Source organism: Devosia sp. MC1541 (assembly GCF_012847305.1).
In the GTDB taxonomy this organism is placed as follows: domain Bacteria; phylum Pseudomonadota; class Alphaproteobacteria; order Rhizobiales; family Devosiaceae; genus Devosia.
This window is the reverse complement of the sequence record NZ_JABBDZ010000003.1, coordinates 114,350-170,929: the sequence shown is the minus strand read 5'-3', so window position 1 is coordinate 170,929 and position 56,580 is coordinate 114,350. Positions and strand designations below refer to the sequence as shown.

Sequence of the window (56,580 nt, the reverse complement as noted above, 5' to 3'; positions counted from 1 at the left end):
TATTGGCGGCCTCAGGAAACTTTTTCAAGGAGGACATACGCTCGGCCTCGCGCTCGATGGCGTTCGCCAAATTCAGCCGTGGCGCAACGCGACTGCGGCAGAGCACCTAGGCGCTGATGTGGTGATTGTCGGAGGCGGTGTTGCGGGGATGGCCGCAGCTCTAGCAGCGTCGCGCCGGAACTTGTCCGTTATTTTGATTGAGGCTGATCAAGCTCTAAGAGGACATTCCGGGCTGTTCGGCGCTCAAGAGGGCGAAGACAGCGCTGAAGCCGCCATGCTGCGTCTCAGCCAGACTGTCACCACCAACCACAATATTCGGGTCCTGCTCAACAGCCAGGCAATTGCTATCCGGCAAGGCATGGTGCGGGTGCATAGCATTGAGACGCATGGGGATGGTGTCACCAGCACACTACTCGACATCGCGGCCCCGCACTTGGTCATTGCCACAGGCTCCGTCGAGCGGCTCCCGCTCTTTTCAGGCAACCGCTTACCCGGCGTCATTGGCTCACTGGAAGCTTATGAGCTCGCGACCCGCTTCGGCATATGGCCGGGTCGCTCAGCGCTGTTTGCGACCAGCACAAACACGTCCTACCGCCTTGCCGTGAAGGCAAGAGAAGCGGGCATTGCCGTCAATCGAGTTTTAGATACTCGCCCCAATCCGGCTTCACGCTATATCGAGTTCAGCCGTGCTTACGGCTTGGTTCAGGTGCCGTCGAGTTACGTCGAACATGCGCGCTTCACCGGCTCAACTTTGCATGTGCACTTTGATAGTGCGAACCAAGAACCCGTCACGACGTCACGATTGATCGTCAATGGTGGGTGGCAGGCCAATCTGGACCTTTGGCATATGGCGGGAGGGAAGAGCCATTGGAACAGCAAAAATCACTGCCTTGAGGTTATCGGTGCGCTAGAGGGCATTGCCCTCGCCGGAAGCGTCGCCGGATATCAAACGCGGACCGCCTGTATCCAGAGCGGGGCTGATGCGATTGATCTTCTCTTCGGAAGCCCCAGAAAGCAAATTGAAGAGGTCTTGATAGACCCGCTCTATGAAACACCCGATGCGCCACTGGCCATCGCACGAACGGAAGCGTCCGTGCCAAGCTATTTGGATGCCAGCACGTCCTATCTCGCTCGACCACAATCGGTCCAGAATGCAGCCGACCCGCTGCCCGCAATATCCGAAATGGCCGTAGCGCTGTCCCTCAACGATATTACGGCAGCGACTTGTCTTGGCTGGATACCAGTCACCATGGCCAGCACGGTCGCGGCGGAACGCACTCCATCGCCGCCCTTAGGCCTGAAGACGGACCTCGAACCGACAGTACACGTGGCACCAAAAACGGATGTACCGACCTTTCTGTCGGGGCGTTACGGGGAGCAAACGAAGGTGGTAAAACTCTTCATCGCCGATCAGCGGATGGTTTCGAGCGGATCGTTGATCTTCCGTAACTCAGACAGCCGGGAGGCGGACAAAGCGATTGGCGTGGTGCTGCGGCACAATCCTGAAGGACCAATTGCGCTTTTAACGGCGGAGGCGTTCCAAGCGGCGCTCCCCGTTTCTATTCGAGATCAGGGCAGCACGATCGCTGCCCGGATCGAAAGCATTACCGATTAGCCACGACGCTCGGCAGCAGCGCGAGCACGGCGCAGGGTTTCGGCATATTCAGCGTTGAAACGAATTTCCGCCATCTGGATTGCCGCATCCAGTCGAGCGCCGTTCACAGTATCACTTGGATTCTGGCGAGCGGCGTCGAGGCAACGCTGAATGTGAATTTCTAATGCCTGCGCAGATTGGGTCCACGCTTGGTCATAGACCGCATTGAGCGCCAGTGACTCGCGGCTATCGCGCACGGCAGCCAGCAGATACATGCCGCTAATTGCGCTCAAAATCTTGTCGTTGTCCAAACGGTCAACGCCCTCGCGGGGCTTGCGCAGCGCCTGATTGAGATCTGGCACAACTTCCTTGAGGCGAGGCTCAACCCGATCAGAGACAGATTTGGTTAGTGCCGCCAGAACCTTCGTGGCCGAGCTACCGCGGGTGAACTCAATATTGCCGGTCAGCGCACGTACCAAGCGATGGTAGCGATCCAGCCCACGACAAACCATATCGACGTCCGCAAAGGGACCGCTCATCCGCAGATACTGAAGCTGGTTCTGCGCATGCGCCAAGAAGGCTTCCACAACCGGATTAAACCCATAGCGCGCTACAGCGTCATCCGTGTTCTTGCCACAGATCTTGAGCATGGCCGTAATCATGCGCGAGGGGTTCGACACATGTCCCAGTGCTGCCTGGAACATCAGGGCCGCCAGATGGGCATCCTTGAGAGGCATGGATTGAATGGCAGTCGCCATTGCAGCGTCGTCGTTGATCGCGTTGATCGCCTTCCCGAACGCCTGCGCCTTTGGCAAAAGCGAGCGCGCGCGCAGCGCCGACATGACGACTTCGATTTCTTCGCGTGCTTTGTCGCGACCGTATTGCGCGCGGAAACGATGGAGGCGCTCGATATCGCCATCAACCTCGTCAAGCGCTGCGCGCATACGTTGGAGAATTTCGGGAATTGCGGGGGCTAGGTCACCAGACCGTAAAGTACCCTTTTCGACCGCGGCAGCTGAAACAATGTCACTGGACAGGTCACGCAGGACCCAAGTCCAAGCTGCGTCGGCGGCATCGCGACTAATCGAACCTGAGAATGAGTAGAGCACCGGCTCTTCAACAAGGATCGGATCAATAAGCCCGCAAAAAGGCTTCGAGCGGGCAGATGCGCGGCTAGAGGAACGGCTCGGCACAGACGCTGGTACGTCAGTTTTTGGGGCGGTCTGGCTCATTGACACTTCAGGTTTGGGGTAGTCCTAACCCCAAACCTAAATGGCGATGGTAAATAAACTTTTTCTTTCTTGACCCAAATATGGATCAAGCTGCGCTCTGGACCACGTTCCAGTTGCCAGTACCCTCGCGGCAGGCCGTGCCTTTTTTCACATATTCAGCGCCATTGATCTTCACGGTATGCGTGAAATCGCGGCAATCGAGATTGTTGACACGTACGTAAGGGCCAACGGCTACCGAGCCAGTTGTGCCACGATCACCAGCCCACTGACGCGGTGCGCCTGGACGGCCAAACTGCAGCGCATAGAATTGTGCGCTATTGGCTTCACTCGAATCCTTGGCGGTCATCAGGCTGACTGCTGCCGGGTCAACGAAGCCGTTGGCGATGGAGGTTGTCAGGCGTGCTGTCTGTACGACCTGTGCGGCAGCAGGCACCATCGGCTGCATCACGACCGGCGCCTGTGCGACCGGCGCTTGATAAATCTGCTGGGGCGCATTGCCAGTGCTCGAACAGCCCGCAAGGGCCAAGGCCAACAGCGGAGCGGCAATTAAAGCGGTGCGATTCATATTCAAACTAGCCCTCACGGTCAATCTGTCGGTACTTGTTGGCCTATTGCGGCGAAAGTGCGTCACCCGGCATTTTGCCGTGTCACACTTCCTAGACGCGCGGAGGGCAGCCGGAGTTCCACCAAGAGCCCGCCTAATGTTGATCGCTTCAAGTCCAAGCTGCCACCATACACGTCGACAAGCTCTTTGACGATATCCAGCCCGAGACCACTCCCGGGAGTCTTTTCGTCTAAACGCACGCCACGACGCAAAACTTTCTCTGCCTCCTCGGCAGACAATCCTGGACCGTTGTCATCAATGGTCAGGAGCAACTGAATTGTCCGGTCTTTTCGCTCGGTGAGAAATTTCACCTGCACTTCGCCGTTCGACCACTTGCAAGCGTTGTCGATGAGGTTGCCCGCCATCTCCTCAAAGTCCTGCTCGTCGCCGCGGAACCAGGGGAGTTTGGGGTCAATGGGATCGAGCGTCACCGTCGTGTCACGATGAATCTTATCCATCACGCGACACAGCCGCTCCAAAGCCAACTTCGCATCGGACTTTTTGCCAACGACGGAGGTGCGCGCGGCCAGGCGTGCGCGATCGAGATAGGTCGAGACCATCGTGCCCATCTTCTCGAGTTCAGCGGTCACAACTTGCGCCAGGGGACTTTTGTCGCTCCCGGCCTCATTGCGCAGCACGGCAATGGGCGTTTTTAGTCCATGGGCAAGATTGCCCACTTGGCTGCGCGCCCGCTCAATAATCTGCGTATTCGACCGGAGCAGCGCGTTGACCTCTTCTGCCAAAGGCGCAATCTCAACCGGATAGGTCCCTGAAATTTCTGGACTATCCCCCTCGCGCACAGCCTCCACCGCATCGCTCAGTCGAGAGATTGGTCGCAGGGCAAAACGCGCGATCACCGCACTCATAATCGCCAGCATGGCCCCGACCGCCCCTAGCACGATAAACGCTTGGTAGCGGAAGATTCCCACCTGTTCGAGAATCTGAGTCAGATTGCCTGAGACCGCAATAAAGTACCGCTCTTGATTGAGGTAGACGGCGCGCTCAATCACCCTCAGCTTGGTGCCAAAGGCATCTTCCACCACGGCGCTGCGGCGTCCCATGATGTCGAGCGGGTTTGAAAGTTCCGGCAAGTCGATACCGACAACGGAGTCCGAGAGGTTGACCAGTTCCCCCAGATCATTCCGGATAATCCAATACCAGCCAGACCGTGGTCGGCCGAAACGCGGATCGGCGAGCGCAATGCCAAGGTCACTTGGATCACCGGCTTCGAGGAGAGCTGCTGTAAGACCTTCGACGTTGAAGTCGACCTGCTCTGCAAGTGTACGGTCTTGTGAGCGCGAATAGAGTTCGCCCAGCAGAAAGCCTGTGGCGACGAGCGCCACCACGAGCCAGATAGCCGAGAAAATGAACAGCGAGGCCGCTATGGAGCCTTTACGCAGCACGAGCCGACCTCACGCGGCGCCATCGCCGACGATCTTATAACCCAACCCGCGCACGGTCTGAATGCAATCTTCCGGCAGCTTCTTGCGCAACCGGCCAACGAACACTTCGATAGTGTTGCTGTCACGATCAAAGTCTTGATCATAAAGGTGTTCGGTCAGTTCAGTGCGCGAGATGACCTTGTCCTTATGGTGCATCAAATAGCTCAGAACACGCAGCTCATGGCTGGTGAGTTTGATGGCGCTACCATCAACTGTAACCTTGCCCGATTTCACATCCAGGCGTACCGGACCGCAGGAAATTTCATTGCTCGCGTGACCCGCCGCGCGCCGCACGAGGGCGCGCACGCGCGCCAGCACTTCTTCCATGTGGAAGGGTTTGGCGACGTAGTCGTCAGCGCCCGCATCAATGCCTTGAACCTTGTCGCTCCAGCGGTCCCGCGCCGTGAGCAACAACACCGGCATTACCCTGCCGGCGCGACGCCATGCTTCGAGCACCGAAAGCCCGTCCATTTGCGGCAGACCAATGTCGAGGATCACAGCATCATAAGGTTCGGTGTCACCGAGAAAGTGCCCCTCTTCGCCGTCAAACGCGACATCCACCGCGTAGCCAGCTTCCAGCAAGGATTCTTTGAGTTGGCGGTTGAGATTGACGTCGTCTTCGACAACCAGAATGCGCATCCATTGACCCCGATAGAAATGACTTACTGCGCGCTCAATACCAAATTTTTGGCCTGACCGTCTGAGGTGAGAACAGCGATCACATAGACCATGCGCCCACCTTCATCACACACCTGCACATTCAAAATGTCCGCGCTCGCGTCGACGCCACCCGAAGCCAAGACGGCATCGAGAGACTTGATCTGCCCCGAGGAGACCGCCTCTTGGATCTGGCGCTTATCGAGGCAGCTCTGGGCCACAGCATCCTCTGTCGTCCCAAATGTGACGAACAGAGCCATAACGAGGGCCGCGGCGACAGCGAAAATGTTCAGGTTCGGTTTCATGAAACCATCAATACAAGCAGTTTGCTGAATGGGACCTGAATGAGGCAATCAAACGAAACAAACTGTATGGGCATAAGGAAAAAGCGCGCCACCCTTCACGGGCGACGCGACAAGTATCATTCAGCGCGGATGCAATGACAAGGCGCTAGCTCTGTGCCAACACCCCCTTCACGCTTTTGCGTAGGAACACAAAGGCCAAAGCCTCGATGATCAAATTCCCCACTGACGCTTGGTCAAAGGCGGGCAGATCAATGCCCAAAAGCTGCGCCAGTCCCACCAGCAACATGATCGTAGACACAATATAGGTTTTGTAGCCGTCCAACATTGGAAGTCCCTCCAGTTGCGTTGACGTCTGATTTTCGCCCGCCATGCCAAGAGCGGCCGTGCGGACCAAACTCACCCGGCGCGTCCACCCTTTTCCGAAAGTGACAAACGTTCCGAGTTTTCCGAGAAAGCCCATGCGCTGATCACACAAGGCATTGATGAGCAGCCTTGGCCGGGCACGCGCCAAAGCGCCCAGCGTCACCGGGCCAATCATGCCGTCAGCCGGAACAGCGAGGCAGACCTGCAGCGCCTTGATTGCGCGGCTCGGACCGGAATCGACCGCATAGTCAAACACGGCCAGATCAACACCGGCGGGCATTTCGCCAGCACGACAGACGCGCCAATAGTTCGCCTCATAAATCGCCGCGGCCTCAGCGCGTGTCAGCGCCCGCACCGCCGCTTTTGGCAGTTGCGTGAACGGCACCACGCCCCGCCAATGCGCGAGCGCTTTTCGCGTTATGCCCATGTTGGTCGCGCCGCCCCGATCGAGCGGATGATCAACATAGCCTCCCTCGTGGGCCAGAACATGCGCCAGGCAGCGCTCAAAGCCTTCACTCATCGAACACTGCCTCCGCCTTGTGCCCGGCGCCAAGCAGCGGGCTCACCGGTTCGACACGCCAAGTAAAACTGCTGGCGAGGACCCCAAAATCAGCGATCTGCTGTGCCTCTGAATAGACAGCTGAGGCTGTGCTCACCGCAAAGCGACGCACCTCAATGCCACTCGACACCACGCTCAGCTCATAGGCTTCCGGGATGTATTCCAGCGGCGGGTTCGCCCCGCTCCATCCATCCCCAACCGCACGACTGCGTCGTTTCCAAGTGAAGATGATGTCGTCATTGGGCTTTCGCTCTGCCACGAGATGTCCGGGTGCCAAAGGCAAAACCGGCGCAGGGTCTGGCACAATGCTCAAGGCGACTTCTGTCATCAGAGGTCAGAGGCGCCGACACCACAGTTCATCGCCCCTCACCCGACTTCGGGGGAGGTCGGGTTGGGGCTCAAAGTCCCCGCAACCGCGGCCGCGCATCATTAAGAAGCAGCTCCGTAATCCCCCAGACGAGCGCATCCACCCGATCCGGCGAATGCCCATCGGCCTTGCCATCCGGCCCAAAGGCGCAGAGCTCATCTTCAAGCGCCACCAGCCCCTCAACATGAAACACCAATCCACGCCCATAAAGCGCCGCCACCGGCTCCGCTCGTAGCCACTTGCCTCGGCTCGCCCGCACAGCCTTCATCGGCACTGACGGATCAACCTGCTCGATCATCGTCCGCACCAGATCGCCGCCCTGGTTCACCTCCACCACGAGACAATCCGCCTGATGCGCGTGATAGGCCGCCACCGCCCGCCGCGCCCAAGCCAAAGGCGGCGAGGGTTTGAGCGTTGCGTCTTCCAGCACCACAGCGTGCTCGCCGACGCGCCCAACAACGATAATCCCGCAAGCGTCTGACTTGGCCGTCCCCGTCACCGGCGGATCCACTGCCACCACCACGCGGCCTAAACTCTCGGCCACACCGCGCTTAAACATTGCCCTCTGCCATAGCGCATTAGGCAAGTCCTCGATCATTTCCCCGTCGAGTTCCTGCCGCCCCAGCACGCTCCCCTCGTAGCGCGCCACCACCGCATCGAGAAAACTCGGCGCCAGATTTCGCGCATTGTCCGAGGTCCGCATTCTCACAGTCTTTGTGTGCTCGTCCGCCAAAAGTCTTTTAATCAGCCACGTCGGTCGGGGCGTTGTTGTCGCCAACTGCCGTGGACGATCCCCCAATCGCAGGCCAAACTGCAACATGTCCCAAGCCTCCTCGGCATTGGGCCATTTGCCAATCTCATCGCACCATGCGGCTGCAAATTGCGGCCCGCGAAACCGCTCCGGGTCCGAACCCGTCATAATCGCGGCCTCCCCCCCATTGGGCCAGATCAGCCGCGACTTTCCGCGTAAAACAGGACGTTCCTCATCCGGATGCACCGCCAGCAAGCCGCTCTCGCCGCGCACCATGATGTCCACCGCCTCGGTCATGGTTTCGCCGACCAGCGCAATGGGCCCGATGCCGCGTCGAGCCAGCCGCCGCACCCATTCCGACCCGGCTCTGGTTTTGCCCGAACCACGACCGCCGAGCAGCAACCACGTCGTCCAGTCTCCCGGCGGCGGCTTTTGCGCGCGTCTGGCCCATTTGGGCCAGCAGAAATACATTTTATAGGCCTGCTCATCGGTGAGGCCGTCGACCCGTCGCGCGTTATTTTCGCTCGGACTGGTCAAGACGCTTGATCAGTTTATTGCGAATATCCGTCATATCGCGACGACTGGGCGGCTCCACATTGCGCTCGCTCGCGCCCATCTTCAGCACGGCATCGAGCGTCTTCACCTCAGCGGCGAGCAGTTTGGATTTCTGGTCGATTGGCATATCCGTCGCTTTCTCCAATGCACTGATCTGGTTTCCCAAAAGGCGCATAATTCGAGCGATCAAGAGCGCTGCCGTTGGCGTGTCTTTTCGCGAGGTGGTCCAGAGTTGGTTCTCGCGTTTGTAGCGCAGCTGTTTGAGCGAAATTCCGTGGCGCTGGCAGATCACGCGCGGTGAGAACGAATGGCTCTCATATTCCGCGCGAACGATGTCCCAGTTCGGCGTTGCGTTCCGAAACATCCCCTCGCCCCAGACCCACTTTCTTGATCATGCCTGAAAGCTACCATCTCTGCGTGACGCGAGGATAAGAGGGATAAGTTTTAGTCGATCTCGCCGTCCGGCAGCGCCACATAGATCAGCACGCTCATGATGAGGATGAATACGCGGAAGGCCGATTCCAGCCCGTTCCACGTTTCGGACATCCACATGCCAAACCACTCGCCGCCAATGGACATGAAGCCCACCTGCCAGACGAGAAATCCGAATGTTAGCCCAGCGATGGCCCAGGATTTTTGGCGGTTAAAACTTCCTGCGCTTGCGTTGCGTGCCCTATAGAGCCTTGCTGCGCCGACCCAACAAGCGACGGCAGTCGCCAGTTCAGCAGCAATAATAAGGATATATGCGATGTGGTGCGCAATCTCATTGTCGATGGCGCGATAGGTGGTCCCTGCGTCAGGAAACACCGTATCCATCGCCAACACATGCTGCACGAACGCGAAGTTTGAGCCATAGTCGGTGATATTGCCGAAGGCCACGAGGCTCGCATAAAGCGCCACCGCAGCAACAGTGATCACCTTGCTGATCCTGAGCACAAGCATTCCCGCCTCCATTATTCCGTGCGGGTTATCTGACCCGAGTTCTATTCGCCCGACTTGGTAGACGACTCGTCCCGCCGAAGCGATCTCGCGTTTATGTCAGGCCCCAAATATGCGCTTGGCTTCCAGCGACAGCCCAAGCCCAACACTCCCCAACACGTCGGTACGGATCACCTCAGCCTCGGGGAAACGGGCCTGCAATCGGTTCGCTACCGCCGGAACCAGCGTCGAACCGCCGGTCAAGATCAAGCTGTCAATGTCAGACGCCTTCACCCCGGCCTGCGCCAGTGTTGCGCCAATGGTGGTTTCGAGCTTGCCAATCGAGTCATCAAGCGCCTCGGCCAGCTGCTCGACGCTAATATCGGTGCGGATGCGGCTACCGTTTACGTCGAAGTCGAACGCCGACACGGGCTTATCCGAAAGCTCAATTTTGGAGCCTTCCACCGCGCCAATCAGCCGATGTCCGAGACGCTCCTCAACGAGCGTTATCATCGTCTCGACCCGCTCCGCTTCCACAGCTTCCCGCATAGTCGAGCGCAGGTCCCGAATAGCCTGTGCATCATAGAGCCGGTTGATGCGGTGCCAGGTCGAGAGGTCATAATAGGGCGCAACCGGAAGGTGACGCTTCCCGTCCTTGGTCATGCTCCCCAGGCCGAGCTCGGGCATTACCCGGCTCATCGCCAACAGGCGGTCAAAATCCGTCCCCCCGATATGAACGCCGCCCGTGCCCAGAATATCGTCGGAACGGTCAGCCTTGTCGGCATTGCCCGGCGCAACCTTCACCAGCGAAAAGTCCGAGGTACCGCCACCCAAGTCGATGATCAGCGCCAGACGCTCGCCATTGACGTGACGCTCGTAATCCAGAGCGGCCGCGATCGGCTCAAACTGGAAAGCGATATCCTTAAACCCCTGCGCGCGTACGGCGGCTTCCAACTGGTCTTGCGCCTGCCGATCCGCTGCCGGATCATCATCCACAAACTGCACCGGACGGCCGAGCACAACCTGTGTCAGCTCATCGCCCAGATGCGCCTCAGCGCGCTTTTTCAACTCAGCGACATAGGTGCCGATGATATCGCCATAGCCATAGCGCTTGGCTTTAATGCGGGTCGTGTCGTTAAAAAGGCTCGTGCCCAAAACGCTCTTGATTGAGCGCATCAAACGCCCTTCGGCGCCGGTCACATATTCCGCCACGGCATCACGGCCAAAGTGGATTTGGTTGTCTTCAAAGCTAAAGAACAGAACGCTCGGAATGGTCGCGCTTCCATTTTCCAGCGGCACCAGATGGGGCTGGTTGTCAGCGCCAATCCGTCCAAGCGTAGAGTTGGACGTGCCAAAGTCGAGGCCGCAGGAAAGTGTCATAGTCAAGCTGTCCGGAGAAAGCGCGCTTCAGCGCGTTTAGAGGACGGCTCTCATAGCGAGGGATGGCAGGCCAGACAATCGCCCAATTGTCACGCTGCGGTTTTTCGCTCCTGCGATGGACGGAAATCCACCACTTCAAGGCGCGCCAAGCCACGGCGCTGCGCCCGGCGCACGGCCATGTTGGCTGCGTCTAGCACTTCCCGATCGAACGCCCCTTGCGGATTGACCACGGCGAGACCCATGCTCAGCGTGACCTGACCGGCGTGGCTTTCCTTGTTGGCGATCGCCAGTGTGCGCACGCCCGCTGCAATCTTTGCCGCGATATCGCGGGCCATCAAATTGGGCATGTCTGGCAGGACAAGGACAAAACCGGCGCGACCATTGCGCAGGCAAGCCTGCTCATTGGGCACGTGTGAGCGGATCAAATGCTCCAATTGCTCCAGGCAATCTTCCACGCCGTTGCGTCCGTAAGACGAAAAATAACTGGCGTAGACGTCCATTTCGAGGGCGAGAACGCAGAGCGAGACCTTGCGCTCAGCTGCGCTTTCCCAGGCCCGACGCAAGCTTGCGTCGATCCGTTGCGCTGGGCGAAGCTTCTTTCCGGGACGTTTGGCGATCTCGGCCTTGCCATAAGCAGGTTCAGAACCACCAGGAGCACGGCTCAGCGCTGCGCGAACGCGCGCCCAAAAGCCGTTATCACCACTCAATGTCACCCGATTCATATAGCCCGTTCCTAGGCAGAAGTCAGTTGCCCACAGTCAACACAGGTTTTAGTTAACACAAGGTAACAATACCTAGTTAGATGTGCTCAGGCGGCTCCCATTCTGGCCAATCCACAGCATGTTCTTCCCATTCTTCCGGGTCGACTTCACTTTCGAGATAAGTCCGCCCCGTTACCGAAACTCCCACATCAATAACTGTTTGCGGGTCGCCCGAAACAAGTGGGTGCCACCAGGCCAGCCCTTTTCCTTCCGCAATACGGCGATAAGCGCAGGTCGTGGGAATCCACGCGATCTCCCTCACGTTTTCGGGAGTGAGCTTAATGCAGTCCGGAACAATAGCTTTGCGGTTCGGATAGTCGGTGCATTTGCAGCTGTCCCCATCCAGCAATTGGCAACGCACGTCGGAAGTGATGAGGGTTCCCGTGTCCTCGTCTTCCAGCTTGATCAGACAGCACCGGCCACACCCATCGCAGAGCGCTTCCCACTCGGCCGTGGACATTTCTTCGAGTGTCTTCTCTTCCCAAAAGGCCATGTTTACTCAAACTGTGTTATCGTGGGGCTGGGAGAAATACTTGGGACGAAACCGTCCACGGTCATTTTCCAGTCACACCATTGCATAATGCCTGTGTCCCAGACAAATACTGGGACGACGCGGCGCGGGACCAAATCTTGCAAGATCCATTCTACATCAAGGAAAAGAAGCGAAAGCCCCAAAGCGGCATGCTGGCCGCCGACGCTTGGCTCGATTCTTCCCTTTATGAGTTTTGGAACGCGCTTGGTCGAGGCTATACGCGATTTCAGGACTTTATGTCCCGTTTTCATGTCACTGGTGTAAAGCGCTTCGTCGTCGAAATCCTGTCCGACGCCTTTTCTTTTGGGGCCATCGGCGCGGTGCTCATGACCGCCCTCGCCCTCCCCGCCTTCGACATCACCGATCGCGGAGCCTTCAATAAGGCCGAGGATTATTCGGTGATCTTCCAGGATCGTTATGGCGCCGAGATCGGCCGCCGCGGCATCCGCTCCGACGATAGCGTCGCGCTGGACCAAATGCCCGACTATCTGGTCAAGGCAACGCTGGCCACCGAAGACCGACGCTTTTACGAACACTTCGGCATTGACGTCGTCGGCACGCTGCGCGCCCTCATGAGCAATGCGCAAGGTGATCGTGGCACGCAGGGCGGCTCATCCATCACCCAACAGCTGGCCAAAAACCTTTTCCTCTCCTCAGAGCGCACGCTCGAGCGTAAGATTGTTGAGGCGTTTTTGTCGGTCTGGCTCGAGTGGCACTACTCCAAAGACCAGATTCTCAAACTCTATTTCGACCGCGCCTATATGGGCGGCGGCAATTATGGCGTGACCGCCGCCTCTGAGTTTTACTTTGGCAAGCGCGTTCAGGACATCAACCTGTCCGAAGCCGCCATGCTGGCGGGCATGTTTAAGGCTCCGGGCAATTATGCGCCCCATATCGACCTTGCCGCTGCGCGTGGCCGCGCCAATCTGGTGCTCACCAATATGGTGGCAGCCGGCTTCCTCACTGAAGGTCAGGTGACCGCCGCGCGTCGCAATCCCGCAGCCGCCATAGATCGCCGTAAAGACATCGACTCCCCGAACTATTTCCTCGACTACGCTTTTGAGGAAACAAAGAAGAAGATCGAAGAACGCGCGGCCAACGGCAATAATTTCGTCGTCCGCACGACAATCGACACAACGCTGCAATCCTATGCCGAGGAAGCCATCACCTCGGTTATCCGCGACTCTGGCGAACAGTATCGCGTTGAGCAGGGTGCGATGGTGGTCACCGATACTGAGGGCGCAATCCGCGCCATGGTTGGCGGAACCGATTACGCCAAGAGCCAGTTCAATCGCTCGATCGTCTCTAATCGCCAACCCGGCTCCGCCTACAAGCCCTTCGTCTATGCCGAAGCGATGGAGCAACTTGGTCTCAAGCCGAGCGATCGCATTTCAGACGCGCCCGTGTGCATCGGCGATTGGTGTCCGCAGAACTATGGCCGTAGCTATCGCGGACAAACCACGCTCATCTCGGCTTTTGCCTCGTCGATCAACACCGTCCCGGTCACGCTTTCGATCAAAACCGGCCGCGATAAAATCGCCGAGTTGTCGTATCGCATGGGCCTGAGGCAGGAATATCCAGTCACGCGCTCCCTCGCCCTCGGCGTGGCGTCGGTATCCGTGCTCGATATGACCAGCTCCTACGCGGTCTTTGCCAATCATGGCTACAAAACGCCCGCATATGGCCTGACGCGCCTTATCGACTCCCGTGGCGAAACCGTTTGGGAATATGACGAAACCGTCCCGCGCGAGCGCGTTCTCTCCGAGCAGACGGTTGCCTATATGAATGAAATGATGCGCGCCGTTGTCACCTCCGGCACGGGCCGTCGCGCGCATATTGATGGCGTGCCCACCTTGGGCAAAACCGGCACCACCACTTCGTATCGCGACGCGTGGTTTGCAGGATTCACCGGCAATTATGTTGCTGCTGTGTGGTTCGGTAACGACGATTATCGCACCACCAATGATCTCACCGGCGGCCTTCTGCCGACAGTCGCCTGGCAGAAGTTCATGGCCTATGCCCATACCAATATCGCGATAAAGCCTGTCTTCGGCATTGAGTTTGATCTGCCAGAAACCCTGATCGCCGCCGCACCGGAAGAAACCGAAGAAGAGATCGCGCAACGACCGCCCAATCTCAAACCCGCTGCCGCCAGCAAGCTCCTCGACCTCGCCGCGCGCCTCTCGTCCAGCCAGTCATCGGACCAGCTTGCTACAGCGCCATCGGCCGACAGCCAGCCGACGCTCTAATCAGGTCACGCCTCCCGGCCTTCGGCGCTAAATTTTCGCAACATTCAATATACAGAAGACACCGAACAATATCTTCAGTATTTGGCCGAATCTATCTCCAGACAGCCGAACACATACTCATCAACACCCCAGAAACAAACAAATCACACCGGACTTTGTTGCATAACCGCAACTACGGGTAAATCACCAGAACAAGGCCCAGAGTCTAGTTTTATTCTTTACTGACAATAACTAAATCACGATAAGCACCAGGAAAAAAATTCACAAAACCAGAATACCAGATACACCTCACATTCTTGAAGTCTAAAAACAATCATGGAACCATATGGGCCTCAACCAATGGGCGAGGGCTAAATGTTCAAGAAACTTGTTATTGTAGCCGCTGCTAGCACAGCAGTTACTCCTGCAGTCTTTGCTGCAGACTTGTATACTCCAGTTGCAGACCCACCAGTTTACACCGCATCTGGCTTTGACTGGACCGGCATCTACGCCGGCGCCGTCGGCGGCTATGTGTGGGGGCGTAGCGAAGTGATAGACCCAACAGGGGGTCTTCCCACGACAATCGTTAACCCGTCAGGTGGGCAAGTCGGCATCACTGCCGGCGTGAATGGGCAGTTCGATCAGTTTGTTTTGGGCCTGGAAGGCGAAATTCTCTGGTCAGGTGTCACCGGAACAGCGCCAATACCTACATTCACTGATATTACGACCGTCAAATCAAATTGGCAGGGCGCAATCAAAGCCCGAGCAGGCGTCGCCCTTGACAAGGTCCTTATATATGCGCACGGCGGCTTAGCATTTGCGGATTACTACAGCTCAGTACACACTGCCGGTGGTGCATTGCTCGTTGACTACCGCACTAGCCGTACAGGGTGGACTGTTGGCGCAGGCGTTGAAATGGCAGTCACTGACAACGTGACTATCAAGGCTGAGTATGCCTACACGGACTTCGGCAAGTGGACAGGGGTGTACACAACCCCAGCCGGCACTCCTTTTGATACAGACTTCACATACCACACCCACGCGATCAAAGCTGGCGTGAACTTCCACTTCTAATCCTCAAAAGTCACTCTCACGAAACTCCGCAGAATTCGGATTCTGCGGAGTTTTTATTTCAATATTGCAAGTCACGCCTGGCCCCCTCTTCGCAGCATACCCAATCGCCAAACGAATGTTGCAGCCCAGCAACTACGGGAAAGTAACAATACAAACACATAGTTCCAGTTTTTTATTTGCCACCAGCAAGTAAACACCGCCTAATTTCAAAATGAACCAAATCTAGATGCTTCGGCAAGTTATTGAATAAACCAAATAAAACTGCGATTATACACAGATAAACAACTGCGCGAGAAGCAAATGATCAAGAGACTTGTTATCGTTACAGCAGTACTTACTGCACTTCCTCCTGCAGTGTTTGCTGCAGATTTGTATGCTCCAGTTGCAAATCCACCAGCTTACACCGCATCTGGCTTTGACTGGACCGGCATGTACGCCGGCGCCGTCGGCGGCTATGTGTGGGGACGTAGCGTCGCCGGCACTACCGGCAGCGCCGTCACCACGACTATTGACCCGTCTGGCAGTCAGATCGGCGTCACCGCAGGTGTGAATGCTCAGTTTGACCAGTTCGTCCTCGGGCTCGAAGGCGAAGTCCTTTGGTCTGGCGTAAAAGGCACCGGTACAATTACAAATCGCACAGACGTCGCCACCATCAAATCAGAGTGGCAAGGTGCTATCAAAGCCCGCGCCGGCGTGACATTCGATCAGGTCCTCGTCTACGCGCACGGCGGCTTTGCCTTCGCCGATTATAGCGCTTCTGTGAGCACTGGCGGGGGAGTTTTCCGCGGAGACAATCGTACAGGCCGCACCGGCTGGACAGTCGGCGCGGGTGTCGAAATGGCGATCAATGAAAACGTCAGCGTTAAAGCTGAATATGCTTATTCGGACTTCGGAAAATGGACCGGAACGGTCTCCAACGGCCTCGGTAGCACCGACTTCCAATATCACACCCACGCAGTCAAAGCAGGTGTGAACTTCCACTTCTGAGTTTCCACTCCCGTGCATGGGGTAGTTGGGGCAGCTTCGGCTGCCCTAACCTTTTCGGCGCTTCGGTGACCCAGCCCTATTTGCACTGACCTGAGCGCTACAGCCTTCCGCCCCACCGTCGCGCAGAGCATTTCTCTAACCCAAATCATCACGCCTCACAGAGGAGCGGTTTATTTCAAAACAAGATCGACGCAATAAATCACAAACATCAAGACCCAAGTAATCAGAGATAACACCTATTGAAAAACTATATAGAATCCGGTTACTTCAGTACTACAAGAAACAAGCGAGGCCAAAATGTCAAATAGACTTGTTATTGTAGCAATAGCTATTACCGCAATGACTCACACATCCTTTGCTTCAGACTTACACACCCCGGCCACCACCCCACCAGCTTTCACGTCATCTGGCTTTGACTGGACCGGCAGCTATGCCGGCGCGGTGGGAGGCTATGTGTGGGGGCGTAGTGAAATTATAGATCCGACCGGCTTTGTCACCACTACAACTACTAACCCATCGGGCGGCCTACTCGGCATAACCGCTGGCGTGAACGGCCAGTTTGATCAGTTTGTATTGGGACTGGAAGGAGAAATCCTCTGGCCTGGCCTCTCAGGGACCGCAACGGTTCCTTTAGGCACTGACATCGTCACCATCAGATCTGATTGGCAGGGCGCCATAAAAGCCCGCGCTGGTGTGGCGTTCAACCAAGTTCTTGTCTATGCACACGGCGGCCTCGCCTTTACGGACTTCTACAGCCCAATTCACGACTTAAGTGGCGTTTGGCAAGTTGACTATCGTACCAGTCGTACGGGCTGGACTGTCGGCGCTGGCGTCGAAATGGCTGTCACTGACAACGTCACTGTGAAAGCAGAATACGCTTATTCAGACTTTGGCAAATGGGCCGGCACCTACTCCAACGGCGGCAATGTCGAGTTCACTCACCACACCCACGCGATCAAAGCTGGTGTGAACTTCCACTTCTGAGTTCCTCCTCCCGTGCATGGGGTGATTAGGGCAGCTTCGGCTGCCCTAATCTTTTCAACGGTTCCATCCCCTCGCCCCTTCCGAAGCAGCCGCGCGGTTGCTACAACTTCCTAGTCTGCAACAGCTTCGGTTCCTGTCGCCCATGCCCTATTTGCGAATGAGCTGAGCGCCGTGGCCTTTGTCCTCCGCCTCCTCGTTGCTATCGCCGTCGCGCTGAGCATTGGCTTTGGCCTGAGCTACTACGCCCTCACCGATGGCCGGTTCATCGCTGCAAACATGCTCGGCCCTTGGATCACCTGGCAAGATGTCGGCGTGCCGAACCCCAATCCCTATACGCGCAGCCAGATTGCGCGCGAAGGCGCGTTGCAACTCGGCCGCAGCGAGGGCCTGCGTTTCACCGCCGCAACGGACAGCGCTGGCAAGGCTCTTGATCTCAGCTGCACCTACCGCATCTCTGGCCGCGTTCCGATTTCGAGCTTTTGGACTTTGTCTGCCGTCGACAGCGACTGGCGCAATCTGGCCGCACCAGGCGAAGACCTTGCCTTGCGCTCCAGCGAGCTCGTCCGCGACAACGATCGCAGCTTCCGGATTTATGTCGGCCCACATGTCATGCCGATGAACTGGCTTGAACTCGCCGGCAGCGGCCAATACGAGCTGGTGCTCACGCTCTATGACACCACGGCCTTTTCCGGCTTCACCAATGACACGGTCATGCCCTCCATCACCGAGGAGCATTGCCCGTGATCCGCAGTTTTCTCTGGCTCTTAGGCGGCGCAATTCTGGGCGGCATCATCCATATTGTGGTGATCCTGTCCTTGCCAAGCCTGGCCGAAAACACCTCTTGGACCCGTATTTCAGCCCTCGATGCCGATCACACAATGCTCGTCCTACCTGCCATTACGGCTGGTGGTGACAACCCATTGCAGCTCGATCCCGAGCTCGTCTACGGCATTTGCAAAATCGACATCAATGAGGCGCCCGCCTTCGTGCAAGGCACGCTGCCCGACGCATTCTGGTCGGTCGCCGTCTATAATTCGGATGGCATCATCACCTATTCGACGACCAATCGCGACGGCATCGGGCAGACCATTGAGCTCGGAATGTTCAACTCAGCCCAAACCCAACTCCTCGCCCAGCAGCAGATTGAAGTGTCACCCAATCTCTTGGTTGTAGAGATGGCGCATAACGAAGCGGTTGTCGTCGTCCGCGCCGCGCCGCCGCATGACGTTATGCGCCCCCGCTTTGAGGCTGCCCTCGCCGCCGTCAGCTGTGGCCCTCGCCCATGATGAGCTCAGAGACTTTCCACGCACACTTGTCGGCCGTAGTTACGCGGTATCGTGCCGATGTTGCCGAGCCCGGTGAACATCTCGCCCTGCTCCGCTGGCAGATGGACAATAACCACCGCCTTGATCTGCGTGATACTTTCCCCGGCCATATCACCACCAGCGCGCTGGTGATCTCGCCGGCCAAGGACAAGATCTTACTCATAGATCACGTCACCATCGGCCGTTGGCTGCAGCCCGGCGGGCATTATGAACCCAGCGACAGTTTCTGGGCTTCGGCTCTGCGTGAGGCTGTTGAAGAGACCGGCGTTATCGGCGCAGTGCGTCACCCATGGCACAAAGGCGATCTCCCGCTCGTTATCGACAGTCACGATGTGCCCGGAAAGCCCGCGCGCAATGAACCGCCCCACGTCCACCATGATTTGCAATATGTGTTTGTCGCCAGTGCTGACCAGCCTCTGACGGCCCAGCTGGACGAAGTTCATGCGGCCCAATGGCAAGATTTTTCTGCCCTTGCCGCAATTTCCACCCGCGCCGCCAAACGCATTCTCGCGCTTTAAAGCAGCGCCAGCCCGCCCGACACCGTAGCCAGTCCAAGCACGACCAGCCAACTCGGCACTTTGGCAAAAACCAATAGCGCAAAGCCGATCAGCGCCAGCGCGAAATCCAGCCAGCTCCCGACGCCGCTGATAAACACCGGGTCGTACAGGGCTGCGGCGAGCAAACCGACCACGGCAGCATTTGCTCCTGCCATAGCCGCTCGCGCTTGTGCCTTTGTTGCCAGCGCCGCCCAAAAAGGCAAAACTCCAATCAGCAAGAGCATGCCGGGCAAAAATATCGCCACAAGCGCAATGGCCGCACCCGACACGCCATGGCTTAGGGCGCCCAGATAAGCCGCGAAGGTGAAGAGCGGTCCGGGCACGGCTTGCGTCGCGCCATAACCAGCGAGAAACGCATCCTTGCTGACCCAGCCAGAGCCCACCACCTCTGCCTCAAGCAACGGCAAAACCACATGCCCGCCGCCGAACACCAGCGCCCCCGCGCGATAGAACGCGTCGAACAGCGCTACGCCGCCCCCTGCCCCAGCCAAAAGCGGCAAGCCAACCAACAGCACGACGAAGGCGATCAGCGCCCCAATACCAACGCCCTTTGACACCAGCGGTAGTGCGTCGCCCCCCTTGCCCGCAACATGACGACAGATCACCAGCCCAAGCAGCCCGCCCATCCCGATGGCCGCCATCTGCCCAAAACTGCCGCCAATCAGCACTACCAGTACAATCGAACCCATTGCGATGGCGATGCGCGGCAGGTCCGGCGTCAGGCTTTTGGCCATGCCGTAAATCGCCTGCGCCACCACAGCGACAGCAACGAGTTTGAGCCCATGCACAATCCCCTGCGCCAGCGGCCCCTCAAACGCGGCAGCACCGAGCGCAAAGAGCACAAGAAGAATTGCGGATGGGAGGGTGAAAGCGACCCAGGCCGCCAATGCGCCGAGAGGCCCCGCGCGTTGCAAGCCTAGGGCAAAGCCAAGTTGGCTCGATGCTGGTCCGGGCAGAAACTGACACAGCGCGACCAGATCGGCGTAAGCGCTCTCGCTCACCCAGTTTCGCTTGGTCACCAGCTCATCGCGAAAATAGCCAAGGTGGGCGATAGGCCCACCAAAGCTGGTCACACCGAGCTTGAGAAATGTGAAAAAGACTTCGGCAGGCGTTCCGCGCTTATTCTCCGTCGTCACGCCCACCCCGTGCTCACATCATTTCGGAACGATGTTCTCTCGATCAATCGCCATAGTCTGATAACGCGACGGTATTGTGAAGCTTGGCCCACGATTGGCGCCATTGCCACCATCACCGCAGAAGTCATGACGGTTGGCCCGGTCAACCCAAGGCCGGAGCTTGCGCAGGTTCTCATCGACGCCCATGGATTGCTCATGCGGCGTTTCCACCAGCAAATGATCAAGCGCATAGGAATAGCTGAGATAGCGATAGTTCAGTGCCCGCACGAACCAGTCGATATGCCAATCGTTTTCGGTTTTGCGCGCCTGCATATTGGTGCGCACATCGGTCCCAACCGCTGGCAGGCTAGACGCCGCAATCTGGCGCTGGCGATCGACTTCCACCACGGCACAAATCGATGCGAAAGTGCTGCTCACCGTATCGAGATCGGCCAGAATATGCCGACCAACGGTGGAATAGCGGGTCCGCGACGAGTTGTATTGTTCGTTGCGCAGCCAATTGTAATAGCGTTCTTCGGTGAACCGGAAGTCGGTGGCCGAACTCAACCGTGTCCGTTGCAACTCCACCGCGCCATCGAACAGCCAATCCTTGCTGTGCGCAGCCGTGACGAAGCGCCAAGTGCGGTTATGCATTTCCCGCTCTTGGTCGGTCATGTTGAAGTTGGACACCGGCTCCTTGCGGATCTTAGCAATCACACCACCAACAGCAGGCATTGCCGTATCCTGTGTAAAACTTGGCCGCGCCCGGCCGAAGTCGCTCACTGGTCGCGCAACGCAACCGGCGAGAGCCGCAGCCACAATCGCGCCAAGGACTAACCGCTGGCCGATTCTAAAAATTCTATCCGCGCTTTCGCTTGCGCCTTTTGGCATCTAGGTTCGTTTCAGGTGTTAAAGAGCCGCGTTCGTAGCGCACCCCAGTAAACAGTAATATCTGGGCGTCAACGCTTTTCAGTTGTGGCTTAGTCTGGCGCCTTCTGCGCCCGTCTATATGCAACACATCAGCCAAAATGGCCTCCATTGTGCGCCACTCCCCCTTTCCAGTGAGGGCAGCGAGTTGGAAGTTGATCGTCCTGCGCGACGCCCCTCGCGCAAATGCCATTAAGAGATCGTCAAGGTTAACAGCCTATTAACGAATTGCCAGCAATGGTGGGTCAGCATCGGTTTTGATGTAAATTGTGATTCAGTGGTTCCGCCGCAAATGCTTGGTTTTCAGCCGTACGAGACATTTCAGCTTCTGATTGAAACGGGTGGTGTCGATCGCACCAACACGCTGCTCATCGCCGCGTGTGATGCATACGCCCGCCGCGGCAAGCCAACCATTCCCGAAATGGAACAGTTTGAAACTCTGGCAGCGCGCCTCTTCCCGGCCGCGACAGATCAGGCTCGTTCTAAGGCCGCAGCCCTTCTCGGGCGCGCCGAACATCTGTCTCCCATGCTCGAAAACCTCGTCATCGAGAACATTGGCGACGATCTGATTGATTTCCTGCGCAGCGCGCCAGAGCTGTCCGAACAGACCATGTTCACCCTGCTCGAGCGTTTCGGTGCACCGGCAGCCGCAGCCATCGCCACGCGTGGCGACATGACCGACGCTGTCTTGTCCAAGCTCTTCCAGATGAATTCGCGCAAAGTTTATCGCGCGCTCGCAGCGAACTTGCACATTGTGCCAAAGGGCGCTTTTGTCAGCGCCTTGGCCCGTTCGGCGACCATGGATCACTTGGTTGCAGAAGCTCTCGGCAATCGCGAAGATTTTGACGCTGGCCTGCTCGCACCGGCCTTCTTTGACCTTTCCGATGAAAACCGCATCAAGGTCATTCGCTCTTTTGCCCACCGCTCTACCCCAGTGGCTCCAATCGCCCGCACCATTGAGCAGCTCTCCGTCGCTACGGCTGATCTAACCAAGGCGCTGATGAAACTCTTCACCGAGAACCGTCGCCCCGAAGTCACCAAGCTCTTGTCGCAGATCACGGGTCTGGATGAAGTGCGGTGCGGCCAGATCGCCCACGACGTGACCGGCGCATCGCTTTTCGTCATCCTGCGCGCTTTTGGTGCGACGTCTTACGATGGCTTGAAAGTGCTGATCCACGCCACCAGCCAGGACGGTGATCGTTCCAAGTCGCTGGCCGAGTTTGCCATCCTGTTCAACGACATCGCTCCGGCCTCCATGGCCTATCTGATGAGCGCTTGGCGTGGTGAAGTGAACCTGCTGGAGCTGACCAAGCCAGAATACGTGCCACTCAATCAGGACAGCAAGCGGACCGCCAAGCTGGCCACTGCGCACAATGCCATTGTCGATCAGGCAATCGACGCTTTGGCCAAGATTGGTATTCGTCGCGCCGTTTAACGCGGCTCGACGATATCAATACCCGGGTCATCCCCGCGCATATCAAGGCTAATTACCCAGAGATCGGGGTCAAACTCAGTCTCTTGGTTGATGCGATCACGCACTTTGAGCAGGTCCACATGGGAAAAGCGGCGCTGAAACACCAGCCCCGCCCCATCTCCAGCGCTCAGCATGGGCGCGGGCGTAAACAGGCTCCGTGTTCCATCGAGATGATCGATCTCGATGAAAACCTGCCCGGCGATGGGGTCCCCTCGCCGCGCAAGCACACACATATTGCCCAGATCATTGTGGCGGCGCACAAACGCCATGCACCACAGATCGCTTCTGAGGCGTCCCACTTAGATCGTCGCGCCCGCAGTCACCAACAGATCCACCAGATCAGGCTGAACCTGGCCGGTCATCTTGTAGCGATGGAAGTTCTCGAACTCGCGGATCGCGCGCGCCGTTTCCGGCCCCGGCTTGCCGTCGATTGGCGCTCGGAAGAACCCGAGGCTGGCCAAGCCACGCTGGATCTGCATCACCAGTTCTGCGTCGTTCGCAGGCAAAACCTTCACGGTTTCAGCAACCGGCGTCGCGGTCGCAGCAGGTGCTGGAGCCGCAACTGGAGTTGGCGGCTGAGCAGGCTCTAGCGACGCGACAAGCGTCGGTGCGGGCTGCGGCGCTGATGCGACCACTGGCTGAGCCATCAGCGCAACCGATGGAGTCGGCGTTGTTGGCGCAGCTTCGGGCGAACTCATATTGGCCAAAATGCCATCGATTGTCGTCGCTGCGGCATGCGCAACTTGCGGCTGCGGTTGAACCACAGGCGCGACTTCCGGCGTCGGCGGCGCAATTGGTGGCAAAACGACAGCCTGCGGCTGAACAGGCGGCGCGATCATTTCTGGCTGCGGCGCAGGCTGCACCACCGGCACAGGTGCTGGCGCTGGCGCATAATAGACCTGCTGCACTGGCTCTGGCGTGCGGATTGGCGTCGTAATCGCCTGTTCCTGCACGGGCTGCGAGCGAGCACCAGACACACGGCCTGCTGCATCAGAATTCAGAATAGCATCGACAACAGATTTGTCAGCAGAACCCGTTGGGTTCATCCCATTGCGATTCTGGAACTGGCGGATAGCGGCGGCGGTCTGTGGGCCGTAATAGCCGTCGACCTTGCCAGCGAACAGCTGCAGTTCGACCAGCTTCTTCTGCACGGCGAACATCTGCGCATTGCCCACTGGCTCGTCCGGCACCGCGTTCTGCACAGGCGCACTGGCATAGGTTGGGGTCTGCGTCGGCTGGGTCAGAACAGTCTGCTGTGCTGGCGCGAGCGCGACCTCTTCCAATGCAGGTCGATCGACAACAGGCGTCGGCATGACGGCATTGACCTGGCTGGTCTGCACGAAAAATGGCGACGGATGTTCGGTCGTTTGCATGAACAGCGCATTGCTGCCCGCCATTGCCGACAGGGTCACCATGGCAAGAACAGCCGTGGATGCCAATGGCGCGCGCATATAGCGGTCAAACGACCAATAACCAGCTTTGGTCAAGGTCGTAACCACAACGCTCCCCGCCATCAGCGGAAGCTGGGAAAGGGTGTTCGTTGTCATTGTGCTTTTCTTTTTTCGCTTGGCCATGAGAGTGTGGATGCAGCCTGTGGCTCACGATGAAGAGGAAGGACTTCGGCGGTTTCAAGGCCACCATTTGGTCCTGCGATCGGCAGGAGGACGGTAATCGTCGTCCCCGCCCCGATCTCTGACATGGCACGTAATGTGCCCCCGTGCAGTTCGACCATTCCCTTAACGATGGAGAGGCCAAGCCCCGTGCCTTCGTATGTGCGGTTCAGGCCATCTTGCACCTGGAAGAAAGGCTCGCCAATGCGGGCGAGTGCCGCTGGTGCCATGCCGATACCATTGTCTCGAACCGAGATATTGATCGACTGGCCCTGACGCTTGACGGACACCGCCACATCGCCGCCTTCATGGCTGAACTTTATGGCGTTAGAGAGGAGGTTGATCAGAATCTGGCGGCAGACACGCTCATCAGCGTGCAGCGTCGGCAGGCCCTGCTCCACATCCGTACGCAGCGAGACGCGGCGCTCCTGAGCCATTGTGTCGACCATGGACACGCAAGCCGGAACAATCTCTGCCGGAACCAGCGGCTCGGCATGAATTTCAAACTTGCCCGCTTCGATACGCGACATGTCGAGCAACATGCCCACCACGTCGAGAAGGTGACGACCGCTCTGCTTGATCAGTGTCGCATATTCCATATGCGAAGGCGAAAGCTCGCCACCGATCCCCGAGGTCATCATTTCCGAAAAACCGACCACAGCATTGAGCGGCGTGCGCAGTTCATGCCCGATGGTGGCGAGGAAACGCGACTTGGCTTGCGAGGCATCTTCAGCAGCGCGACGGGCTTCGCTCATCGTCACTTCGGCATCCTTGCGCGCCGTAATATCGCGCAGCAAGCCAATAACATCGTGACGACCAGCCTTAGCTTCTTCTTCCAGAATGGGCGAAAGCTGAATTTCGCACCACACGAAGCGCGGCACATTGGAGTTCGACCGTGGGTCTTCCTGGCGCACACGCGCTTCAATCGTGCGGCTACGTCTGCCTTCAGAAGCATCGGCGAATGCGGTCAGGAATACAGGGCGATCCAGCACATGCAGACGCTCGCCGAGGCCACGACCGCTGATCTGATAGCGTGGGCAACCAAACAGGCTTTCCGAAGCGCGCGACGCAAGCAGCACGATGCCGTCAGTGCCAAAGCGCAGCACGGCGTCCTGAACATGCTCCACCAAATGGCGGTATGCGTTCATCTGCGCCTTTTCCTGGCTGTCAGCCCGCTGGCTGACGCAGTGCGCCGAATAGGTGACGATCCCGCAGCTCACAACGAAGGCCAACATGCCCGCGATCTGCAACGCCAGTGCACTGTCCATAACGCGCGGCAGGCCAAGCAGCGAAGCGCTGATGCTGATCATCAGAATTGGCGCCAGCATGATCCAGCTGACAACGCGCAGACGCGTCTTGGTGGTCAGTACGGCCAGAACCGGACCGAGCAGCGCGACCGCAAGGCCAGCGTCGACCAAGGCGCGATCGGCAACGGAGAGCACCAGGCCAGAGGCCATAAGAACTGTAACATTGGCAGCAGCAGCGGCGTCATAGCGGCCCGCGCGCACCATAGAGAGCGCGATCAAACCACCTGCCAGCACGCTTGCCGCCAGAATAAAGGCAACGCCCGAGCCCGACACAAGGCCGTAAACAGCGGGGAACATGCCGACCAGGGCAACGACGATGAAAATGCGTGCGGTATTTCCGATGGCCTGCAAGCGCATGACTTCTGGGAAACTACCCGTGTCCAGCGAGGCAAGGGTATTGCCCCATTTGGCTCCGAAGAGACTGAAGTTACGCATCAACACACTACTCACACTACCGACGCCTGTCTGAACTGTTGGGTTCAGATGTGGGCTCTGCCGCCCTCGCCCGACTGATCGGGTCTCGTATGTGAGCAACCTCGTCCGCCAACCTCTAATGCAGGTTTAAACTCGGGGGGCGTCTAACGCTTTATGGGGAGTTTCGACCGTGTTTCAAAAAACAGCGTAAACAGGTTATTGCCAAGGCACCCCCCGTGGTCGCAATTGATTCAACCTTTCTACAAAAGGTCCAACAGATTGTAGCTAATCCGCGCTAGGGTGCGCCTAACCTACGGATTCCCTAGGGGGATTGGCGATCATGTTCCTTTTGCGCTGCGCATTTTGGCTCACATTGGCCTTCATCATCATCGCCCCAAGCGCTGAATTGAGGGATCGCGCCACCGCGACTGCAACACAGGCTGTCGCTGTCGGCACCGCCCAAGTCGCCAAGGGCGTAGAATCAATTCCCTGCGATTCTTGGGAATGCGTCACGGGCAAAGCCGTCGCCACTGTCGCTCTAAACTCGGTAGTGCCGCCCCTGCCCGAAGAGCTGCCGGCGGCCGGCAAGCTCGTCACCGTCACCATGCCCGTTCCGCGCCCTGCCGATCTCATCTAATCTCTACAAGAGGCTCTGGCGCTCGCGCACACCATCTCTTAGATAGTGCTTTATGACCCAGCCTCAAAAATTCCAGGAAATCGCCGAGAACCTGTCTTTCCTAGACGATTGGGAAGACCAGTTCGAATATATCATCGAGCTCGGCAAGGCCCTCCCCAAACTCTCCGACGCCCAGCGTGTGCCCGAGAACAAGGTCAGCGGTTGCGTGGCCCAAGTCTGGCTCGCCGTCGAGCAGACCCCGTCCGATGCTGGCCCGGTGTTCCACATCAAGGGCGAAAGCGACGCTATGATCGTTCAGGGCCTCGTCGCTGTGCTGCTCGCTCTTTATTCGGATCGCCCGGCTTCGGAAATCGCGGCCACTGACGCGATGGCTATCTTTGACGAGATGGGCCTGCGTGAGCATCTCACCACCCAGCGCAGCAATGGCCTGATATCGATGGTCAATCGCATCCGCGCTCAAGCGCAAGCTGCCTAAGTCGCCAAACCGCCGAAGCCGCTGCATCAGCGGCTTTTCGGCAAACTCACACGCCATCGCCGCATCTGCGCGTCGCGTACTAGGTTGAATTGCCCCGCAACACCTCAGTCCGGGAACATCGCGGGCCGCTCAAGCAACCAGCCCTTCACCCCCTGCCCCTCACCGACAGCCCGCGCATTGATCCCCCAGCGCTCCGCTAGGTGCTCAAGCGCGATCCGCAGCACCAGCTTCGCGCCCCGACGTGGCCATTGCCTCTGCGTTTCAATATCTTGCAGTCCGAGCTGATAGAAACACACGTCACTGAGCACCGCCCAGCAGTCCCGCGGGAGTGTTTGCGCCAGCCGGTTTAACTGTGCCCGCGCTTCGGCCGCACTCAGCGCCATATCTCCTTGCGGCGCACCGCCTGCTTTATTGCCAATGCGCGTCGGGTCATAAGACATGGTCACCCGCTGGTTGAGACGCGCTCTCCAAAACAGCGCAGTCAACCGCCGCGCCGCCTCCACATGATGGTCGAGTAAAAACAATTGCGCGCCGCTGCCCTTGGCAAGCCGAAGGATCGGGTCCGGCAGAGCCCCGCTCATGCCCCGGCCCCTTCAATCAAGCTTTCCAGCCGAAAGACTTCCGTTTCGAAAGCCGGATCATCGCGCATATCTTCGATCAAAGCGCAGGCATACGAGACAGTGGTCCTATCCCGCCCAAATGCCGCCCCCACAGCGGTCAAGGTCAGCCCGAGGCACACATGGCACAGATACATCGCCAGTTGCCGCGCAAATGCAGTTTCAGCTCGACAACGGGATTTGTTTATTAGCAGTCGAATAGGTGTGCGCTTCTCGCGAGCGACCAGTTCAACGATGCGCCTTACAGAAAGATCGCGTGGCGCGATGTGAACTAAGTTATTTGCCCGATCCGAAGCAGATACGCTCAATGAGTGCATGATTAGCTTCCGATAACTACTAGGACGATAGTCCTAATAATCCAGCAAAGCTAGCGAGCGGGGATAAGTTCGGCAAAAGAGAGTAAATTACAAAAGGAAATGGCCACTCCAAAGGAGCGGCCACTTACAGAATTCTTATTTCAGGACAGTAACTTAAGCCTTGCGGCCCAGACCGTTGTCCTTCGCCAGCTTCGAGCGTGTTGCCGAATAGCTTGGAGCGACCATTGGGTAATCTGCAGGCAGGCCCCACTTTTCGCGGTATTCTTCTGGCGACAAGTTGTAGTGGGTGCGCAGGTGGCGCTTCAGCGACTTAAACTTCTTACCGTCTTCGAGGCAGATGATGTAGTCGTTGTTAACAGACTTGCGAACAGGAACAGCTGGCTTGAGCTCTTCAACCTGAACAGCAGGTTCGTTGGTGCGCAGTGTACGCAGAGCATTGTGAACATCAGAAATTAGACGCGGCAGATCACCGGGGCTAACAGCATTGTGGCTCACGTATGCAGAGACGATTTCGGTGCTGAGTTCAACCAAGTCAGATTCAGCACTGACGAACGAGCCGGTATCGTCGTTCATTTTTCAACCTTTCGATTATTTTTCTATTTGGACGGTGTCAGGGGCAGACCCGTCATACTTCACCTGTTAAAACCGTTTACTAGCTAGCGCAACCCCCGCAAGCAGCAGGAAGATGAACGTATTGTCGCGTTTTATCGATCCTGAGATATTTCGCGCGCTGAGCCAAATTCATCGAGTATCGTGTTTTTATTTGGACTGTGACCGGCAAAGTAGCTGGCACGCGCCAATAAATGCGCTGACACCGGAGTGGTCAGCAGTAAGAAACTAATTCCAATAAAGGCCCGCAATGAGACTGCGACGTCTTGACTTAAAAAAGCAACGGCCAGCAACACCAAACCGCCACCGACCGCACCTGCTTTAGACGCCGCGTGCATTCTTGTATAAAGATCGGGAAGACGCAAGACGCCAACAGCGGCTAAAAAGGAAAATGCCGCACCACAAACAAGAACAATACATCCAAAATATATTAGAAGCTGAGACAGCATCATTCAACTTCCTGTCCAATACGTGATTTCTGCCCCGCTTTAATCAGGATGTATCGCGCCAGAGCAATAGTGGCGAGAAAGCCTAAAAGCGCGACCGCGATAGCTATATCCAAATACAGCATCAGCCCCGTCCGAACAGCCACTGCGGCAATCAAGCCCATCGCAATAACTGTTAGTAAATCGAGCGCCAACACGCGATCGCCTAGTGTTGGCCCAATAATGATACGGATAACAGACAAGAGCAACGCCATAGACAGTAACGTCAGCGCGATCAGACTTGCCCAATCAAGTGCGATTTCGGGTGTCACTGAAACACCTCCTTGACCTGCTTCTCAAAGCCATTGGCAATTTCAGCGATGAGCGCGTCCCGGCTCTCGAGGCTAATCGTGTGGACATAGAGAAACTTCTTGTCCTCTGAAACATCAACACTCAGTGTTCCGGGCGTCAGCGTCACGAGATTGGCTAGGATTGTAATCTCAGCCTCAGATGTCACAGTCAGCGGCACTTTTACAAAGGCCGGACGAATGACTTTGTGCATGTCAGGCCGCGCCACCAGTACAGCCACCTTCACAGCGCTCGCCATAAGCTCATAGGCAAAGCTCCCGGCCAGCCGAGCGATGCGCATCGCCCGCTTGCTCACCCCGGGGCTAAACAAGTTCTGTCGCAGCAACAGCACCGCCACCAGCCCGATCACCGCGCCGAACAGCAGATTGGCGAGAGTGAAATTGCCGTTTATCCCGGCCCAGAGCAGGGCCATGACAATAATTGTGGCGACAGTACTCATTTCCCGTCCTCTGCCAGATTGGTGGCTGCAATATAGCGGCTTGGGTCAACGATGTCGGCCGCGCCCTGCTTAATATTGGCCATCAGGGGGCCCGGCCACAGGCCCAGCAAGATGATCGCCACGGTAAGACCGCCCACCGCGCCAAGGCCAATCTGCCCGCGCTTCCCAAGCGGCAGCACCGTGCTGCTCACATGCTCGGATGTCTCCCCCTCCGGTCCATTGCGCCAGAACACATGGGCCCAGAGGCGCGTACCCGCAATCAAAGTCAGCACAGCATTGATCAGCAGCGACCACAGCAACCAATTGCCCACCCAGCTCCCCTCGCCCGCAACGCCATCTGCAAAGCTGGCTTCCAGAAGCAGAAGTTTTGGCCAGAACCCAAGAAACGGCGGCACGCCCGCTGCGGCCAGCACCAGAACAAGAAACAACACCGACAGCGGCGCATGCTTGGCATAAAGCCCGCCCATTTTGCGCGTATTGGTCTGCCCCGTCACTTTCTCGATCACGCCAACCACCATGTAGAGTGCGGTCATGGTCAAAATGGCGTGGACGATATAGAGGCCTGATCCGGCCAGACCCGTCTCGCTTGGAATAGCCAGGCCGACCATGGCCGCGCCAATCCCGCCGATAACGAAAAATCCAATAGCCCGCCGCAAATTGGTTTCGGCAATCGCCCCGAGCGGAGCCACCAGCAGCGTTCCAATGACCAGCGCGGCAATGACCGGCTCGAGCAGCTCGCGGCTCCCCGGCAACACGGCCACCAACGAGCGAATGAGCGCATAGACGCCAATCTTGGTGAGGAGCCCAGCAAACAGCGCCGACACGGCTGGCGCTGGCGTGTGATAAGACGCCGGAAGCCACGCATTGACCGGAAACGCCGCCGCCTTCATGCCGAAGGCCAAGAGCAGCAGCGCAGCGATACCCGCCATAGCGGCCGGATTCGCGCTGGGCGCCAGCAGCAAAATATCAGCCATATTGAGCGTCCCGACCGAACCATAGGTCAGGCCGAGCGAGAGCAGAAACAGCGTCGTCGCGAGGAAGTTCAGAAAGCCGTATTTAATCGCCCCATCGAGCTGAAGCGGACGCGATCCCTGTACCAAAAGGCCAAAGGACGCGATCAGCATCACTTCAAACCAGACATAGAGATTGAAGAGGTCGCCGGTCAGGAACGCCCCCGTCACACCCGCGAGCAACAGCAGCACCTGCGAATGGAATGCGTCCTTACTGTCCGCTTCTGCTCGGTCGGCCTCAGCATAAATCAACACCACGAAGGTGACGATGGAAGCGACCAGCGCGAAAGTCGCGCCAAACAGATCTGCCGTCAGAGCAATCCCGAAAGGCGGGAACCACTTGCCCATGGTCATGCTCGCCGGCCCGTTGGCCACAACGTCGAGCAGAAGTTGCACTTCGCAGGCGATGATCACGCCGACGATGATCAGCGCGCCAATCAGCGGCGCCTTATTGATCTGACGCAGCGCCAACAGCGCAGCAGCACCCATCAGTGCCAGAGCGACGGGCAGCACCAGCACCCAATCGGCAAGTGGCGTCGCCATTTCGATCATTGCGCCCGTGGTATCGACTGGAGAGGTAGAAGGACTTGCCATCGGATCAATAGCTCAGCGGCGGCTGCGGAGCGTCTTTCGGCTCGGCGAGGCGCATGGTGTCAGTATTGTCGGCATCAAGGCTCTGATAGGCGCGGAACGCCAGCACCAGCAAAAAGGCGAACATCGAAAAGCCGATAACAATGGCCGTCAGGATCAGCGCTTGCGGCAATGGATTGGCGATCACGCCCTCCGGCACGCTCTGTCCCCAAGGCACAATCGGCGCGACTTCGCGGGTCACACGACCACTGGTGAAAATCAGCAAATTGACGCCATTGCCGAAAATGGTCATGCCGATCAGCATCCGGATCACCGAACGCGACAACAGCAGATAGACCCCCAGCGCAATGAAAAGCCCGACGAGGCCCGCAAGAATATAGTCCATTTTACAGGTCCTCCTCACGGTCGCTTTCAAGGGAAAGCGAAATGGCCGAGATCGTGCCGAAGACGACGAGATAAACGCCAATATCGAAGAACATTGGCGTCGATAGCGCCACCTCATTGCCGCCCACGCTCATGAACCACCAGATCGAGGTCATGAACGGCGCATCGATAAAGACGCTCAATAGGCCCGAGGCCCCCGCCAGCAGCACGCCAATCCCGGCGAAGGCCAGCGGATCAAGCCGCAGCGCTTTGCGTACCGTCGGCACGCCCACAGCCATGCCGTAAACGGCAATGGCGGACGCAGCGATCAACCCACCGATAAAGCCCCCGCCCGGCTCATTGTGACCACGCAGGCAAATGTACCAGGAGAAGACCAACATGGTCGCCACGATCAGCGGCGCCAGCGTGCGGAAAATGACGGTGTTCATGGCGTCACCTTCTTGGCCTTGCGCGGCACTGGAGTCTTCTTCGCCACAGGCTCTTTCTTGGGGCGACGCAGCAGCGCCAGAATGGCCATGCCTGCGCCCATCACCACAGCGATCTCACCCAGGGTATCAAAGCCGCGATAGTCGACGAGAATGACGTTAACGATGTTATGGCCATGGGCAATCGGCACGCTGGTCTGGATGAAGAAGTCCGAAAGACGCGTGTTCAACTCGCCGTTGAGCACCAGCATCAAGAGAAGACTCACCCCGGCCCCGCAAATGATGGCAATCGTGCCGTCGCGCGCCCAGTCTTCAAACGGCCGATGATCCTTCACATCAAGCCGTAGACGGCTCATGACAAAGGTCAGCACTACCACCGAAAGCACTTCCACCATCAGCTGGGTGAAGGCCAAATCCGGCGCACCAAAGATCAGGAAGATCAGCGCAACCGACGTGCCCTGCACGCCCAGCGCCAGAATGGCGACGAGGCGCGTCGGAGCGCACAGCACTGCCACCAGCCCGATGATCGCCGTAATGAAAATCGCCCACTCGTAAAAATGGAGGCTCGGCAGCACAAGCCGCTGGCTCCAGTCACCCAAGTCACGGGTCGGCACCAGCCAGTCGAACCCGCCCCAAGCCAGCATCGGCCCAAACAAGGCCAGCCCCAAGGCGCAGAAGACGACGACGAGATAGATCTCCAGCTTGCCGTGATGCAGGGTTTGCGTCACCCGCGCCGAAAAGCGAATGAGGCCGAACATGACACGATCGAACACAGTGTCTGCCGTCCAGCCAATTGCCGCGTCAAACTTGCGAAGCATGCTGCGCAAACGATTGGCTTGCAGATAGGCGACCACACCAACGGCCCAAGTGGCAATCGAGAGCCAGACCAACGGCGAGGTGACATCGATCGCCAAAGACAAATGGCTTTCAACACCGCTTCCGCGAATGGCGCTCGCAGCGGGCTCCAGAATATTGGCACCAACAAAGCCCGGCATCGCACCAAGCAGCACACCGATCACGCCGAGCAAAACCGGCCCGACCAGCATAGCAATCGGAGCCTCGTGCGCATGCTTGGGCGTATCGATCTGTGGCCCCATGAACGGCTTGATCATCACGATCATTGCCACACCCGCCAAGAGACCATTGCCAAGCAGCAGCACCGCCAGCGTCAGCAAAACTGTCCACTCGCCAGAGAGGAGCCCCGCATACATTTCTTCCTTGGCGAAATAGCCAAGGGTGAGCGGCAAGCCGATCATCGAGAGAGCGCCGAGCACAGCGCCCGCAAAAGTCACAGGCATTGCGTTGCGCAAGCCGCCGAGGGCGGTGATCTCGCGCGTACCTGTTTCATGATCCACCGCGCCCGCGACCATAAACAGGCCCGCCTTATAGCAGGCATGCGCCACGAAATAGACGGCGACACCGGCCACGGCATAGCTTGAGCCAAGGCCCAGCAGCAGGACCAGCACACCCAGCGATGCGATGGTGGTTTGTGCCAAGATTTGTTTGAGATCGGTCTGCTTGATCGCGCCCAGCGCACCCCACAACAGGGTGATACCACCAAAAATGGTGAGAATGCTCATCCACTCCGCTGTTCCGCCAAGACTTGGGGTCATGCGGGCGAGAAGATATACCCCCGCCTGCACCATGGTGGCAGAATGGAGGAAAGCCGACACCGGCGTTGGCGCTTCCATAGCGTTGGGCAACCAGAAGTGCAGCGGAAACTGAGCACTCTTGGTAAAGGCCGCCCCGAGGAAGCACAGCAGAACGACAAGATAGAGCGAATGCTCGCGCAGGACATCGCCCATGCCGCGCACAGCACTCATCTCCCAAGTGCCGGTGAGCACATAGACGAGGATCGCCCCGGCGAGCAGGCACATGCCGCCGATATTGGTGATCACCAGGGCCTGAATTGCCGCCCGTCGCGCCGCCTGGCGCTTATGATCAAACCCAATCAGCAAGAAGGAGGTGATCGAGGTCAGCTCCCAGAACACGAATAGCCCAAGCAGGCTATCGGCCAAGACGAGGCCCAGCATGGCGCCCATAAAAGCCAGCATAAAGCCAATAAAACGCCCCTGATGTTCATGCCCCTTGAGGTAAGCGCTGGCATAGAGAATGATGAGCGTTCCAATGCCCGAAATGGTCAGTGCAAAGACCAGCGCCAGACCATCGACAAAAAAGCTCAAACCAATCCCATAGGCCGGAATCCAGTCCAGCGAGGTGGCAATTGTTTCGCCATTAACCACCGCTGGCGCGAAGCCGGTCAAATAGTAAAAGATCGCAGCTGGGACGAGTGCCAGAGCCAAACCACTAATATGACCGAACAACCGCCCGAGCAATGGCGCGAATACCGCTGCAACAAAAGGCGCGATCGCGGCCATACCAACATAGTCTTGAGTATCGAGCTCCAAGCGGACCGCCTCTTATCAACAGTTCGATTCTTATTGCGCGCGAGATTCGGACCTTAAAGAATGACTGGACTGTCACAAGCAAAATCCGTCCGCGCCGGTACGCCAGTTTCGCTTTTCAACGTATTCCGGGCTGGCAAAACCCGACGGGGCGTCCTATCTCCATGTCACTTCACCTGCATGTCATCGCAGGCCCATTGGAGAGATCATGACTGAGCTCACACCGCCCGTCGCCAAGCGCGTTTTCCATAGCCACACGCATCACGGTGTCACCGTTGAAGACCATTACGCGTGGCTTCGCGCTCAAAACTGGCAGGCGGTGATGCAGGACCCATCGGCACTCGACGGTGAAATCCGCACCTATCTTGACGCCGAAAACGCTTACTACGAAGCCCATTTCGGCAAGCCCACCGAGGCGCTGCGCGATAAAATCTTCAAGGAAATCAGAGGCCGCATCAAGGAAGACGACAGCGGCGTGCCGTCTCCAGATGGTCCTTACGCCTACAACACCCGCATGCTTGAGGGTAAGCAATACCCGCTGATCGTCCGCACCCCACGTGAGGGTGGCGAAGAAACAATCCTGCTCGATTGCAATGCTGAAGCTGGTGAAGGGTACTTCGGTTTTGCCGGAGCATCTCACGACAATACCCATAGCGTTCTCGCTTGGGCGGCGGACCGCGCGGGCTCGGAATATTACGACATCGTCCTGCGCGACATCGCCACCGGCGTGGACCGCGACGAGGTCATCAAAGACACTGCTGGCGGCTTTGTTTGGAGCAATGACAGCTCCTCGATTTACTACGTCGAATACGACGATAACCACCGCCCCTTCCGCGTCCGCCAGCACATCATCGGCACGGCGCAGGACAGCGACGCCGTTATCTATGAAGAAGAAGATCCGGGCTTTTTCGTCGGCATCGACAAGACCCTCTCGGAAAAATTCCTCATTATCGACGCCCATGATCACCAGACCAGCGAGGTCTATCTGATCGACGCGGAAAACGGCGGGGACCCAATCCTCGTCGCGCCGCGCGTGGTTGGTCGTGAATATGAAGTCGATGAACGCGATGGTCTGCTCTACATCCGCACCAATGCGGACGGGGCCGAAGACTATAAAATCGTTACCGTTTCTGCAGACGCCCCGGCGCCAGAAAACTGGACCGATCTCGTCCCCCATAAGGAAGGTGTTCTCGTCCTCGACGTCGCCCTTCTCAAAAACTACATGCTCCGACTTGAGCGCGAAGATGGTCTGCCGCGCATCGTCTCCCGCGATTTACGTACCGGCAAGGAAGAGATCGTCGGCTTTGATGAAGACGCCTATTCGCTCGGCATGGCGACGGGCTACGAGTTCGACACCGCCGTCTTCCGCCTCTCCTATTCTTCCCCAACGACACCGCAGCAGCTCTTCGACGTAAACCTCGAAACGGGCGAGCGCGCGCTCCTCAAGACGCAGGAAGTCCCCTCTGGCCATAACCCAGAAGGCTATGAAACCAAGCGTCTTTTCGCCAAGGCTGCCGACGGCGAAGAGGTTCCTGTTACCCTGCTCTACCGCAAGGGCCTCAAGCTCGACGGCTCCAACCCAGTGCTGCTCTACGGCTATGGCGCCTATGGCATGTCCATGCCTGCGGCCTTCTCGGTTTCAAAACTTTCGCTGGTCGATCGCGGTTTTGTCTATGCCATTGCCCACATCCGTGGCGGCATGGAAAAGGGCTATCGCTGGTATCGCCTCGGCAAGACCGCACACAAGACCAACACCTTTGGCGACTTCATCGCCTCCGCAGAAATGCTGATCGCTGAGGGCTATACCTCAGCTGGCAAGATCGTCACCGAAGGTGGCTCCGCTGGCGGTATGTTGATGGGTGCCATCGCCAACATGCGCCCGGACCTTTGGGCAGGCGTCATCGCCAACGTGCCCTTCGTCGACGTCCTCAATACCATGCTCGATTACACCCTGCCCCTCACCCCGCCGGAATGGCCAGAGTGGGGTAACCCAATCGAGTCCGAAGAAGACTACACGCGCATTGCGTCCTACGCGCCCTATGAGAACGTCGCCGCGCAGGAATACCCGCCGCTCTTTGCGCTCGCCGGTCTCACCGACCCACGCGTGACCTATTGGGAACCAGCCAAATGGGTCGCCAAATTGCGCGCAACCAAGCTGGGCGATGCACCATTGTATCTCAAGACCAATATGGGGGCAGGACATGGTGGCGCCTCTGGGCGTTTCGAACGCTTCAAAGAGACCGCCGAGTGCTATGCCTTTGCGATTAAGTCGGTCGGAATGGACGAATAGTCTATTTCACAACATTGTTGTGCCGCTTCAGGCTGATATAAGGTCAGTCGAAATTCGGCGTCGCCATCGGATTACGATTACACTCAACGGAGGCTTTTATGACCACCAAGTTCACCCTGCCGCCACTGCCTTACGCATACGACGCTTTGGGCCCGTACATGTCGGCAGAGACGCTTGAGTTCCACCACGACAAGCATCACCAAGCTTATGTCACCAACGGCGAAAAGCTGCTGGAAGGTTCGGGTCTGGAAATCCTGCCACTTGAAGACATCGTTCGTGAAAGCTTCGGCAAGAACGCTGGTCTGTTCAACAACGCTGGTCAGCACTACAACCACGTTCACTTCTGGAACTGGATGAAGCCAAACGGCGGCGGCAACAAGCTCCCAGGCAAGCTGCAGGCAGCAATCGACAGCGACCTCGGTGGCTTCGACAAGTTCCGCGCAGACTTCATCGCTGCTGGCACCACCCAGTTTGGTTCGGGCTGGGCATGGCTGTCCTTCAAGGACGGCAAGCTGGAAGTGACCAAGACTGCCAATGGTGAATCGCCACTCGTACACGGCGGCAAGCCACTGCTCGGTGTCGACGTTTGGGAACACTCCTATTACATCGACTACCGCAACGCGCGTCCAAAGTACCTCGAAGCTTGGTTCGACAACCTGGTGAACTGGGAACACGTAGAAAAGATGTTCGAAGAAGCCACTGCCTAAGCCATTACTCTGAAAAGAGTTTTTGCGCGCACCCGTCGATCTTCGGATCGGCGGGTTTTTCTTTATCTACAGCCAATCCTTTAACGTATGCCCGCGCTGCTTCTTTGCCTCATCCTTGCGTGTTAACAATGCATTAACGCAAGAAGGAATCGTTCTTGGTCGCTCGAGGCAAGACAGTCGCTATATTGGCCGCCACCCCCGCACTTACCGCTGTTTTGGCGATGGTGTTGGCCGGTGACTCGCGCCTGCGCGTCCGCACATTCGAAAGCGACATTGAGCTGTTCGCCTATATGCGCATTGCCCCGCTTGATCTGCTGGTGGTGGATTTCGACCGTGATGGTCGCCCTGCCTATGAAATGGTAGAGGCCATTCGCCTAGACCCAAGCTTCGTCAACCGCGATCTGCCGGTCATCGCCCTCACCCGCCGCATTACCCCCGACACGCGCGAGCAGTCGGTCTCTGCTGGCATTGATGAGGTCGTCGTTAAGCCCATGTCGCCCCGGCACCTGCTACAACGCGTTCAGCAGCGCCTTCTCAAGCACGACGTCGTTGGCACGGTTGACTTCGGCTATTTTGGCCCCGACCGCCGCGGCATTCTACCCGAGCCAGACGTGCACCCGACCCGTCGTTTCAGCGACAATATTGTGCCCTTCGTGCCCCGTGTGAGCCTCGAAGCCCCGCAGCCGACAGTATAAAGCTGGGCTATTACCGCGAAGATTGGTGACATCCCCCATCTTCCAGTCACCAACTCGGCCGCGCTCATTCCTAACTGCACCAACTTTCGTTTTTTCGTTGATTAACAATACTTAGAACACTATTTCTGGCGGCATTGCTGCCGTCACGTTCTGAGATATTAGATGCATTTTACCCGCCTTGCCTTTGCCACACTGCTCGCCTCTAGCGCTATCATCGGCACAGCGCATGCAGTTATCCCGACATCAGCAACCGTCACGCTCAATTCAGGCTCCTGCGCCACAGGTCAAATCAGCCTAGCCGTCTCGGCCGAGCTGGGAGCGCTTAACAGCGACTACAGCATCTATTTGGTCGACAGCAGCAATAAGATCCTGCGCTCCATAGATGATACCGCCCAATATCAGTCCACCAAATGGGTCGCTTTCTATCTGCAGGCCCCATTCTCGACCGCGCCCCTCACCCTATACTTGCAGGATCGAACAACTGAAAAAACCCGCTATTCCATGGGCCAGACCCTGCCCACCTCGCTAAGCACCATGGAAACGCTCAACACGTTCACGCTCAGTGCGCTCGACAGCACCTGTGCTGTTGAAGAGGCGGGTTTTGGCGCGCGACAACAGGCCAAGCAAAGCTATCTCACCGATCGCATCAACCTGCTCGGCAACTCCATCCGTCCGACAGGTCAGCGCATTTCGCGCCTCAATGGTCAGCGCACTGGCTCGGACATGAACGGCGGCGACGTGCTCAATTACGTCTCTTCCTTCGCCGCCACCGGCAGCCTGCCGGTCTCTGCCTCGCTCTCTGCCATTGCCGATGTCGATCAATCCGGCGAGATGCGCACAAGCCCATATGACGTCTGGCTGGAGGGCACGTTCTCGCTACTCGAAGCTGGTGGCCAGAACGGTCGCGCGACCTCCGCAGCCATTGGCGCGGATTACCTCCTCACCCCTGATCTTCTCGTCGGTGGTTTTGTCAGCATCGACCGCTTGGACAATTTTGAAACCGCCACCGACACCTTCTCAGGCACCGGTTGGATGGCAGGTCCTTACCTCACCACCCGTTTGACCGATCAGCTATATCTCGATCTCACCGCAGGCGCTGGCACGGCCGCCAACAAGAAGAGCAATTCTTCCGGCGAGGACAATTTCAATTCCACCCGCGCCTATCTCAACGCTACCTTGGAAGGCCAGTTCGGCGAGGAAGCCATTCGCTTCACGCCACGCCTAGGCCTCAACTATGCCGGTGAATGGGCTGCTGGCTACACCGACCATAACGGCGCTTGGACCGATGCTACCTCAAGCACTTCAGGCAGCGTCTTTGCTGGCCCCGGCGTCACCTTCACCGCCCATGATAGCGATATCACTCGCTCCCTAACCTTACGCGCCGATGCCAACACCACGCTCGGGGATGGGGCACAGCTCACAGCAGCTCTGGAAGCTGCTGTTCAACTCGGCTTTGCCAATGGCGTTGATCTGTCCGCCCGCGCCAATTGGGCAGGCATTGGTACCAGCGCCAAAACGCTGAGCCTCTCGCTCAAAGCCAGCGCCGGTTTCTAAGCTCAAGTATCCCCGCTTCGGCGGGGATATCTTTGCTGATTCTTAACCATGAGATTGCTCGGCAAACACGGCTCTGTTAGCGCTGACACCACGTCCAAGCTGCATCTCGCAGTGTTATTCTGAGCGCCCTATGTCCTTTACCCGCCTCGCCTTTCTCGCTTTCTCACTCACGGCAACCGTCACAACCTCTGCCTATGCAGCCGCCTATAGCCACGAAGATTTCGGCTCTTCGGTAGAGACCTTTGCAGCGGGCCACGCGGACATTCTGGGTGCAAGCCTGATCTCGTCGCAGCAGCGCCTCGCGCGCCTCGTCGGCGGCTCCACCGACACCGGCCTCACCCAGGGTGAGATGCTCAGCTACATCGCATCCACCTCCCCAAGCGCTGCCGCAACTGCTGCTGCCGTGCAGGCCGCGGCACCGAGCTACAACCCATTCGCTGCTTGGGTCGATGGATCGTTCAGCTATCTCGAAAGCAACAAGGGCTCCGGTCGTGCCGTTCTGGGCGCTGCCGGTGTCGATTACCGCGTGAATTCATCCCTTCTCGTGGGTGCATTCGTGTCGATCGACAAGCTGAACGAGTTCAAGACCGAGTATGGCACTGTCGACGGCTATGGCGTGATGGTCGGCCCATACATGACCGCCCGCCTGACTGAGCAGCTCTCGCTCGATGTGACTGCGGCGGTTGGCGCTGCCAAGTACACCAGCCAAGTGCCCTTTGGCGGTCTCGACGCGACCACCGATGCAACACGTGCTTACTTCAATGCCACGCTCAACGGCGTTTTCGGCGAGGACAGCATTCGCTTTACGCCGCGCGCGGGCCTGACCCACGCCGCTGAATGGACCAATGGTTACACCGACGGTGGCTACGTCGCGGGCGAAACCTATTCCAAGACTGTCGTCTTCGCCGGTCCCGGCGTTACCCTCGCCCACACGGCTGATGGCATCACCAGCTCGGCAAGCTTGAATGCCGACCTCAAGTCGACCCTTGGCGACAAGTCTCAGCTGTCGGGCGCCATTGAAGCTGCGACCAAGTTCGAATTCGCCAACGGCTTCGGTCTCGGCGCTAGCGCCAGCTATTCGGGCATCGGCACGTCCGACCGTTCCCTGAGCCTCTCGCTCAAGGCCAGCGCCAGCTTCTAAGCCTCTTACGCGCTAACATACCAAAAAGCCCCGCATAGCTTTCCTATGCGGGGCTTTTTAACGACTAGAGAAAGAGCGTTAGCGGCGCTGTTCCAGCGCCCAAACGGTCTTCCCCCACAGGTCTTCAACCGTTTCGGCAAACTGAATATTGCGGTCGAAATTCTTGACCGAATGAGACAGAACGTCGTTGGCAAAGCCGCGGATCACCTCAAAGGCCCGATGGTGATTGAGCATAATAACCGGGCGATTGTGCTGGCTCGACCAAGCCCCAAACAGAGCAAGGCCTGAACTGAGCGAGCCCGGCAACGCGACCAGCGCTTGCGTCCGCTCCGCCAAAGCGGCATGGCGCTCACGCTGATCGGGAATGACGCTAATCGGCACGTCAGCCAAGGCTGGTGGCAGTGTGACGCTAGCATCCGCCAACACTTCCACCACGCCCCCCGCAGCGCGTGCGGCGGTGATCAGCGGAACGGGCACAATGCCATCTTCGGCCAGACAAATCAGCTTGGCGCCCTTCCGCGCAAAGACGAGACCAAACTCACTCATGATGGAGGCGCGCTGCGGATCGCCCGGACCACGATCGGAAGCAAAAACGGCAAGTGTAGGCGTCATATTTGAGCTCATCGACGGCGCTTCAACGAACCGAAAATACCGCGCACGATTTCGCGGCCAAGTGTATTGGCGACGGTGCGGGCAAAGCTCGTCGCAGCAGCTTCGGTGGGGCTTTGACGGGTCGACCGGCGCGGCGCGGCGTCGCGTTCTTCCTTGGCCTGGCGGGCCAGTTCCTGTTCGCGCTCTGCCTCGTAGGCCGCACGCTCTTCCTGCAGTTCAATCTCTCTCGCGCGCTTGTTGAGGATTTCATAAGCGCTCTCGCGGTCGATCACGGAATCATAGATCCCGCCCACGGGCGAATTGGCGATGGTTGCGTCGCGTTCTGCCGGGGTTAGCGGGCCCACCTGCGCGCTCGGCGGACGGATCAACGTGCGCCCAACAATCGATGGAATACCCTTGTCTTCCAGCACCGAAACCAGAGCCTCACCAATCCCCATTTCGGTGATGACCGCTTCGGTCGAAAACGCTGGGTTGGGGCGGAAGCTCTCGGCGGCCACGCGCACGGCCTTCTGCTCACGCGGGGTATAGGCGCGCAGCGCGTGCTGGATGCGATTGCCCAGCTGCGCAAGCACACTTTCCGGAATATCGGCCGGGTTCTGCGTTACAAAATACACGCCCACACCCTTGGAGCGGATGAGTTTGACAACCTGCTCGACCTTGTCGATCAGTGCCTTGTTAGCGCCGTCAAACAGCAAGTGCGCTTCGTCAAAGAAGAACACGAGCTTTGGCTTGTCCATGTCGCCCACTTCCGGCAGCTCTTCAAAGAGTTCCGAGAGCAGCCACAGCAGGAAGGTTGCGTAAAGCTTGGGGGCCTTCATCAGCTGGTCCGACGCCAACACTGAAATAAAGCCCTTCCCATCGGTATCACGACGCATCAGGTCGGCGATTTCAAGCGCTCGCTCGCCGAAGAAATCGTCCGCGCCCTGCTGCTCCAGCACCAGCAGCGAACGCTGAATAGCGCCAATCGAAGCCGTCGTCACATTGCCGTAACGCGCCGAAATTTCTTTGGCGCGGCCCTGAATTTCGACCAGCAGAGACCGCAAATCCTTTAGATCAAGCAGCAGCAGACCTTCTTCGTCGGCCACGCGGAAAGCGACGTTCAACACGCCTTCCTGGGTGTCGTTGAGGTCGAGCATCCGCGCCAGCAGCACGGGTCCAATTTCCGAAATCGTCGCGCGGACCGGGTGGCCCTGCTTGCCATAGAGGTCCCAGAACATGGTCGGGTAGACATCGTCGACATAGTCATCAAAGCCGATGTCGGTCGCCCGCGCTGTCTGCCAGCCCTGCGCCACGCCAAGCTTGGCAATGCCCGAGAGGTCGCCCTTAATGTCGGCCGCAAAAACCGGCACGCCCGCGGCAGAAAACCCTTCGGCAAGCACCTGCAGGGTGACGGTCTTGCCCGTGCCCGTCGCGCCGGTCACCAACCCGTGGCGATTGCCATATTTGAGATTGAGATATTCGGGCCTATCGCTCACACCAAGAAAGATTTTGCCGTCAACGAGCATGAGCCAACCTCCTAATCTTCAATACATCCATATAGCCGCGCTCGCAGCGCGCTCACAAGCACGAACCGTCAGGTCTCAGGCTTTGTATCGCCACGAGACCGCATGACGGCCGTCGCATTCAGCTCCAGTTCAGCGACCTACCAATAGAGCTTTTACATGGAGGGACGAATGCGCCACATCATGACACCACTCATCGCCGCCTTGCTGGTTTCGCCAGCCCTTGGAGATGCGCTGCAAGACCAACGCGCACCCGACTACTCGGGCCCAATGCTGGTCGATTACCGGCCTGTGATGTGCGTGCGCGCGCCCTGCCCTCCAGGCGTTTACGTGATCGAAGGCGACGGTTTCACCACGCGCGCCCGCACAGTGATCATCGAGGATGCTGGCGCAATCAATCAATATAGTGGCCAATATCTTGAGGTCGAAGATATCAGTGGCTCCATATGGCTCGGTGCCGATGCAATCGGCACCCCACTGCCATTGGACGTAGTCTATATTGCGATAACGCCAGAACCAGCGCCGACGCCTTAGAACGCGTCGACCGCCCTCATCTCGCCCACGACCGTACCGCGTACATTCCTGATCGGCTGGCGTGCAAACTGCTCCAGCACCGCGCGCTGGGCGTCGTTCGGATCAGCATACTTCAGCAGCAGTCCCGAAATCATCGCGTGGCTCGCAGCCATATTCCCGTCGTCACACTTGAGCGCATAGCCCCAGCCCTTGGAGCGGATCGCGCCACACTGCACGCCTTCCGCGCCACCTTTTTGCATCAGCTCACCCGCATAGGCGTTCATGATCAGCGTATCGAGATGCCCTGTGCCCGCCACGAGGTGCGGATGCTTGGTCGCTGCATTGAAGAGCGCTTGCGCACCTTCAGCGTAATGGCTCGGGAGGCCCTCGCCCGTCGCCATCTTAGCAAAGCCTGTCGCCCAAGCCCGCAGCGGCGCCGCCCAGGTCGGGATCGAGCAGCCATCCGTGCCGCAGCGATCTTCGGTGAGGCTCTCGCCGATCACTGTTTCAACCGCTTTGCGCACGGCCTTCTGTACAGCGTGTTCGCGTTCGACATAGCCGTGCGGATCAACGCCCATGGCCAGCGCCACGCTGAGCATGCCCGAATGCTTGCCCGAGCAATTATTGTGTAGCGCACTGGGGTTTTCGCCCGCCTTACGTAGCGCGTCACGCGCCGCGTCATTGGTCGGCATGTGCGCGCCACATTCAAGGTCAGCAACGCTCAGGCCCATGCGCCCGAGGAAGGCGCTGACATTGGAGGTGTGGTCGTCTTCACCGTGATGAGAAGCACAGGCCAGCGCCAGTTCTTCCGTACGGTGATGGAATTTTTCGATGGCATGCTGGTCAAATATCGCCAGCGCCTGCATGGATTTTACAGCCGAACGCGGGAAGATTGGACGCTCAACATCGCCACCAGAGGCGATAACATTGCCTGTTGCATCCACAATGATGAACGCGCCGCGATGACGGTTCTCAACCCAGTTGCCGCGTAGGACTTCGGCGAGAATGGGGTTTGCGTCCATAACAAAAAACTCCGGTTCGTGCTGTCTTGGAGGAACAGCGCCGAACCGGAAAAGTCAACATGCATGGGTTGGAGGCAGAAAGCTTGTGATCAGAACCACTGATCCGTGGGGGTGAGGTAAGAGGCGTTCACCCAGCCGCGCATATGATAAACTTCCACAAGGCACCAATCGGCGGAATTCTTGGCAGAATTGTCGATGCAACGCTCGACCCAAACATCCGTACCGTTTGGAACTGCGCTAATCTTTTGCGAGTAGGACGCCGGCCACTTGCGGATATTGAGATTATCCCAGCTGGCCACACCACTCACCTGAGCGGTCGATTGAACATGATAGCCGGCAGCCATTGCTGGCTGGACCGCGAAGGCTCCTGCTGCGACCAATACGAGGCCACAGAGCGATGCCATCAAAACCTTTTCCTGTGCCTTGTTCATCGCCGTCTCCTCTCGGTGATCTCTAGCGTTGAGATGACACTAGCTTCTCCCAATTGAACTCAGCCTGATCCCCTCATTCAGATTGGGTTCATGTTTTTTCGGCCTCTCCCCCAGCATCAGCCGACCTCCCTCCCCTCGTTGGAAGGGATTGAGGGTGAGGGAACGCAGCCCCAACTTGCGTACCTCTTGTGCGCATTCGCCTCATTGTGCCAAAGGCATAACTCGCGCCTTCTTGCGCCTTGGCAATTCGCCGAGACGAGTTTGTAGTTATGACTTTTATTCCGCTCGATCACCCGGATCGTCACGCCATTATGGACGAGGTTCACGCCCGTCCGGTCGAAATCCTGCCATCCGAATGCCGCTTGCGCCGCTTGGTTCTGGTCATGCCGGGCGAGCCGGGCGCTATGCAGCGCGCGTTCCTGCGATTTGCCGATTTCCGCCTCGCGTCGGGCGTCGAACTCGAACTGGCAGGAAGCCGTCAATACAGCTTTGAAACGCCTACCCGCTCTGTCACCTGGGAGTTTCATACAGAGTTCGTCACCATCACATGGCGCGATAGTCTGACCGGCGCGGATAATTTCCCGAACGACATTGGCCTTGAGGCTATTGGCGAAGGCCAGTTGCTTGGCGCGGTTCGTATCGACGTCATTGCCGATCACACCATTCCCGATCGCCTGATCCCGGGCTTCTCGCTTGCCAGCCTCTGCCTGTCGAACGTTGAAGACGGTAAAGCGCAAGTCGTGACCGACTTTATTCCCGATGCCGAAAAGTTCACTCGCATCGAGTTTGCGGCGGGAGCGCTGACGCCCTTGCGCCGCTCCATTCTCACCCGCCGCTTGCTCGAAGTCGAAACCTATCGCGCCATAGCGCTGCTCGGCCTGCCACTCGCGCGCGCCGCATCGCCTGATCTGCGCGGCATGGAGAGCGAACTCTCGAGCGTCATCAATTCGCTGTCTGAAGTGGTCGATCCCGCCAGTGCCAAGGGCGTGCTCCACGGTCTGCATGAATTGTCGGTGCGCTCGGGCCAAATGGCGGAACGCCTTGGCTATCGCTTTGCCGCTGGTCGCGCCTATGGCGAAGTCCTCAATTCGCGCCTCAAAGGTCTGCGCGAAAGTGGCACCGACAAGGGTTCTACCCTGTCGCGCTATATCGCCAACCGCGTCGAGCCAGGTCTGGCCACTTGTGCCGCCATCGAGCAACGCCTGCGCGTCTTATCGCGAAAGATCGAACGCGCCATTGGCCTGCTGAACGTGCGCATCGGCGTTGATATGCAGGTGCAAAATGCCTCGCTGCTCGACAATATCGCCCGCACCGCGCGCAGCCAGTTCCTCCTCCAGCGCACCGTTGAAGGTCTCTCGACCATCGCCATCAGCTACTACGCGCTCGGCATTGTCGGTTATCTCTTGGGCGGTCCGCTCTATCATTGGAACATCGACAAAACGATGGCGCTCTCGATCTTCGCGCCTTTCGTTGTGCTGCTGGTCTGGCTCTCCGTTCGCTCCGTCCGCAAGAAGCACGAAGGCCACTGACCCAAATGCAAAGGCCGCGGATCATCTCCGGGGCCTTGTTCTTACCGCAGCCAAAACATTGGCTTTAAATCCACCGAGATCGGCTCATTCTTTTCATTGGTGGCCATGATATCGGCCATATGCGCCCACCAGCGCTGCATCACGGCCGTATTCGGCAGATCGTCCATGGTGTGATCGACGCGACGCCACAGCACGCCAAAGAGCGTATTGGTCTCCTCGTCGAGATGGATGGAATAATCCTTCACCCCCGCCTCGTGCAGTAGGTCCACCAGCTCGGGAAAAATCTCGTCGTGACGCTTCTTATATTCCGCTTCCATGCCCGGATTGAGCTTCATCTTGAAAGCGTGTTTTTCATATCCCGCGTCCGTAATCACGCCCGTCGCTCCTTCATCATCCGATAGAGAATTGGCAGGGCGATCACGACGATCAGCAGCCCACCAGTAAAAATGCTCATGACAATGCCGGGCACATTGAGCAGCCCGAGCCCAAATGTCACCAGCCCGATAATCAGCGCTGCAATCACCACACCAAGGATAGATCCGGCCCCGCCGAGGATCGACACCCCTCCCAGCACCACCATGGTGATCGCTTCCAGCTCCCAGCCCTGCGCGATGGAAGGCCGCGTTGAGCCCAGACGCGCGGTCAACAACACTGCCGCAATGCCGCTCATCAGGCCTGTGAGGCAAAAGAGGATGAACCGCACCCGATCGACGCGCACGCCGGAAAACTGCGCCGCCGTCGCATTATTGCCAATGGCAAAGACGCGCCGACCAAAATTGGTTTTGTGCAGCAGCACATAGAAAATCACCGCGCAAACGCCGAACAACACCAGCTCAAACGAGATCACCCACCAGACATATCCCTGCCCGAACCACGAAAAACTGGCCGGATAACCCTTATAGCTCTGGTCCCCAAGAACGATGAAAGCGATCCCGCGAAACAGGCTCATCGTGCCGATGGTGACAACGATGGAAGGCAGTTTCAGCCGAGTGACCAACACGCCATTGAAGGAGCCGCAGACCAGCCCAACGGCAACACCCACCGCCACCAACACGGGCGTATCCGCCCCAAATTGCAGTGCCAGCCCCATCAGCGTCGAACACAAGGCAATGATGGAGGCGACCGAGAGATCAATCTCGCCAGCGATAATCAGCAGCGCCATCGCCAGCGCAATCAGCGCCTTTTCGGTGAAATTGAACGTGAGGTCCGAGAGGCTCCAGGCGTTGAGGAAATAGGGAGAGGCAAAGCTATTCGCGATGAAAATCCCAATTGCCACGAGAACCAGCAAGCTCTCCCAACTCAACACCCCCGCCTTCCAAGAACTCCCTAAGCGGTCTGGGAGGCGTCTTGTTGTTATGTCTGTCATCTCTTCCTCCCGAAACTCAATCTCCCAGCACCCACCAGCCAAACCTCCCTCCCCCTTGAGGGGAGGGCCGGGGTGGGGGTAACTACGCCCCCCGCAAAATCACCCGGCCCTTGCTCCGCTCGCCACGCGCATTGAGCACCACCGCCAGCAAGATCGCCGCACCGGAAATCGCCATTTGCCAGAAGGGCGACACGCCGATCACTGGCAGCGCATTGTTGACGACGCCGAGGAACAGCGCCCCCAACAACGCCCCACCAACCGTGCCAATTCCCCCAGCAATCGACACCCCGCCGATCACACAAGCTGCGATGATGTTGAGTTCATAGCCGCTCGCCACTTCCACCGAAGCGATCACATAGCGGGAAATCCAGAGATAGCCCGCCAGCCCCGAAATCGCCCCGGCCAGCACAAAGGCATAAAACTTCGTCTTGCCGACATCGATGCCGGTGTAAACCGCCGCCGTCGGATTTACGCCAATGGCGTAGAACGCCCGGCCCAGCGGGGTCCTTGTCATCAACACATAGACCAGCGCCGCCACCACAATCGCAAACCAGCTCAACACCGGCAGGCCCAGAAACACGCTGCGCTGCAGCTGGATAAAGTCTGGGCTCATCTGCGCTGCGTTCACCCAAGCACCGCCCGAAATGACGAAGACCATCCCGCGGAAAATCGTCAGCGTTCCCAGCGTCACAACAATGGCCGGAATGTTCAGCTTCCAGACGAGCAACCCATTGAACGCTCCCATCGCAGCGCCAACAACCACGCAGCCTAGAATAAGCAGTGGCACTGGAATAAAAGGGAAAGCCGCATTAGCCATAGCCACAATCATGCCGCTCAGCGCCAGATTGGAGGCCATCGACAAGTCGATACAGCGGGTCAGAATGACCGCCATTTGCCCCAGCGCCAACATCATCAAAATGGACGTATCGTTGAAGACGGTCAGCAAGTTGCTCGGCTCAGCAAAGCGCGGAAAGCGCAGTGTCACGGCTAAGATCACGGCGACAATTGCCAGCCCCAGCCAGATTTCGCGGTGTTTGAAAAGGCTCTTCATGCCGCCTGCTCCTCAGCAATACCGGCGGCCAGGCGCACCAGCGTTTCCGGTTGCAACCCATCATTGACCAGCGTGTCGACCACCAGCCCCTCGCGCATGACGACGATCCGGTCACTCATGCCCAACACTTCGGGCAGCTCGGACGAGACCATGATGACGCTCAATCCCTGCGCCACCAGCTCGCCCATGAATTCATGCACCGCCGCCTTTGAACCAATGTCGATGCCCTTGGTCGGCTCGTCCAAAATGATCACCTTCGGCAGCGTCGCCAGCCATTTGGCGATCACCACTTTTTGCTGATTTCCACCCGATAGGGTCGATACATTCTGGCTCAGCGATGAGGCGCGCAGGTCAAGCCGCTCTGTATAAGTGCGCGACAGCGCAAACTCTTCCGCCATGCGCAGAAATCCGCTGCGGCTGGTCTTGTCCAAACTTGGCAGCGAGACATTCTTAAAGATCGGTTCGCCGGTAATAACGCCCTGCTTGCCGCGCTCCTCAGGCACGTAAACAATCCCGGCCTCCACCGCGTCGGCGGGGGATTTTGGCGTGAGTGTTTTGCCCTCTAGGCTGATGCTCCCGGCGCTGGTTTTGGTCAGTCCGAACACCGCCTGCATCACCTCAGAGCGCCCAGCCCCGACGAGCCCGTAAAAGCCGAGGATCTCGCCCTTTTTCACCTCAAAGCTGACGTCATGAAATTCGGTCGGGTGGCAGAGCCCCGACACAGCCAGCACCGCTTCGCCAAACTGCGCGGTCCGAGCCGGGAAAATGTGGTCAACCGAGCGGCCCACCATCATCTTCACGATGTCCGTTTGCGGGGTGTCTTTGATAAACCCCTTGCCCACCATTTCCCCATCGCGGAACACGGTGTAGCGGTCCGCAATGCGGTAAATTTCGTCGAACTTATGCGAGATGAAGAGGATCGCTTTGCCGTCGGCTTTGAGAAGCTCGATCAGCACATAAAGATCTTCAATTTCCTTCTGGCTTAGCGCCGCGGTCGGCTCGTCCATAATGACCACTTGCGCCTCGACGCTCAGCGCCCGCGCCACCGCTACCAGATGCTTCTTGGCAATGCCGAGTTCCTTCAGCGGCGTCGTCGCATCAATCCCTGCCGCCATAGAGTCCAGCGTCAGCTGCGCCTCGCGCTTCATCGTCGCCCAATCGATCAGCCCAAAGCGCGTCTTGGGCGCATGGCCGAGATAGATGTTTTCCGCCACCGTCAGCTCATCAAACAGCACGGTTTCTTGGTGGATTGCGGTAATGCCCGCCGCCGAGGCCGACACTGCCGTCGGCAAGGTCACCGCCTTGCCATTGACTGAAATAGTGCCGCCATCCGGCTGGTAAATCCCGGTCATGGTTTTCACCAGCGTCGATTTTCCAGCGCCATTCTCGCCAATCAGCGCCGTCACTTCACCGGCATAAAGCTCCAACGAAACCTCATGCAACGCCCGCACACCGGGAAAGCTTTTCGAGATGTTTTCAAGAGTGAGAATGGGCGTTTTCATATTCTTGATCCTTGGCGCCACTGTCCCGCGCCGCTCTCATCACAAGCTCGATATGCCTCCCTCCCCTTGAGGGGGAGGGAATGAGGGTGGGGTGATCGACCGGCGTATCCCAATAGCTTCCAGATGCTCGATGCAACTCCCCCACCCCTACGGGGAGAGGGTGGGGTGAGGGGGCCTTGCCAGTAAAGCTGACGCCCCCACCCTGCCTCCCCCGCAAGCGGGGGAGGAGCACGTTCTGTAGTCTTGAAAAGATCGCGTTCCCAACACCAGTCCAGTCCCTCCCCCTGTTTCAGGGGGAGGCTAGGAAGGGGTCAGTAGATCTTCGAAAACTCTTCGATATTGCTCTTATCGAACTGGAACGGCGCGGCCATTGCAGCGGAGTTGGTGTCGTCGAGCGTGACTTCACCCACCTTGCCGATGGAGAAGGTCGCGCCCGGCTTGGCTTCAGCACCATCAACCAAGGCATCCGCCAGCATCACTGCCGAATAGCCCAGATCAATTGGGTTCCACAGCGCCACCGCCTGGCTCGCGCCATTGTCGATGAACTGCTTGAACTCGCTTGGCAGCGCCAGCCCAGTAACGTTGATCTTGCCGATCAAATTCTGGTCGGTCACCACCTGAGCCGCCGCGACAACGCCAACGGTAGTTGGTGCAATGATCGCCTTAAGGTTCGGATGGGCTGCAATCAGACCACGCGCTTCTTCGGTCGACTTCACGCTGTCGTCGTCGCCGTAAACGGTGGCCACGAGGTTGATGTTGGAGAACTTGGCTGGAATGGCTGCCTTCGCCGCTTCAATCCATGCGTTCTGGTTGGTCGCGGTCGAAGCCGCCGAAAGGATCGCAACATCGCCGCCTTCAGGCAGGAAGTCTGCCGCCAGCTTGATGATGGTTTCCCCGATCAGACCAACGTCGGATGGGTTGAGGTGGATCTGGCGGCCTTCTGCAGCAACGCCAGAGTCCCACGAAATGACCTTGATGCCGCGTTCCATAGCGCGCTTGAGCGCTGGAACGAGGGCGTCCGGATCGTTGGCCGAGATCGCAATGGCATCAACCTGCTGAGCGATCAGCGAGTTGACCACTTCGATCTGTGCTTCAGCAGTTGCAGCCGTTGGGCCGGTGTAGATCACTTCCACATCGCCCAATTCAGCGGCAGCTTCCTGCGCGCCCTTATTAGCGGCATCGAAGAAGCCATTGCCGAGCGATTTCACGACCAGCGCGATGCGGGTCTTATCCTGTGCCATGGCTGGCGCGGCCAGCATCACAGCGGTTGCAGCTGTTGCTGCAAGAAGAGTCCAGAGCTTCATTATTTCCTCCCAGAAACGAAAACCTAGTCTGTGTTTGGGCTTAGGCCGCGTCCCCCTGCGGTTCCGCCTGTCCCATCGCATCCGCGATCACCAGCTTCACCCCTGCTTCCTCAAGCATCAGGCGATCTGCGTCGCGGATCCCACCGTCGGTAATGACGGTAGAAATTCGGTCGAGCCCACAAAGAATGAGGCTCGAGCGACCCGAAAATTTCGAACTATCGGCCAAAACGATCACTTCGTCGGCCTGCCCGATCAGCGCCAGTTCCGACTGCACCACCATGGGGTCAGCCTCCATCAGGCCATGTGACCCGATCCCCTGACAGCCGATGAACATGCGCTTGGCGTAAAAATGGCTCGCCACCACGCCACCAAAGGGCGACAGGATGACGTTTTGCTCGCGATAGATCGTGCCGCCCGGAATGACGACCGAGTTGCGCGAATTGTGGATGAGAAACTCGGCAATGGCGAAGCTGTTGGTGAACACACTCAGCCGCTTTTCCATCAGATAATGCACCATCTGATAGGTCGTCGTGCCACCGTTGATAATCACCGGCTCGCCATCGGCGCACAGCTCTGCCGCTGCTCGCGCAATAGCGCGCTTTTGCGCGATATTGATCGTTTCATTGACCGAGAATGGGCGGCCCATCAGCCCACCCTGTGCTGGCGGGGTCAGCGCTTCCGCGCCCCCTCGCACCCGGCGCAACTTGCCTTGCTCGTCCAGCGCCGCAATATCTCGGCGGATCGTCGCTTCCGACGAACCGGTAATGTCACACAACTCCGCCACCGTCACGACGGGGCGCGATTGCGCAGCAGCCAGAATAACGCGATGGCGTTCGGTTTCGTGCAAGTTGTTTCTCCCTGCCTTAGTGCTTCCACCTCTTCCAAGCAGAGTCAATCATCATTCGCAAGGTTTCGATCATTTCCATTCACACGTGAAAGATTCTGATCGAAGCTGATTGACACCTTGCAGGATTGGTGAACTATTTTCACCCCTGACTGACCGCGCTCTGCGGCGAACAATGCGTCCATCTACGGGTTATGCCCACGGAAGCGAGTTGAAGAGAATTGCGGCTCATAGGAAAGGGCCGCTTCTGGGGAGGAAATTGCCATGTCCACTGTGCCGAAGCGCCTCGAAAACCTATGGGACGATGCCAAAGCCGCATCGCTGAGCGAGCCAGAACGTCTGGTCTACCGCTCCAATCTCTTGGGCTCCGACAAGCGCGTCACCAATTTCGGTGGTGGCAATACGTCCTCCAAAATCTGGCAGAAAGATCCGCTCACAGGCGAGACCGTTGAAGTGCTTTGGGTCAAGGGCTCCGGTGGCGACAATGCTTCCATTAAGCTCGATGGTTTTTCGACCCTCTATATGGAAAAGCTGCGCGCTCTGAAGGGGCTCTATCGCGGCCTTGAGCATGAAGACGAGATGGTCGGCTATCTTCCCCACGCCACCTTCAATCTCAACCCGCGCGCCGCGTCCATCGACACGCCGCTCCACGCTTATGTGCCGCGCCCCTATGTCGATCACATGCACCCCGATGCGATCATCGCCATTGCCGCTTCCAGCAATTCCAAAGAACTCACCCAGCAGATCTTTGGCGACACCATCGGCTGGCTCCCTTGGAAAAAGCCGGGCTTCGAGCTTGGCCTATGGCTTGAAAAGTTCTGCCATGAAAACCCCTTCGCTAAGGGCGTCATCCTTGAAAGCCACGGCCTCTTCACTTGGGGCGACGATCCAAAAAGCTGCTACGAAACCACCATTGCCATTATCAATCAGGCAATCGAGTGGTTTGAAAACCAGACTGCCGGCAAGGTGATCTTTGGTGGCGCTGTCACTAGCTCCCTTCCCGCCGCAGAGCGCCGCGCCATCGCCGCCAAGCTGATGCCGAAAATTCGCGGCTTTATCTCTGAGGACAGTTTTAAGCTCGGCCATTTCGACGACAGCGACGCCGTGCTGGAATTCGTCAATTCCAAGAATTTGCAGCCTCTGGCGGCGCTCGGCACCTCATGCCCTGACCATTTTCTGCGCACCAAAATCCGTCCGCTGGTCATCGATTTCGACCCGGCCAATCCGGACGTTGATGCGGTCATCACCGGTCTTGCCGATCAGATCGCGGCCTATCGCGCCGATTACGCGGCCTATTACGAGCGCTGCAAGCACGACAACTCGCCCGCCATCCGTGACCCGAACGCGGTCGTCTATCTCATGCCGGGCGTTGGCATGTTCACCTTCGCCAAGGACAAGGCGACAGCCCGCATCTCCGGCGAGTTTTACGTTAACGCCATCAATGTGATGCGCGGCGCGTCCACCGTCTCGACCTATCAGGGCCTGCCGGAACAGGAAGCCTTCGACATCGAATATTGGCTGCTTGAAGAAGCCAAGCTCGCTCGTATGCCAAAGCCAAAGTCGCTGGCTGGCAAGATCGCTCTCGTCACCGGTGGCGCAGGCGGCATTGGCAAGGCGACCGCCATTCGCCTCTTGCGCGAAGGCGCTTGCGTCGTCCTCGCTGACATTGACCAGACCGCACTCGACAGCGCCATTGCCGAACTCTCGTCCGTCTTCGGCGCCGATGTGGTCCGCCCGGTCAATATCAACGTCACACGCGAAGAACAGGTCACTGCAGGCTTTGCCCATGCCGTGGTCGAATTTGGCGGCCTCGACATTCTCGTCTCGAACGCCGGCCTTGCCTCTTCCGCCCCGATTGAGGACACGTCCCTCGAGCTCTGGAATAAGAACATGGACATCCTGTCCACTGGCTATTTCCTCGTCTCGCGTGAAGCGTTCCGGCTGTTCCGTCAGCAGAAAATCGGCGGCAACGTCATCTTCGTGGCCTCCAAAAATGGTCTCGCCGCTTCGCCAAACGCAGCCGCCTATTGCACCGCCAAGGCCGCCGAAATCCACCTTGCCCGCTGCCTCGCGCTCGAAGGCGCTGAAGCGCAGATCCGTGTCAACGTCGTCAATCCAGACGCCGTTCTGCGTGGCTCGAAGATTTGGGCTGGCGAATGGCTCGAACAGCGCGCCTCGACCTATAAGACCGACAAGGACGGTCTTGAGGAAATGTACCGCCAGCGCTCAATGCTGAAACGCTCCGTCTTCCCCGAAGACATTGCCGAAGCGATCTATTTCTTCGCCTCAGACGCTTCAGCCAAATCCACTGGCAATATTCTCAACGTCGACGCGGGCAACGCCCAATCGTTCCCGCGCTAAGCTTGGCTCCAAGAGTCAGCAACAAAACTCGATACAACCCCTCCCCCTCACAGGGGGAGGTTGGGTGGGGGTAAACCCCCGCGGCTGGAGAGAGGCCGCAAGGGAGGAAACACATGACCGAACAACTCATCGCCGCTTCGACCGTCGAAGCCGAAAACGCCAAGCGCTCTACTGATCTGCGCAATGACTACGACAGCCTTGGCGAACGCCTCGACCGTCGCGGCATTTCCATCGACGCGATTAAATCCAAAGTCGCCGCTTTTTCCGTTGCCGTCCCCTCATGGGGCGTTGGCACTGGTGGCACCCGCTTTGCCCGCTTCCCCGGCAAGGGCGAACCACGCGATATCTTTGACAAGATCGAAGATTGCTCGGTTATCGCCCAGCTCACCCAGGCAACTCGCACCGTCTCGCTCCACATTCCATGGGACAAGGCCGATCCAAACCGTCTCAAGCAAGCCGCTTCCCGCTTTGGCCTCGGCTTTGACGCCATGAACTCCAACACCTTTGCCGATGCCGCCGGGCAGTTGCAGAGCTATAAGTTCGGCTCTCTCTCTGCCGCCGATGCCGCCACCCGCAATCAGGCCATTGAGCACAATCTCGAATGCATTGAGATCGGCAAAACCATTGGCTCAAAGGCCCTCACCGTCTGGATTGGCGACGGCTCCAACTTCCCTGGCCAAGTCAATTTCGCCAATCAGTTCGAGCATTACCTCAATTCAATGAAGGCGATTTACGCGGCCCTCCCCGAGGATTGGCGCGTTTATACCGAACACAAAATGTACGAACCGGCGTTCTATTCGACCGTCGTGCAGGATTGGGGCACCAATTACCTCATCGCCAAGGAGTTGGGCGACAAGGCCTATTGCCTCGTCGACCTCGGCCACCATGCGCCCAACGTGAATATTGAAATGATCGTCTCGCGCCTTGCCCAGTTCGGCAAGCTCGGCGGCTTCCACTTTAACGATAGCAAATATGGCGACGACGATCTCGATGCGGGCTCCATCGACCCATACCGCCTGTTCCTCGTCTTCAACGAGCTTGTGGACGCCGAAGAGAAATATTCCGATTTCCGTCCGGCCCACATGCTCGACCAGTCGCACAATGTCACTGATCCGATCGAAAGCCTGATGCTCTCCGCCGCGGATGTGCAGCGCGCCTATGCGCAAGCCCTGCTTGTGGATCGCAAGGCCCTGACCGAAGCCCAGCACGGCAATGACGCCCTCGGCGCGACCCAAGCCCTGCGCCTGGCCTATCGCACCGATGTCGAGCCGATCCTCGCCATGGCGCGCTACGAACAAGGCGGCGCGATTGATCTCCTCGCCACCTACCGTGCCTCCGGCTATCGCCAGCGTGTCGCCGAAATCCGCCCGGAAATCGCCGCCGGCTCAAGCGGCATCGTCTGACCGGACTTGGTCTTCCCCTCCCCCTGCC

58 protein-coding genes (1 of these 58 running past the window's edge) are annotated in these 56,580 nt (G+C 58.1%); 20 read left to right on the top strand and 38 right to left on the bottom strand.

Going from position 1 to position 56,580, the window contains the following annotated elements:
• Positions 1 to 1,615: the 3' portion of an FAD-dependent oxidoreductase gene (locus tag HKD40_RS05245; protein ID WP_169194679.1), read on the top strand. 320 nt of this gene lie to the left of the window's left edge; only the last 1,615 of its 1,935 coding nucleotides appear in the window; its start codon lies off the left edge, out of view; its stop codon occupies positions 1,613 to 1,615.
• Here the strand turns inward: HKD40_RS05245 and HKD40_RS05240 are convergent.
• From HKD40_RS05240 to HKD40_RS05180, 13 genes are all read right to left on the bottom strand, one after another.
• Complete coding sequence (locus HKD40_RS05240) at positions 1,612 to 2,826, bottom strand: hypothetical protein (protein WP_169194678.1); 1,215 nt, start codon at positions 2,824 to 2,826, stop codon at positions 1,612 to 1,614. The two genes, HKD40_RS05245 and HKD40_RS05240, sit on opposite strands and share 4 nt — an antisense overlap.
• Positions 2,827 to 2,911: 85 nt before the next feature.
• Positions 2,912 to 3,391 (bottom strand): RT0821/Lpp0805 family surface protein, encoded by a 480-nt coding sequence (locus HKD40_RS05235; RefSeq protein ID WP_169194677.1) that lies wholly within the window; start codon positions 3,389 to 3,391, stop codon positions 2,912 to 2,914.
• 62 nt (positions 3,392 to 3,453) lie between these two features.
• A complete protein-coding gene (locus tag HKD40_RS05230) occupies positions 3,454 to 4,833 on the bottom strand; it encodes a HAMP domain-containing sensor histidine kinase (protein WP_169194676.1) in 1,380 nt (459 codons plus the stop codon).
• Positions 4,834 to 4,842: 9 nt separating this feature from the next.
• A complete protein-coding gene (locus tag HKD40_RS05225; protein ID WP_169194675.1) occupies positions 4,843 to 5,511 on the bottom strand; it encodes a response regulator transcription factor in 669 nt (222 codons plus the stop codon).
• A 23-nt stretch (positions 5,512 to 5,534) separates the two neighbouring features.
• Complete coding sequence (locus HKD40_RS05220) at positions 5,535 to 5,834, bottom strand: hypothetical protein (RefSeq protein WP_169194674.1); 300 nt, start codon at positions 5,832 to 5,834, stop codon at positions 5,535 to 5,537.
• A gap of 145 nt (positions 5,835 to 5,979) precedes the next feature.
• On the bottom strand, positions 5,980 to 6,717 hold the full coding sequence (locus HKD40_RS05215; RefSeq protein ID WP_169194673.1) for a glycoside hydrolase family 108 protein: 738 nt from the start codon (positions 6,715 to 6,717) through the stop codon (positions 5,980 to 5,982).
• On the bottom strand, positions 6,710 to 7,084 hold the full coding sequence (locus HKD40_RS05210) for a hypothetical protein (RefSeq protein ID WP_169194672.1): 375 nt from the start codon (positions 7,082 to 7,084) through the stop codon (positions 6,710 to 6,712). Before HKD40_RS05210 ends, HKD40_RS05215 begins: the two co-directional genes overlap by 8 nt.
• Positions 7,085 to 7,154: 70 nt before the next feature.
• A complete protein-coding gene (locus tag HKD40_RS05205) occupies positions 7,155 to 8,411 on the bottom strand; it encodes a terminase family protein (protein ID WP_248305914.1) in 1,257 nt (418 codons plus the stop codon).
• Positions 8,389 to 8,793: a hypothetical protein gene (locus HKD40_RS05200; RefSeq protein WP_169194671.1), complete on the bottom strand. Its 405-nt coding sequence runs from the start codon at positions 8,791 to 8,793 to the stop codon at positions 8,389 to 8,391. The genes HKD40_RS05205 and HKD40_RS05200 overlap by 23 nt, the downstream gene beginning before the upstream one ends.
• Positions 8,794 to 8,873: 80 nt before the next feature.
• The gene (locus HKD40_RS05195; protein WP_169194670.1) at positions 8,874 to 9,371 is read right to left on the bottom strand and encodes a DUF2165 domain-containing protein; all 498 of its coding nucleotides are present in this window, start codon (positions 9,369 to 9,371) and stop codon (positions 8,874 to 8,876) included.
• Between the two features lie 96 nt (positions 9,372 to 9,467).
• Positions 9,468 to 10,727: an Hsp70 family protein gene (locus HKD40_RS05190; protein ID WP_169194669.1), complete on the bottom strand. Its 1,260-nt coding sequence runs from the start codon at positions 10,725 to 10,727 to the stop codon at positions 9,468 to 9,470.
• Between the two features lie 89 nt (positions 10,728 to 10,816).
• Positions 10,817 to 11,449 carry a diguanylate cyclase gene (locus HKD40_RS05185; protein ID WP_169194668.1) on the bottom strand — a complete coding sequence of 211 codons (633 nt, stop codon included), beginning with the start codon at positions 11,447 to 11,449 and terminating at the stop codon, positions 10,817 to 10,819.
• 76 nt (positions 11,450 to 11,525) lie between these two features.
• Positions 11,526 to 11,981 carry a YcgN family cysteine cluster protein gene (locus HKD40_RS05180; RefSeq protein WP_169194667.1) on the bottom strand — a complete coding sequence of 152 codons (456 nt, stop codon included), beginning with the start codon at positions 11,979 to 11,981 and terminating at the stop codon, positions 11,526 to 11,528.
• Between the two features lie 137 nt (positions 11,982 to 12,118).
• Here HKD40_RS05180 and HKD40_RS05175 point away from each other — a divergent pair, with 137 nt between their 5' ends.
• The 7 genes from HKD40_RS05175 to HKD40_RS05145 all read left to right on the top strand — a co-directional run bounded on the left by HKD40_RS05175 (position 12,119) and on the right by HKD40_RS05145 (position 19,136).
• Positions 12,119 to 14,269 carry a PBP1A family penicillin-binding protein gene (locus HKD40_RS05175; RefSeq protein ID WP_169194666.1) on the top strand — a complete coding sequence of 717 codons (2,151 nt, stop codon included), beginning with the start codon at positions 12,119 to 12,121 and terminating at the stop codon, positions 14,267 to 14,269.
• A gap of 354 nt (positions 14,270 to 14,623) precedes the next feature.
• Positions 14,624 to 15,322, top strand: coding sequence for an outer membrane protein (locus tag HKD40_RS05170; RefSeq protein WP_169194665.1), 699 nt, complete (start codon positions 14,624 to 14,626; stop codon positions 15,320 to 15,322).
• A 300-nt stretch (positions 15,323 to 15,622) separates the two neighbouring features.
• Positions 15,623 to 16,309, top strand: coding sequence for an outer membrane protein (locus tag HKD40_RS05165; protein WP_169194664.1), 687 nt, complete (start codon positions 15,623 to 15,625; stop codon positions 16,307 to 16,309).
• A 297-nt stretch (positions 16,310 to 16,606) separates the two neighbouring features.
• Entirely contained in the window at positions 16,607 to 17,293 is a 687-nt protein-coding gene (locus HKD40_RS05160) for an outer membrane protein (protein ID WP_169194663.1), read from the top strand.
• A 171-nt stretch (positions 17,294 to 17,464) separates the two neighbouring features.
• On the top strand, positions 17,465 to 18,037 hold the full coding sequence (locus HKD40_RS05155; protein WP_169194662.1) for a DUF1214 domain-containing protein: 573 nt from the start codon (positions 17,465 to 17,467) through the stop codon (positions 18,035 to 18,037).
• Positions 18,034 to 18,579 carry a hypothetical protein gene (locus tag HKD40_RS05150; RefSeq protein WP_169194661.1) on the top strand — a complete coding sequence of 182 codons (546 nt, stop codon included), beginning with the start codon at positions 18,034 to 18,036 and terminating at the stop codon, positions 18,577 to 18,579. Before HKD40_RS05155 ends, HKD40_RS05150 begins: the two co-directional genes overlap by 4 nt.
• Positions 18,576 to 19,136, top strand: a complete 561-nt coding sequence (locus tag HKD40_RS05145; protein ID WP_169194660.1) for an NUDIX domain-containing protein — start codon at positions 18,576 to 18,578, stop codon at positions 19,134 to 19,136. The genes HKD40_RS05150 and HKD40_RS05145 overlap by 4 nt, the downstream gene beginning before the upstream one ends.
• Here the strand turns inward: HKD40_RS05145 and chrA are convergent.
• The gene (chrA, locus tag HKD40_RS05140; RefSeq protein ID WP_349236791.1) at positions 19,133 to 20,311 is read right to left on the bottom strand and encodes a chromate efflux transporter; all 1,179 of its coding nucleotides are present in this window, start codon (positions 20,309 to 20,311) and stop codon (positions 19,133 to 19,135) included. The two genes, HKD40_RS05145 and chrA, sit on opposite strands and share 4 nt — an antisense overlap.
• 18 nt (positions 20,312 to 20,329) lie before the next feature.
• Entirely contained in the window at positions 20,330 to 21,025 is a 696-nt protein-coding gene (locus HKD40_RS05135; protein WP_169194658.1) for a hypothetical protein, read from the bottom strand.
• A 484-nt stretch (positions 21,026 to 21,509) separates the two neighbouring features.
• Here HKD40_RS05135 and HKD40_RS05130 point away from each other — a divergent pair, with 484 nt between their 5' ends.
• Positions 21,510 to 22,652: a DUF2336 domain-containing protein gene (locus HKD40_RS05130; RefSeq protein ID WP_169194657.1), complete on the top strand. Its 1,143-nt coding sequence runs from the start codon at positions 21,510 to 21,512 to the stop codon at positions 22,650 to 22,652.
• On the opposite strand, the gene HKD40_RS05125 is transcribed toward HKD40_RS05130, so the two are convergent.
• The 3 genes from HKD40_RS05125 to HKD40_RS05115 are packed head-to-tail and all read right to left on the bottom strand — an operon-like array spanning position 22,649 to position 26,043.
• Positions 22,649 to 22,990, bottom strand: a complete 342-nt coding sequence (locus HKD40_RS05125; protein ID WP_282567618.1) for a DUF1491 family protein — start codon at positions 22,988 to 22,990, stop codon at positions 22,649 to 22,651. The two genes, HKD40_RS05130 and HKD40_RS05125, sit on opposite strands and share 4 nt — an antisense overlap.
• Positions 22,991 to 24,238 carry a peptidoglycan-binding domain-containing protein gene (locus tag HKD40_RS05120; protein ID WP_169194655.1) on the bottom strand — a complete coding sequence of 416 codons (1,248 nt, stop codon included), beginning with the start codon at positions 24,236 to 24,238 and terminating at the stop codon, positions 22,991 to 22,993.
• On the bottom strand, positions 24,235 to 26,043 hold the full coding sequence (locus HKD40_RS05115; protein WP_169194654.1) for a PAS domain-containing sensor histidine kinase: 1,809 nt from the start codon (positions 26,041 to 26,043) through the stop codon (positions 24,235 to 24,237). The genes HKD40_RS05120 and HKD40_RS05115 overlap by 4 nt, the downstream gene beginning before the upstream one ends.
• 319 nt (positions 26,044 to 26,362) lie before the next feature.
• Between HKD40_RS05115 and HKD40_RS05110 the strand changes: the two genes are divergently transcribed.
• Together HKD40_RS05110 and HKD40_RS05105 are read left to right on the top strand one after the other, a co-directional pair.
• Entirely contained in the window at positions 26,363 to 26,659 is a 297-nt protein-coding gene (locus HKD40_RS05110; RefSeq protein ID WP_169194653.1) for a hypothetical protein, read from the top strand.
• Between the two features lie 52 nt (positions 26,660 to 26,711).
• Entirely contained in the window at positions 26,712 to 27,134 is a 423-nt protein-coding gene (locus tag HKD40_RS05105) for a SufE family protein (RefSeq protein ID WP_169194652.1), read from the top strand.
• A 104-nt stretch (positions 27,135 to 27,238) separates the two neighbouring features.
• On the opposite strand, the gene HKD40_RS05100 is transcribed toward HKD40_RS05105, so the two are convergent.
• The 10 genes from HKD40_RS05100 to HKD40_RS05055 form a co-directional block, all read right to left on the bottom strand.
• Complete coding sequence (locus HKD40_RS05100) at positions 27,239 to 27,715, bottom strand: DUF6456 domain-containing protein (RefSeq protein ID WP_169194651.1); 477 nt, start codon at positions 27,713 to 27,715, stop codon at positions 27,239 to 27,241.
• Positions 27,712 to 28,068, bottom strand: coding sequence for a helix-turn-helix domain-containing protein (locus HKD40_RS05095; RefSeq protein WP_169194650.1), 357 nt, complete (start codon positions 28,066 to 28,068; stop codon positions 27,712 to 27,714). Before HKD40_RS05095 ends, HKD40_RS05100 begins: the two co-directional genes overlap by 4 nt.
• A gap of 153 nt (positions 28,069 to 28,221) precedes the next feature.
• On the bottom strand, positions 28,222 to 28,641 hold the full coding sequence (locus HKD40_RS05090; RefSeq protein ID WP_169194649.1) for a MucR family transcriptional regulator: 420 nt from the start codon (positions 28,639 to 28,641) through the stop codon (positions 28,222 to 28,224).
• A gap of 131 nt (positions 28,642 to 28,772) precedes the next feature.
• Entirely contained in the window at positions 28,773 to 29,126 is a 354-nt protein-coding gene (gene mnhG / locus HKD40_RS05085) for a monovalent cation/H(+) antiporter subunit G (protein ID WP_169194814.1), read from the bottom strand.
• A complete protein-coding gene (locus tag HKD40_RS05080; RefSeq protein WP_349236479.1) occupies positions 29,126 to 29,377 on the bottom strand; it encodes a monovalent cation/H+ antiporter complex subunit F in 252 nt (83 codons plus the stop codon). The genes mnhG and HKD40_RS05080 overlap by 1 nt, the downstream gene beginning before the upstream one ends.
• A gap of 53 nt (positions 29,378 to 29,430) precedes the next feature.
• Positions 29,431 to 29,910 (bottom strand): Na+/H+ antiporter subunit E, encoded by a 480-nt coding sequence (locus tag HKD40_RS05075; protein ID WP_169194647.1) that lies wholly within the window; start codon positions 29,908 to 29,910, stop codon positions 29,431 to 29,433.
• The gene (locus HKD40_RS05070; protein WP_169194646.1) at positions 29,907 to 31,514 is read right to left on the bottom strand and encodes a proton-conducting transporter membrane subunit; all 1,608 of its coding nucleotides are present in this window, start codon (positions 31,512 to 31,514) and stop codon (positions 29,907 to 29,909) included. The genes HKD40_RS05075 and HKD40_RS05070 overlap by 4 nt, the downstream gene beginning before the upstream one ends.
• 4 nt (positions 31,515 to 31,518) lie before the next feature.
• Positions 31,519 to 31,896, bottom strand: a complete 378-nt coding sequence (locus HKD40_RS05065) for a Na+/H+ antiporter subunit C (RefSeq protein ID WP_169194645.1) — start codon at positions 31,894 to 31,896, stop codon at positions 31,519 to 31,521.
• A 1-nt stretch (position 31,897) separates the two neighbouring features.
• Positions 31,898 to 32,323 (bottom strand): MnhB domain-containing protein, encoded by a 426-nt coding sequence (locus HKD40_RS05060; protein ID WP_169194644.1) that lies wholly within the window; start codon positions 32,321 to 32,323, stop codon positions 31,898 to 31,900.
• The gene (locus HKD40_RS05055; RefSeq protein ID WP_349236474.1) at positions 32,320 to 34,728 is read right to left on the bottom strand and encodes a putative monovalent cation/H+ antiporter subunit A; all 2,409 of its coding nucleotides are present in this window, start codon (positions 34,726 to 34,728) and stop codon (positions 32,320 to 32,322) included. The genes HKD40_RS05060 and HKD40_RS05055 overlap by 4 nt, the downstream gene beginning before the upstream one ends.
• A 205-nt stretch (positions 34,729 to 34,933) precedes the next feature.
• Between HKD40_RS05055 and HKD40_RS05050 the strand changes: the two genes are divergently transcribed.
• From HKD40_RS05050 to HKD40_RS05030, 5 genes are all read left to right on the top strand, one after another.
• Positions 34,934 to 37,015, top strand: coding sequence for a S9 family peptidase (locus tag HKD40_RS05050; protein WP_169194643.1), 2,082 nt, complete (start codon positions 34,934 to 34,936; stop codon positions 37,013 to 37,015).
• A 98-nt stretch (positions 37,016 to 37,113) separates the two neighbouring features.
• Positions 37,114 to 37,722, top strand: a complete 609-nt coding sequence (locus tag HKD40_RS05045) for a superoxide dismutase (RefSeq protein WP_169194642.1) — start codon at positions 37,114 to 37,116, stop codon at positions 37,720 to 37,722.
• A 155-nt stretch (positions 37,723 to 37,877) separates the two neighbouring features.
• Entirely contained in the window at positions 37,878 to 38,417 is a 540-nt protein-coding gene (locus HKD40_RS05040; protein ID WP_169194641.1) for a response regulator, read from the top strand.
• 162 nt (positions 38,418 to 38,579) lie between these two features.
• Positions 38,580 to 39,971 carry an autotransporter outer membrane beta-barrel domain-containing protein gene (locus HKD40_RS05035; protein ID WP_169194640.1) on the top strand — a complete coding sequence of 464 codons (1,392 nt, stop codon included), beginning with the start codon at positions 38,580 to 38,582 and terminating at the stop codon, positions 39,969 to 39,971.
• Between the two features lie 130 nt (positions 39,972 to 40,101).
• Complete coding sequence (locus HKD40_RS05030) at positions 40,102 to 41,112, top strand: hypothetical protein (RefSeq protein ID WP_169194639.1); 1,011 nt, start codon at positions 40,102 to 40,104, stop codon at positions 41,110 to 41,112.
• Positions 41,113 to 41,190: 78 nt separating this feature from the next.
• Here HKD40_RS05030 and HKD40_RS05025 read toward each other — a convergent pair whose 3' ends face one another.
• Complete coding sequence (locus HKD40_RS05025; RefSeq protein ID WP_169194638.1) at positions 41,191 to 41,724, bottom strand: hypothetical protein; 534 nt, start codon at positions 41,722 to 41,724, stop codon at positions 41,191 to 41,193.
• 8 nt (positions 41,725 to 41,732) lie between these two features.
• Positions 41,733 to 43,229, bottom strand: coding sequence for a helicase HerA-like domain-containing protein (locus HKD40_RS05020; RefSeq protein WP_169194637.1), 1,497 nt, complete (start codon positions 43,227 to 43,229; stop codon positions 41,733 to 41,735).
• A 168-nt stretch (positions 43,230 to 43,397) separates the two neighbouring features.
• On the opposite strand from HKD40_RS05020, the gene HKD40_RS05015 reads away from it, so the two are divergent.
• On the top strand, positions 43,398 to 43,760 hold the full coding sequence (locus HKD40_RS05015; protein WP_169194636.1) for a hypothetical protein: 363 nt from the start codon (positions 43,398 to 43,400) through the stop codon (positions 43,758 to 43,760).
• Here HKD40_RS05015 and HKD40_RS05010 read toward each other — a convergent pair.
• Together HKD40_RS05010 and HKD40_RS05005 are read right to left on the bottom strand one after the other, a co-directional pair.
• Positions 43,757 to 44,761, bottom strand: a complete 1,005-nt coding sequence (locus tag HKD40_RS05010) for an asparaginase (protein WP_169194635.1) — start codon at positions 44,759 to 44,761, stop codon at positions 43,757 to 43,759. The two genes, HKD40_RS05015 and HKD40_RS05010, sit on opposite strands and share 4 nt — an antisense overlap.
• Positions 44,762 to 44,850: 89 nt before the next feature.
• Complete coding sequence (locus tag HKD40_RS05005) at positions 44,851 to 45,192, bottom strand: SH3 domain-containing protein (RefSeq protein ID WP_169194634.1); 342 nt, start codon at positions 45,190 to 45,192, stop codon at positions 44,851 to 44,853.
• Between the two features lie 269 nt (positions 45,193 to 45,461).
• Between HKD40_RS05005 and HKD40_RS05000 the strand changes: the two genes are divergently transcribed.
• Positions 45,462 to 46,721 (top strand): DUF3422 domain-containing protein, encoded by a 1,260-nt coding sequence (locus tag HKD40_RS05000; RefSeq protein WP_169194633.1) that lies wholly within the window; start codon positions 45,462 to 45,464, stop codon positions 46,719 to 46,721.
• A 41-nt stretch (positions 46,722 to 46,762) separates the two neighbouring features.
• Here HKD40_RS05000 and rhaM read toward each other — a convergent pair whose 3' ends face one another.
• From rhaM to HKD40_RS04970, 6 genes are all read right to left on the bottom strand, one after another.
• Positions 46,763 to 47,092: an L-rhamnose mutarotase gene (rhaM, locus tag HKD40_RS04995; RefSeq protein WP_349236478.1), complete on the bottom strand. Its 330-nt coding sequence runs from the start codon at positions 47,090 to 47,092 to the stop codon at positions 46,763 to 46,765.
• Positions 47,092 to 48,087, bottom strand: a complete 996-nt coding sequence (locus tag HKD40_RS04990) for an ABC transporter permease (RefSeq protein ID WP_169194632.1) — start codon at positions 48,085 to 48,087, stop codon at positions 47,092 to 47,094. The genes rhaM and HKD40_RS04990 overlap by 1 nt, the downstream gene beginning before the upstream one ends.
• Positions 48,088 to 48,169: 82 nt before the next feature.
• Entirely contained in the window at positions 48,170 to 49,138 is a 969-nt protein-coding gene (locus tag HKD40_RS04985; RefSeq protein ID WP_169194631.1) for an ABC transporter permease, read from the bottom strand.
• Entirely contained in the window at positions 49,135 to 50,640 is a 1,506-nt protein-coding gene (locus HKD40_RS04980) for a sugar ABC transporter ATP-binding protein (RefSeq protein WP_169194630.1), read from the bottom strand. Before HKD40_RS04980 ends, HKD40_RS04985 begins: the two co-directional genes overlap by 4 nt.
• A gap of 311 nt (positions 50,641 to 50,951) precedes the next feature.
• Positions 50,952 to 51,944, bottom strand: a complete 993-nt coding sequence (rhaS, locus tag HKD40_RS04975; RefSeq protein WP_169194629.1) for a rhamnose ABC transporter substrate-binding protein — start codon at positions 51,942 to 51,944, stop codon at positions 50,952 to 50,954.
• Positions 51,945 to 51,984: 40 nt separating this feature from the next.
• Positions 51,985 to 52,791 carry a DeoR/GlpR family DNA-binding transcription regulator gene (locus HKD40_RS04970; protein ID WP_169194628.1) on the bottom strand — a complete coding sequence of 269 codons (807 nt, stop codon included), beginning with the start codon at positions 52,789 to 52,791 and terminating at the stop codon, positions 51,985 to 51,987.
• 261 nt (positions 52,792 to 53,052) lie between these two features.
• Between HKD40_RS04970 and HKD40_RS04965 the strand changes: the two genes are divergently transcribed.
• Together HKD40_RS04965 and rhaI are read left to right on the top strand one after the other, a co-directional pair.
• Entirely contained in the window at positions 53,053 to 55,149 is a 2,097-nt protein-coding gene (locus HKD40_RS04965) for a bifunctional rhamnulose-1-phosphate aldolase/short-chain dehydrogenase (protein ID WP_169194627.1), read from the top strand.
• Positions 55,150 to 55,262: 113 nt separating this feature from the next.
• Positions 55,263 to 56,552, top strand: coding sequence for an L-rhamnose catabolism isomerase (gene rhaI / locus HKD40_RS04960; protein ID WP_169194626.1), 1,290 nt, complete (start codon positions 55,263 to 55,265; stop codon positions 56,550 to 56,552).
• Positions 56,553 to 56,580: the final 28 nt, after the last annotated feature.

Bases quoted from the DNA above. Each gene is read 5' to 3' on its own strand.
- HKD40_RS05240 (WP_169194678.1), bottom strand. From the start codon at position 2,826: ATGAGCCAGACCGCCCCAAAAACTGACGTACCAGCGTCTGTGCCGAGC.
- HKD40_RS05235 (WP_169194677.1), bottom strand. From the start codon at position 3,391: ATGAATCGCACCGCTTTAATTGCCGCTCCGCTGTTGGCCTTGGCCCTT.
- HKD40_RS05225 (WP_169194675.1), bottom strand. From the start codon at position 5,511: ATGCGCATTCTGGTTGTCGAAGACGACGTCAATCTCAACCGCCAACTC.
- HKD40_RS05220 (WP_169194674.1), bottom strand. From the start codon at position 5,834: ATGAAACCGAACCTGAACATTTTCGCTGTCGCCGCGGCCCTCGTTATG.
- HKD40_RS05215 (WP_169194673.1), bottom strand. From the start codon at position 6,717: ATGAGTGAAGGCTTTGAGCGCTGCCTGGCGCATGTTCTGGCCCACGAG.
- HKD40_RS05210 (WP_169194672.1), bottom strand. From the start codon at position 7,084: ATGACAGAAGTCGCCTTGAGCATTGTGCCAGACCCTGCGCCGGTTTTG.
- HKD40_RS05200 (WP_169194671.1), bottom strand. From the start codon at position 8,793: ATGTTTCGGAACGCAACGCCGAACTGGGACATCGTTCGCGCGGAATAT.
- HKD40_RS05195 (WP_169194670.1), bottom strand. From the start codon at position 9,371: ATGCTTGTGCTCAGGATCAGCAAGGTGATCACTGTTGCTGCGGTGGCG.
- HKD40_RS05190 (WP_169194669.1), bottom strand. From the start codon at position 10,727: ATGACACTTTCCTGCGGCCTCGACTTTGGCACGTCCAACTCTACGCTT.
- HKD40_RS05185 (WP_169194668.1), bottom strand. From the start codon at position 11,449: ATGAATCGGGTGACATTGAGTGGTGATAACGGCTTTTGGGCGCGCGTT.
- HKD40_RS05180 (WP_169194667.1), bottom strand. From the start codon at position 11,981: ATGGCCTTTTGGGAAGAGAAGACACTCGAAGAAATGTCCACGGCCGAG.
- HKD40_RS05170 (WP_169194665.1), top strand. From the start codon at position 14,624: ATGTTCAAGAAACTTGTTATTGTAGCCGCTGCTAGCACAGCAGTTACT.
- HKD40_RS05165 (WP_169194664.1), top strand. From the start codon at position 15,623: ATGATCAAGAGACTTGTTATCGTTACAGCAGTACTTACTGCACTTCCT.
- HKD40_RS05160 (WP_169194663.1), top strand. From the start codon at position 16,607: ATGTCAAATAGACTTGTTATTGTAGCAATAGCTATTACCGCAATGACT.
- HKD40_RS05145 (WP_169194660.1), top strand. From the start codon at position 18,576: ATGATGAGCTCAGAGACTTTCCACGCACACTTGTCGGCCGTAGTTACG.
- HKD40_RS05135 (WP_169194658.1), bottom strand. From the start codon at position 21,025: ATGCCTGCTGTTGGTGGTGTGATTGCTAAGATCCGCAAGGAGCCGGTG.
- HKD40_RS05130 (WP_169194657.1), top strand. From the start codon at position 21,510: ATGCTTGGTTTTCAGCCGTACGAGACATTTCAGCTTCTGATTGAAACG.
- HKD40_RS05120 (WP_169194655.1), bottom strand. From the start codon at position 24,238: ATGACAACGAACACCCTTTCCCAGCTTCCGCTGATGGCGGGGAGCGTT.
- HKD40_RS05115 (WP_169194654.1), bottom strand. From the start codon at position 26,043: ATGCGTAACTTCAGTCTCTTCGGAGCCAAATGGGGCAATACCCTTGCC.
- HKD40_RS05110 (WP_169194653.1), top strand. From the start codon at position 26,363: ATGTTCCTTTTGCGCTGCGCATTTTGGCTCACATTGGCCTTCATCATC.
- HKD40_RS05105 (WP_169194652.1), top strand. From the start codon at position 26,712: ATGACCCAGCCTCAAAAATTCCAGGAAATCGCCGAGAACCTGTCTTTC.
- HKD40_RS05100 (WP_169194651.1), bottom strand. From the start codon at position 27,715: ATGAGCGGGGCTCTGCCGGACCCGATCCTTCGGCTTGCCAAGGGCAGC.
- HKD40_RS05095 (WP_169194650.1), bottom strand. From the start codon at position 28,068: ATGCACTCATTGAGCGTATCTGCTTCGGATCGGGCAAATAACTTAGTT.
- HKD40_RS05090 (WP_169194649.1), bottom strand. From the start codon at position 28,641: ATGAACGACGATACCGGCTCGTTCGTCAGTGCTGAATCTGACTTGGTT.
- mnhG (WP_169194814.1), bottom strand. From the start codon at position 29,126: ATGCTGTCTCAGCTTCTAATATATTTTGGATGTATTGTTCTTGTTTGT.
- HKD40_RS05080 (WP_349236479.1), bottom strand. From the start codon at position 29,377: ATGGCGTTGCTCTTGTCTGTTATCCGTATCATTATTGGGCCAACACTA.
- HKD40_RS05075 (WP_169194647.1), bottom strand. From the start codon at position 29,910: ATGAGTACTGTCGCCACAATTATTGTCATGGCCCTGCTCTGGGCCGGG.
- HKD40_RS05070 (WP_169194646.1), bottom strand. From the start codon at position 31,514: ATGGCAAGTCCTTCTACCTCTCCAGTCGATACCACGGGCGCAATGATC.
- HKD40_RS05065 (WP_169194645.1), bottom strand. From the start codon at position 31,896: ATGGACTATATTCTTGCGGGCCTCGTCGGGCTTTTCATTGCGCTGGGG.
- HKD40_RS05060 (WP_169194644.1), bottom strand. From the start codon at position 32,323: ATGAACACCGTCATTTTCCGCACGCTGGCGCCGCTGATCGTGGCGACC.
- HKD40_RS05050 (WP_169194643.1), top strand. From the start codon at position 34,934: ATGACTGAGCTCACACCGCCCGTCGCCAAGCGCGTTTTCCATAGCCAC.
- HKD40_RS05045 (WP_169194642.1), top strand. From the start codon at position 37,114: ATGACCACCAAGTTCACCCTGCCGCCACTGCCTTACGCATACGACGCT.
- HKD40_RS05035 (WP_169194640.1), top strand. From the start codon at position 38,580: ATGCATTTTACCCGCCTTGCCTTTGCCACACTGCTCGCCTCTAGCGCT.
- HKD40_RS05030 (WP_169194639.1), top strand. From the start codon at position 40,102: ATGTCCTTTACCCGCCTCGCCTTTCTCGCTTTCTCACTCACGGCAACC.
- HKD40_RS05025 (WP_169194638.1), bottom strand. From the start codon at position 41,724: ATGACGCCTACACTTGCCGTTTTTGCTTCCGATCGTGGTCCGGGCGAT.
- HKD40_RS05020 (WP_169194637.1), bottom strand. From the start codon at position 43,229: ATGCTCGTTGACGGCAAAATCTTTCTTGGTGTGAGCGATAGGCCCGAA.
- HKD40_RS05015 (WP_169194636.1), top strand. From the start codon at position 43,398: ATGCGCCACATCATGACACCACTCATCGCCGCCTTGCTGGTTTCGCCA.
- HKD40_RS05010 (WP_169194635.1), bottom strand. From the start codon at position 44,761: ATGGACGCAAACCCCATTCTCGCCGAAGTCCTACGCGGCAACTGGGTT.
- HKD40_RS05005 (WP_169194634.1), bottom strand. From the start codon at position 45,192: ATGAACAAGGCACAGGAAAAGGTTTTGATGGCATCGCTCTGTGGCCTC.
- HKD40_RS05000 (WP_169194633.1), top strand. From the start codon at position 45,462: ATGACTTTTATTCCGCTCGATCACCCGGATCGTCACGCCATTATGGAC.
- HKD40_RS04990 (WP_169194632.1), bottom strand. From the start codon at position 48,087: ATGACAGACATAACAACAAGACGCCTCCCAGACCGCTTAGGGAGTTCT.
- HKD40_RS04985 (WP_169194631.1), bottom strand. From the start codon at position 49,138: ATGAAGAGCCTTTTCAAACACCGCGAAATCTGGCTGGGGCTGGCAATT.
- HKD40_RS04980 (WP_169194630.1), bottom strand. From the start codon at position 50,640: ATGAAAACGCCCATTCTCACTCTTGAAAACATCTCGAAAAGCTTTCCC.
- rhaS (WP_169194629.1), bottom strand. From the start codon at position 51,944: ATGAAGCTCTGGACTCTTCTTGCAGCAACAGCTGCAACCGCTGTGATG.
- HKD40_RS04965 (WP_169194627.1), top strand. From the start codon at position 53,053: ATGTCCACTGTGCCGAAGCGCCTCGAAAACCTATGGGACGATGCCAAA.
- rhaI (WP_169194626.1), top strand. From the start codon at position 55,263: ATGACCGAACAACTCATCGCCGCTTCGACCGTCGAAGCCGAAAACGCC.